General features: G+C 70.9%; 52 protein-coding genes, 1 tRNA gene, 4 pseudogenes and 1 riboswitch (1 of these 58 only partly in view). Of the genes and pseudogenes, 27 read left to right on the top strand and 30 right to left on the bottom strand.

The window, feature by feature from the left end; translation table 11 throughout:
• Both ACZ6TU_RS36135 and ACZ6TU_RS36130 read left to right on the top strand, forming a co-directional pair.
• Positions 1 to 56, top strand: partial view of a Uma2 family endonuclease gene (locus tag ACZ6TU_RS36135; protein WP_467672693.1) — the 3' end only. The gene continues 625 nt to the left of window position 1, outside the view; only the last 56 of its 681 coding nucleotides appear in the window; its start codon lies beyond the left edge, outside the window; it ends in the stop codon at positions 54 to 56.
• A gap of 13 nt (positions 57 to 69) precedes the next feature.
• Positions 70 to 639: a hypothetical protein gene (locus ACZ6TU_RS36130; RefSeq protein ID WP_467672691.1), complete on the top strand. Its 570-nt coding sequence runs from the start codon at positions 70 to 72 to the stop codon at positions 637 to 639.
• Position 640: 1 nt separating this feature from the next.
• On the opposite strand, the gene ACZ6TU_RS36125 is transcribed toward ACZ6TU_RS36130, so the two are convergent.
• The 6 genes from ACZ6TU_RS36125 to thrC all read right to left on the bottom strand — a co-directional run bounded on the left by ACZ6TU_RS36125 (position 641) and on the right by thrC (position 7,873).
• Positions 641 to 2,197 (bottom strand): carboxylesterase/lipase family protein, encoded by a 1,557-nt coding sequence (locus ACZ6TU_RS36125; RefSeq protein WP_467672689.1) that lies wholly within the window; start codon positions 2,195 to 2,197, stop codon positions 641 to 643.
• 101 nt (positions 2,198 to 2,298) lie between these two features.
• Entirely contained in the window at positions 2,299 to 3,417 is a 1,119-nt protein-coding gene (locus ACZ6TU_RS36120) for an NADH:flavin oxidoreductase (RefSeq protein ID WP_467672687.1), read from the bottom strand.
• A gap of 180 nt (positions 3,418 to 3,597) precedes the next feature.
• Positions 3,598 to 5,220 carry a chaperonin GroEL gene (gene groL, locus ACZ6TU_RS36115; protein ID WP_086564428.1) on the bottom strand — a complete coding sequence of 541 codons (1,623 nt, stop codon included), beginning with the start codon at positions 5,218 to 5,220 and terminating at the stop codon, positions 3,598 to 3,600.
• Between the two features lie 391 nt (positions 5,221 to 5,611).
• Positions 5,612 to 5,815, bottom strand: a complete 204-nt coding sequence (locus ACZ6TU_RS36110) for a cold-shock protein (RefSeq protein WP_010035953.1) — start codon at positions 5,813 to 5,815, stop codon at positions 5,612 to 5,614.
• Between the two features lie 447 nt (positions 5,816 to 6,262).
• Positions 6,263 to 6,538, bottom strand: coding sequence for a ubiquitin-like small modifier protein 1 (locus ACZ6TU_RS36105; protein WP_010035955.1), 276 nt, complete (start codon positions 6,536 to 6,538; stop codon positions 6,263 to 6,265).
• 48 nt (positions 6,539 to 6,586) lie between these two features.
• Entirely contained in the window at positions 6,587 to 7,873 is a 1,287-nt protein-coding gene (gene thrC / locus ACZ6TU_RS36100; RefSeq protein ID WP_467672685.1) for a threonine synthase, read from the bottom strand.
• Between the two features lie 18 nt (positions 7,874 to 7,891).
• Positions 7,892 to 8,047: riboswitch (SAM riboswitch) on the bottom strand.
• 155 nt (positions 8,048 to 8,202) lie between these two features.
• On the opposite strand from thrC, the gene ACZ6TU_RS36095 reads away from it, so the two are divergent.
• From ACZ6TU_RS36095 to otsB, 3 genes are all read left to right on the top strand, one after another.
• On the top strand, positions 8,203 to 9,147 hold the full coding sequence (locus ACZ6TU_RS36095) for a glucosyl-3-phosphoglycerate synthase (RefSeq protein ID WP_467672683.1): 945 nt from the start codon (positions 8,203 to 8,205) through the stop codon (positions 9,145 to 9,147).
• Between the two features lie 73 nt (positions 9,148 to 9,220).
• Positions 9,221 to 10,609, top strand: a complete 1,389-nt coding sequence (locus tag ACZ6TU_RS36090) for an alpha,alpha-trehalose-phosphate synthase (UDP-forming) (protein WP_469553037.1) — start codon at positions 9,221 to 9,223, stop codon at positions 10,607 to 10,609.
• 6 nt (positions 10,610 to 10,615) lie between these two features.
• Positions 10,616 to 11,464 carry a trehalose-phosphatase gene (otsB, locus tag ACZ6TU_RS36085; protein WP_467672679.1) on the top strand — a complete coding sequence of 283 codons (849 nt, stop codon included), beginning with the start codon at positions 10,616 to 10,618 and terminating at the stop codon, positions 11,462 to 11,464.
• Between the two features lie 172 nt (positions 11,465 to 11,636).
• Here otsB and ACZ6TU_RS36080 read toward each other — a convergent pair whose 3' ends face one another.
• Both ACZ6TU_RS36080 and ACZ6TU_RS36075 read right to left on the bottom strand, forming a co-directional pair.
• On the bottom strand, positions 11,637 to 11,882 hold the full coding sequence (locus ACZ6TU_RS36080; protein WP_467672677.1) for a DUF3263 domain-containing protein: 246 nt from the start codon (positions 11,880 to 11,882) through the stop codon (positions 11,637 to 11,639).
• Positions 11,883 to 11,917: 35 nt separating this feature from the next.
• Complete coding sequence (locus ACZ6TU_RS36075; RefSeq protein ID WP_467672675.1) at positions 11,918 to 13,171, bottom strand: ABC transporter substrate-binding protein; 1,254 nt, start codon at positions 13,169 to 13,171, stop codon at positions 11,918 to 11,920.
• A gap of 133 nt (positions 13,172 to 13,304) precedes the next feature.
• Between ACZ6TU_RS36075 and ACZ6TU_RS36070 the strand changes: the two genes are divergently transcribed.
• From ACZ6TU_RS36070 to ACZ6TU_RS36060, 3 genes are all read left to right on the top strand, one after another.
• On the top strand, positions 13,305 to 14,246 hold the full coding sequence (locus ACZ6TU_RS36070; RefSeq protein ID WP_469553034.1) for an ROK family protein: 942 nt from the start codon (positions 13,305 to 13,307) through the stop codon (positions 14,244 to 14,246).
• Positions 14,246 to 15,457, top strand: a complete 1,212-nt coding sequence (gene nagA / locus ACZ6TU_RS36065; RefSeq protein WP_467672671.1) for an N-acetylglucosamine-6-phosphate deacetylase — start codon at positions 14,246 to 14,248, stop codon at positions 15,455 to 15,457. The genes ACZ6TU_RS36070 and nagA overlap by 1 nt, the downstream gene beginning before the upstream one ends.
• Before the next feature lie 122 nt (positions 15,458 to 15,579).
• A complete protein-coding gene (locus ACZ6TU_RS36060) occupies positions 15,580 to 16,509 on the top strand; it encodes a 1-phosphofructokinase family hexose kinase (protein ID WP_469553031.1) in 930 nt (309 codons plus the stop codon).
• 9 nt (positions 16,510 to 16,518) lie between these two features.
• Here the strand turns inward: ACZ6TU_RS36060 and ACZ6TU_RS36055 are convergent, their stop codons facing one another.
• Positions 16,519 to 17,454 carry a CBM35 domain-containing protein gene (locus ACZ6TU_RS36055; RefSeq protein WP_469553029.1) on the bottom strand — a complete coding sequence of 312 codons (936 nt, stop codon included), beginning with the start codon at positions 17,452 to 17,454 and terminating at the stop codon, positions 16,519 to 16,521.
• A 118-nt stretch (positions 17,455 to 17,572) separates the two neighbouring features.
• The gene (gene cdgB, locus ACZ6TU_RS36050) at positions 17,573 to 19,234 is read right to left on the bottom strand and encodes a diguanylate cyclase CdgB (protein ID WP_467672665.1); all 1,662 of its coding nucleotides are present in this window, start codon (positions 19,232 to 19,234) and stop codon (positions 17,573 to 17,575) included.
• 316 nt (positions 19,235 to 19,550) lie between these two features.
• Here cdgB and ACZ6TU_RS36045 point away from each other — a divergent pair, with 316 nt between their 5' ends.
• Positions 19,551 to 20,135 carry a flavin reductase family protein gene (locus ACZ6TU_RS36045; RefSeq protein ID WP_469553027.1) on the top strand — a complete coding sequence of 195 codons (585 nt, stop codon included), beginning with the start codon at positions 19,551 to 19,553 and terminating at the stop codon, positions 20,133 to 20,135.
• Positions 20,136 to 20,185: 50 nt separating this feature from the next.
• Complete coding sequence (locus ACZ6TU_RS36040) at positions 20,186 to 20,653, top strand: GNAT family N-acetyltransferase (RefSeq protein ID WP_467672660.1); 468 nt, start codon at positions 20,186 to 20,188, stop codon at positions 20,651 to 20,653.
• Here the strand turns inward: ACZ6TU_RS36040 and arfB are convergent.
• A complete protein-coding gene (gene arfB, locus ACZ6TU_RS36035) occupies positions 20,650 to 21,087 on the bottom strand; it encodes an alternative ribosome rescue aminoacyl-tRNA hydrolase ArfB (RefSeq protein ID WP_467672659.1) in 438 nt (145 codons plus the stop codon). The genes ACZ6TU_RS36040 and arfB overlap by 4 nt on opposite strands.
• Positions 21,088 to 21,233: 146 nt before the next feature.
• Here arfB and ACZ6TU_RS36030 point away from each other — a divergent pair, with 146 nt between their 5' ends.
• Positions 21,234 to 21,809 carry a TerD family protein gene (locus tag ACZ6TU_RS36030; protein ID WP_467672657.1) on the top strand — a complete coding sequence of 192 codons (576 nt, stop codon included), beginning with the start codon at positions 21,234 to 21,236 and terminating at the stop codon, positions 21,807 to 21,809.
• 91 nt (positions 21,810 to 21,900) lie between these two features.
• On the opposite strand, the gene ACZ6TU_RS36025 is transcribed toward ACZ6TU_RS36030, so the two are convergent.
• A complete protein-coding gene (locus ACZ6TU_RS36025; RefSeq protein ID WP_469553110.1) occupies positions 21,901 to 23,334 on the bottom strand; it encodes a M1 family metallopeptidase in 1,434 nt (477 codons plus the stop codon).
• A 7-nt stretch (positions 23,335 to 23,341) separates the two neighbouring features.
• On the opposite strand from ACZ6TU_RS36025, the gene ACZ6TU_RS36020 reads away from it, so the two are divergent.
• On the top strand, positions 23,342 to 23,842 hold the full coding sequence (locus ACZ6TU_RS36020) for a hypothetical protein (protein WP_467672655.1): 501 nt from the start codon (positions 23,342 to 23,344) through the stop codon (positions 23,840 to 23,842).
• A 39-nt stretch (positions 23,843 to 23,881) separates the two neighbouring features.
• Here the strand turns inward: ACZ6TU_RS36020 and ACZ6TU_RS36015 are convergent, their stop codons facing one another.
• Complete coding sequence (locus ACZ6TU_RS36015) at positions 23,882 to 24,574, bottom strand: pentapeptide repeat-containing protein (protein ID WP_469553024.1); 693 nt, start codon at positions 24,572 to 24,574, stop codon at positions 23,882 to 23,884.
• Positions 24,575 to 24,703: 129 nt separating this feature from the next.
• Between ACZ6TU_RS36015 and ACZ6TU_RS36010 the strand changes: the two genes are divergently transcribed.
• Together ACZ6TU_RS36010 and ACZ6TU_RS36005 are read left to right on the top strand one after the other, a co-directional pair.
• Positions 24,704 to 25,864, top strand: a complete 1,161-nt coding sequence (locus ACZ6TU_RS36010; RefSeq protein ID WP_467672651.1) for an NAD(P)-binding protein — start codon at positions 24,704 to 24,706, stop codon at positions 25,862 to 25,864.
• A 63-nt stretch (positions 25,865 to 25,927) separates the two neighbouring features.
• A complete protein-coding gene (locus ACZ6TU_RS36005; protein WP_467672649.1) occupies positions 25,928 to 26,908 on the top strand; it encodes a zinc-binding dehydrogenase in 981 nt (326 codons plus the stop codon).
• A gap of 69 nt (positions 26,909 to 26,977) precedes the next feature.
• Here the strand turns inward: ACZ6TU_RS36005 and ACZ6TU_RS36000 are convergent, their stop codons facing one another.
• Positions 26,978 to 30,220, bottom strand: a complete 3,243-nt coding sequence (locus tag ACZ6TU_RS36000; RefSeq protein ID WP_469553022.1) for a Tat pathway signal protein — start codon at positions 30,218 to 30,220, stop codon at positions 26,978 to 26,980.
• 112 nt (positions 30,221 to 30,332) lie between these two features.
• Between ACZ6TU_RS36000 and ACZ6TU_RS35995 the strand changes: the two genes are divergently transcribed.
• Entirely contained in the window at positions 30,333 to 31,256 is a 924-nt protein-coding gene (locus ACZ6TU_RS35995) for an aminoglycoside phosphotransferase family protein (RefSeq protein ID WP_467672645.1), read from the top strand.
• A 3-nt stretch (positions 31,257 to 31,259) separates the two neighbouring features.
• A pseudogene (locus ACZ6TU_RS35990) lies at positions 31,260 to 32,016 on the top strand (DUF4037 domain-containing protein); the annotation flags it as partial.
• Positions 32,017 to 32,277: 261 nt separating this feature from the next.
• Here ACZ6TU_RS35990 and ACZ6TU_RS35985 read toward each other — a convergent pair.
• The gene (locus ACZ6TU_RS35985; protein WP_469553020.1) at positions 32,278 to 32,667 is read right to left on the bottom strand and encodes a hypothetical protein; all 390 of its coding nucleotides are present in this window, start codon (positions 32,665 to 32,667) and stop codon (positions 32,278 to 32,280) included.
• Between the two features lie 28 nt (positions 32,668 to 32,695).
• Positions 32,696 to 33,178, bottom strand: coding sequence for a hypothetical protein (locus ACZ6TU_RS35980; protein ID WP_469553018.1), 483 nt, complete (start codon positions 33,176 to 33,178; stop codon positions 32,696 to 32,698).
• 628 nt (positions 33,179 to 33,806) lie between these two features.
• Here ACZ6TU_RS35980 and ACZ6TU_RS35975 point away from each other — a divergent pair.
• Together ACZ6TU_RS35975 and ACZ6TU_RS35970 are read left to right on the top strand one after the other, a co-directional pair.
• Positions 33,807 to 33,959: pseudogene (locus tag ACZ6TU_RS35975) on the top strand (transcriptional regulator); the annotation flags it as partial.
• Positions 33,956 to 35,297: pseudogene (locus tag ACZ6TU_RS35970) on the top strand (tyrosine-type recombinase/integrase); the annotation flags it as partial. The pseudogenes ACZ6TU_RS35975 and ACZ6TU_RS35970, both read left to right, overlap by 4 nt.
• 53 nt (positions 35,298 to 35,350) lie before the next feature.
• Here the strand turns inward: ACZ6TU_RS35970 and ACZ6TU_RS35965 are convergent.
• Positions 35,351 to 35,424, bottom strand: a tRNA-Thr gene (locus ACZ6TU_RS35965).
• A gap of 88 nt (positions 35,425 to 35,512) precedes the next feature.
• Positions 35,513 to 35,929, bottom strand: a complete 417-nt coding sequence (locus tag ACZ6TU_RS35960) for a DUF3224 domain-containing protein (protein WP_467672640.1) — start codon at positions 35,927 to 35,929, stop codon at positions 35,513 to 35,515.
• Positions 35,930 to 36,044: 115 nt separating this feature from the next.
• On the opposite strand from ACZ6TU_RS35960, the gene ACZ6TU_RS35955 reads away from it, so the two are divergent.
• From ACZ6TU_RS35955 to ACZ6TU_RS35940, 4 genes are all read left to right on the top strand, one after another.
• Entirely contained in the window at positions 36,045 to 37,013 is a 969-nt protein-coding gene (locus tag ACZ6TU_RS35955) for a helix-turn-helix transcriptional regulator (RefSeq protein WP_469553016.1), read from the top strand.
• 182 nt (positions 37,014 to 37,195) lie between these two features.
• Entirely contained in the window at positions 37,196 to 38,284 is a 1,089-nt protein-coding gene (locus ACZ6TU_RS35950; RefSeq protein ID WP_467672636.1) for an ABC transporter ATP-binding protein, read from the top strand.
• Between the two features lie 217 nt (positions 38,285 to 38,501).
• Entirely contained in the window at positions 38,502 to 38,957 is a 456-nt protein-coding gene (locus tag ACZ6TU_RS35945; RefSeq protein ID WP_467672634.1) for a hypothetical protein, read from the top strand.
• Positions 38,958 to 39,064: 107 nt separating this feature from the next.
• Positions 39,065 to 39,796: a nucleotidyltransferase family protein gene (locus ACZ6TU_RS35940; RefSeq protein WP_020271870.1), complete on the top strand. Its 732-nt coding sequence runs from the start codon at positions 39,065 to 39,067 to the stop codon at positions 39,794 to 39,796.
• Positions 39,797 to 39,972: 176 nt separating this feature from the next.
• Here the strand turns inward: ACZ6TU_RS35940 and ACZ6TU_RS35935 are convergent, their stop codons facing one another.
• The 6 genes from ACZ6TU_RS35935 to ACZ6TU_RS35910 form a co-directional block, all read right to left on the bottom strand.
• Positions 39,973 to 41,733: a DoxX family protein gene (locus tag ACZ6TU_RS35935; RefSeq protein ID WP_469553013.1), complete on the bottom strand. Its 1,761-nt coding sequence runs from the start codon at positions 41,731 to 41,733 to the stop codon at positions 39,973 to 39,975.
• A gap of 128 nt (positions 41,734 to 41,861) precedes the next feature.
• Positions 41,862 to 42,803: a 23S rRNA (guanosine(2251)-2'-O)-methyltransferase RlmB gene (rlmB, locus tag ACZ6TU_RS35930; protein WP_467672630.1), complete on the bottom strand. Its 942-nt coding sequence runs from the start codon at positions 42,801 to 42,803 to the stop codon at positions 41,862 to 41,864.
• 94 nt (positions 42,804 to 42,897) lie between these two features.
• Positions 42,898 to 44,295 carry a cysteine--tRNA ligase gene (gene cysS / locus ACZ6TU_RS35925; RefSeq protein ID WP_469553010.1) on the bottom strand — a complete coding sequence of 466 codons (1,398 nt, stop codon included), beginning with the start codon at positions 44,293 to 44,295 and terminating at the stop codon, positions 42,898 to 42,900.
• 44 nt (positions 44,296 to 44,339) lie between these two features.
• Complete coding sequence (gene ispF / locus ACZ6TU_RS35920) at positions 44,340 to 44,843, bottom strand: 2-C-methyl-D-erythritol 2,4-cyclodiphosphate synthase (protein ID WP_467672626.1); 504 nt, start codon at positions 44,841 to 44,843, stop codon at positions 44,340 to 44,342.
• Positions 44,833 to 45,597: a 2-C-methyl-D-erythritol 4-phosphate cytidylyltransferase gene (gene ispD / locus ACZ6TU_RS35915; RefSeq protein WP_469553008.1), complete on the bottom strand. Its 765-nt coding sequence runs from the start codon at positions 45,595 to 45,597 to the stop codon at positions 44,833 to 44,835. The genes ispF and ispD overlap by 11 nt, the downstream gene beginning before the upstream one ends.
• 286 nt (positions 45,598 to 45,883) lie before the next feature.
• Entirely contained in the window at positions 45,884 to 46,366 is a 483-nt protein-coding gene (locus ACZ6TU_RS35910; protein ID WP_003953493.1) for a CarD family transcriptional regulator, read from the bottom strand.
• A gap of 582 nt (positions 46,367 to 46,948) precedes the next feature.
• Between ACZ6TU_RS35910 and ACZ6TU_RS35905 the strand changes: the two genes are divergently transcribed.
• Positions 46,949 to 47,641 (top strand): copper chaperone PCu(A)C domain-containing protein, encoded by a 693-nt coding sequence (locus ACZ6TU_RS35905; protein ID WP_467672622.1) that lies wholly within the window; start codon positions 46,949 to 46,951, stop codon positions 47,639 to 47,641.
• An 85-nt stretch (positions 47,642 to 47,726) separates the two neighbouring features.
• On the opposite strand, the gene phoP is transcribed toward ACZ6TU_RS35905, so the two are convergent.
• Entirely contained in the window at positions 47,727 to 48,407 is a 681-nt protein-coding gene (gene phoP / locus ACZ6TU_RS35900; protein ID WP_030243122.1) for a two-component system response regulator PhoP, read from the bottom strand.
• Positions 48,404 to 49,744, bottom strand: coding sequence for a two-component system sensor histidine kinase PhoR (gene phoR, locus ACZ6TU_RS35895; RefSeq protein ID WP_467672620.1), 1,341 nt, complete (start codon positions 49,742 to 49,744; stop codon positions 48,404 to 48,406). The genes phoP and phoR overlap by 4 nt, the downstream gene beginning before the upstream one ends.
• Before the next feature lie 267 nt (positions 49,745 to 50,011).
• Here phoR and phoU point away from each other — a divergent pair, with 267 nt between their 5' ends.
• The 3 genes from phoU to ACZ6TU_RS35880 all read left to right on the top strand — a co-directional run bounded on the left by phoU (position 50,012) and on the right by ACZ6TU_RS35880 (position 51,419).
• Positions 50,012 to 50,716, top strand: coding sequence for a phosphate signaling complex protein PhoU (phoU, locus tag ACZ6TU_RS35890; RefSeq protein ID WP_467672618.1), 705 nt, complete (start codon positions 50,012 to 50,014; stop codon positions 50,714 to 50,716).
• Positions 50,717 to 50,848: 132 nt separating this feature from the next.
• Positions 50,849 to 51,004, top strand: a complete 156-nt coding sequence (locus ACZ6TU_RS35885) for a hypothetical protein (RefSeq protein ID WP_173937275.1) — start codon at positions 50,849 to 50,851, stop codon at positions 51,002 to 51,004.
• A gap of 163 nt (positions 51,005 to 51,167) precedes the next feature.
• Positions 51,168 to 51,419, top strand: coding sequence for an SCO4226 family nickel-binding protein (locus tag ACZ6TU_RS35880; protein ID WP_467672616.1), 252 nt, complete (start codon positions 51,168 to 51,170; stop codon positions 51,417 to 51,419).
• A 23-nt stretch (positions 51,420 to 51,442) separates the two neighbouring features.
• On the opposite strand, the gene ACZ6TU_RS35875 is transcribed toward ACZ6TU_RS35880, so the two are convergent.
• Positions 51,443 to 51,583, bottom strand: coding sequence for a hypothetical protein (locus ACZ6TU_RS35875; RefSeq protein ID WP_467672614.1), 141 nt, complete (start codon positions 51,581 to 51,583; stop codon positions 51,443 to 51,445).
• 213 nt (positions 51,584 to 51,796) lie between these two features.
• A complete protein-coding gene (locus tag ACZ6TU_RS35870; RefSeq protein ID WP_467673501.1) occupies positions 51,797 to 53,065 on the bottom strand; it encodes an MDR family MFS transporter in 1,269 nt (422 codons plus the stop codon).
• Positions 53,066 to 53,262: 197 nt separating this feature from the next.
• On the opposite strand from ACZ6TU_RS35870, the gene ACZ6TU_RS35865 reads away from it, so the two are divergent.
• A complete protein-coding gene (locus ACZ6TU_RS35865; protein ID WP_467672612.1) occupies positions 53,263 to 54,024 on the top strand; it encodes a phosphoglyceromutase in 762 nt (253 codons plus the stop codon).
• A 103-nt stretch (positions 54,025 to 54,127) separates the two neighbouring features.
• Here ACZ6TU_RS35865 and ACZ6TU_RS35860 read toward each other — a convergent pair whose 3' ends face one another.
• Both ACZ6TU_RS35860 and ACZ6TU_RS35855 read right to left on the bottom strand, forming a co-directional pair.
• Positions 54,128 to 54,403, bottom strand: coding sequence for a ribosomal protein L7/L12 (locus ACZ6TU_RS35860; RefSeq protein WP_467673499.1), 276 nt, complete (start codon positions 54,401 to 54,403; stop codon positions 54,128 to 54,130).
• Positions 54,404 to 54,481: 78 nt separating this feature from the next.
• A pseudogene (locus tag ACZ6TU_RS35855) lies at positions 54,482 to 54,764 on the bottom strand (tyrosine-type recombinase/integrase); the annotation flags it as partial.
• Positions 54,765 to 54,855: the final 91 nt, after the last annotated feature.

Below are 54,855 nucleotides of genomic sequence, written 5' to 3'. Positions count from 1 at the left end.
CCGCCCCCGTGAACATCACCCTGGACACCGAGAAACTCAAGGACTACGCCGACTGACGACAATGGACCCATGAACCACGCCCAGCTCACCGCCCTAGGCCGTGCCCTCCGTCTCCTCGGTGAGCACGGGGAGGCCCTCACCTCCGACACCCCGGACGGCAAACTGCACGAGGTCAAGGCCGACCTGAAGCGCGCCCTGGACCTGCTGGAGGACAGCGTCACCACGGCGGCGCCCAGCACGCGCTGCCCCGAGCACCCCACCGGCCCGGTCGACGAGGCCGCCCCCGACCTGTGCCTGCTGTGCGAAACCCGGCGCCGGGCCGCCCGCCGCGCGGAGTTCAACGGCCCTGCCCCGCACACCCCGCCCGCCGAGCCGGTCCAGTCCCGCTACGGCGTCAGCGGCGACCGCCCCCAGCCCCAGCAGCGCTGGCTGCCGGAGCTGTGGACCGGCCAGACGTGGCAGCTGTGCGGCACCCCGCGCCGGGACCGCCGCGAGGCAGAGCTGTACATCGCCGCCCAGCGCAAGGCTCCCCGGGCGGCCATGGCGTACCGGCTCGTGCACGAGTTCACCGACTACGAGGTCCTGCGCGTGTGGGGTACGCCGGTCAGGGTCGACATCGAGCCGATGGGCAACCTCTAGCTCACAGCAGGGGCAGCGCCTGGAAGTCGTAGCCCTCCCACAGCCTGCGCGAGGCCTCCTCCGGGTACGCCCTCACCTCGGGCTCCGCGTCCAGCACCTGCACCAGCCGCCGCTCGTCGTCGTACGCCGGCCACCCCGGGTCGCCCGACCTCGCGAACGCCGTCCAGGACGACCGGAAGCGGGACGACAGCGCCTCGGCCTCGGCGGACGGCTCCGTGCCCGCGAACAGCAGAAGCCCGAGGTCCGCCCCGTACGTGCCGAAGAGCAGGGGGATGTCCAGGCCGTGGCAGGCGCCCAGCGCACCGCCGTTCCCCGGGGCCGGCCAGGTCAGTTCGTAGACGTGTGCGCGGCCGCCGCCCGCGCGCTGCGCCTCGGCCAGGTGCTGGGAGGGCATGTTGAACAGCCAGTCCGTCTGGACGCGTTCGTAGAGCTCGCCGGGGGAGGCGTCGGGGAAGGCCGTGCGGTAGGCCTGTTCGCCGTCGGGGCCGGGGGCGAAGAGGCGGAGGGCCGCTGTGGCCCTCTCCTCGGTTATCTGGCCCAGTTGCCCCGCCATGGCGATGAAGAGGCGGTACTCGTCGCGGTTGTGGCCGACGAGCAGTTCGACGTCCTTCGCCGCACCGGCCGCCAGCGCCTGCCAGGGCGTGGTCGGCAGGACCTCGCCGTCGACGACCGGCGAGAAGGGCGTGACCGTCGGCGCCGCGTGACCCCAGCGGTCGATGTACTGGAGCATCTTGGCACTCAACGACTCGCCCGCCGAGGTCAGTTCGCGCGGGGGGATCGTCGCCAGGTCGGCAACCGTGGGGCGCAGCCCCAGCTCGGCGGCGAGAGCGGCACCGATGTCACGGGCCAGGGCGTCCGAGAAGAACGTCCCCGGCACGCTCTGCGCGATCGCCCGCCGGAACAGGCCCGCCGCCCTCGGCATGGCCAGCAGTGAGGCCACGGAACCCGCCCCCGCCGACTCGCCGAAGACCGTGACCTGGCCGGGGTCGCCGCCGAACGCCTCGATGTTGTCGCGCACCCACTCCAGCGCGGCAACCTGGTCGAGCAGACCGCGGTTGGCGGGCGCCCCCTCGATATGGGCGAAACCCTCCATGCCGACGCGGTAGTTGAGGGACACGACCACGAGATCGCCGTCGGTCGCGATGCGCAGGGCGTCGTAGCCGGGGCTGCCGGCGTGGCCGAGCTTGTAGGCGCCGCCGTAGATCCACACCATCACCGGGCGGCGGGCGCCCGGGTCGGGGTCGGGGGTCCAGACGTTGACCGTGAGCCACTCGTCGCCCTCGGGCACGTCGAGCAGGCCCGGGCCGCCCAGGTTGCCGAGGTCCTGCGGGGGCGGCGGGCCGAAGGCGTACGCGTCCCGTATGCCGTCCCAGGCGTGGGCCGGGCCCGGTGCCATGAAGCGGGCCCCGCCCACGGGGGGTGCGGCGAAGGGGATGCCGCGGAAGACGGCGAGGCCCTCCTCCCTTTGGCCGCGTACCGCACCGGCGGTGGTGCGCACCACCGGTGCGGGCTGCCCGGCTGAGGCGCCGGTCGGGGGGTGGGACTCGGTCGTCGTCATCTGTGGATCTCCTCACGGGGTGCCGGTGAACAGGCGCTCCGCCAGTGTCCTTGACTGACGCAAGTGAATCCAGGGGCGGCCCGGGTGCGGACCGTGTGCGGTCAGCTGAGCGTCTTGAGCGCCGCCGGGTCGTAGGGCGCCAGCTCGTCGAAGCTGCCGGACAGGACCTTCCGCGCCCACTGCGGGTCCTGGAGCAGGGCGCGGCCGACGGCGACCATCTCGAACTCGTCGCGCTCGAAACGGTCCAGGAGGTTGTCGAGGTCGCCGACCTCGGCGCCCTGGCCCTGGAAGGCCTTGATGAAGTCGCCGTTCAGGCCGACCGAGCCGACGGTGATGGCCGGCTTGCCGGTGATCTTCTTGCTCCAGCCGGCCAGGTTGAGGTCGGAGTCGTCGAACTCGGGGACCCAGTAGCGGCGGGTGGAGGCGTGGAAGGCGTCGACACCGGCCGCGGCGAGCGGGGTCAGGATGGCCTCCAGCTCCTCGGGCGTCTCGGCGAGGCGGGCGTCGTAGGCGTCCTGCTTCCACTGTGAGTAGCGGAAGATGACGGGGAAGTCGGCGGAGACGGTCTCGCGGACGGCCGCGACGATCTCCGCCGAGAACTTGGCACGGGCGACCGGGTCGCCGCCGTAGGCGTCGGTACGGCGGTTGGTGCCGTCCCAGAGGAACTGGTCGAGCAGGTAGCCGTGGGCTCCGTGGATCTCCACGCCGTCGAAGCCGATGCGCTCGGCGGCGGCCGCGGCCTCGGCGAACGCGCCGATGACGGCGTCGATGTCGGCCTGGGTCATGGCCTTGCCGGTGGGCTCGGCGGCGCCGATGCGCAGGCCGGAGGGGCCGACGGCCGGGGCGTCCGCGACCGGCGGCTCGCCCTGGTTGCGGACCATGCCGATGTGCCACAGCTGCGGCACGATCGTGCCGCCCGCGGCGTGCACCGCGTCGGCGACCTTCGCCCAGCCCGCGAGCTGCTCATCGCCGTGGAACCGCGGCACGCGGTCGCTCTGCCCGGCCGACTCGTGGCCGACGTAGGTGCCCTCGGTGATGATCAGGCCGACGCCGGCGGCGGCGCGGCGGGAGTAGTAAGAGATGACGTCCTCGCCCGGGACGCCGCCCGGGGAGAACATGCGGGTCATCGGCGCCATCGCGATCCGGTTCGGGACGGTCAGGCCGCCCAGCGATACGGGCCGGGACAGGATTTCGGCGGCACGGGAGGCGGCGACGGTCACGTGGGGGCTCCTCTTCGGATACCGGACAGTATGTGCATACGCATAGGACGTACGTTTCAACCATCCGGCCCCGCCCAGGCCATCCCGCCCGCACTGTGATCCCGGACACGCCCGAGGGCGGCACTCCCTGTCGGAACAGGAAGTGCCGCCCTCGGCAAGGACGTTGATCGACCAGATCGATCAGAAGTCCATGTCACCGCCCGGCATGCCGCCGCCGGCGGGCGCGGCGGCCTTCTCCGGCTTGTCGGCGATGACGGCCTCGGTGGTGAGGAACAGCGCGGCGATGGAGGCGGCGTTCTGCAGAGCGGAACGGGTCACCTTCGCCGGGTCGATGATGCCCTCGGCGATCATGTCGACGTACTCACCGGTCGCGGCGTTCAGGCCGTGGCCGACCTGGAGGTTGCGGACCTTCTCCACGACGACGCCGCCCTCGAGACCACCGTTGACGGCGATCTGCTTCAGCGGGGCCTCCAGGGCGAGCTTCACGGCGTTCGCGCCGGTCGCCTCGTCACCCTCGAGCTCCAGCTTCTCGAAGACCTGGGAGGCCTGGAGCAGGGCCACGCCACCACCGGCGACGATGCCCTCCTCGACGGCCGCCTTGGCGTTGCGGACGGCGTCCTCGATGCGGTGCTTGCGCTCCTTGAGCTCCACCTCGGTGGCGGCACCGGCCTTGATGACGGCCACGCCGCCGGCCAGCTTCGCCAGACGCTCCTGGAGCTTCTCGCGGTCGTAGTCCGAGTCGCTGTTCTCGATCTCGGCGCGGATCTGGTTGACCCGGCCCTGGACCTGGTCGGCGGAGCCGGCACCGTCGACGATGGTGGTCTCGTCCTTGGTGATGACGACCTTGCGGGCCTTGCCCAGCAGGTCGATCGTGGCGTTCTCCAGCTTGAGGCCGACCTCCTCGGAGATCACCTCGCCGCCGGTGAGGATGCCGATGTCCTGCAGCATCGCCTTGCGGCGGTCACCGAAGCCCGGGGCCTTGACGGCGACGGACTTGAAGGTGCCGCGGATCTTGTTGACCACCAGGGTCGACAGGGCCTCGCCCTCGACGTCCTCGGCGATGATCAGCAGCGGCTTACCCGACTGCATGACCTTCTCCAGGAGCGGGAGCAGGTCCTTGACGTTGGAGATCTTCGAGTTCGCGATCAGGATGTACGGGTCGTCGAGGACGGCCTCCATACGCTCCATGTCGGTGGCGAAGTACGCCGAGATGTAGCCCTTGTCGAAGCGCATACCCTCGGTGAGCTCCAGCTCCAGACCGAAGGTCTGGGACTCCTCGACGGTGATGACGCCTTCCTTGCCGACCTTGTCCATGGCCTCGGCGATGAGCTCGCCGATCTGGGTGTCGGCGGCGGAGATGGAGGCCGTGGAGGCGATCTGCTCCTTGGTCTCGACGTCCTTCGCCTGCTCCAGCAGGGCGGCGGAGACGGCCTCGACGGCGCGCTCGATACCGCGCTTGAGGGCCATCGGGTTGGCGCCGGCGGCTACGTTGCGCAGGCCCTCCTTGACCAGGGCCTGGGCGAGAACGGTCGCCGTGGTCGTACCGTCACCGGCGACGTCGTCCGTCTTCTTGGCGACTTCCTTGACCAGCTCGGCGCCGATCTTCTCGTACGGGTCCTCGAGCTCGATCTCCTTGGCGATGGAGACACCGTCGTTGGTGATCGTGGGCGCGCCCCACTTCTTCTCGAGGACGACGTTGCGGCCCTTGGGGCCGAGCGTCACCTTCACGGCGTCCGCGAGCTGGTTCATGCCGCGCTCGAGGCCGCGCCGCGCCTCCTCGTCGAACGCGATGATCTTGGCCATGTGAAGTGGTCCCTCCAGGACTGGGGGTGATTACTTCGGACCGCGCCCGCGCCCGCGACGGACGGCTCGCCTGCCTCGTGGTTCCTTCCCACCTGGCCTGCGGGCCTCACCGACCCGGTCCTTACGTTGTCACTCTCACCTTCAGAGTGCTAACGCAATGATTAGCACTCGACCCCCGAGAGTGCAAGGCGCCCTCGCGTAGCGAGTGCTCGTTGAGGGGTGGTGGTCGGGTGACGGGCGGGCGCAAGCGCCTCCCCGGGATCGGGCGGGGCGCTCAGCCGCCCGCGAACGCCGCCCGACAGCCCTTTCGAACAGGCCGAAGGGCCCGCACCCCGGGGGGTGCGGGCCCTTCAGAGAAGACCGGTCGCTTGCGCTTGGTCGTGGTGCGCGTTCAGGCAGAGACGCGAACCATGTCGGCCTGCGGCCCCTTCTGGCCCTGCGAGATCTCGAACTCGACCCGCTGGCCCTCTTCAAGGGTGCGGTAGCCGTCCATCTGGATCGCACTGTAGTGGACGAAAACATCCGCACCACCGTCGACCGCGATGAAGCCGTACCCCTTCTCCGCGTTGAACCACTTGACGGTGCCCTGAGCCATGCCTAACTCCCCTATTACTGGCCCTTGCACAGATCCACACTTCGCGGACCCGGGTCAGACCTCACCCCCCACGGTTGGGGGCGTGCGCCGGAACGCGTCGACCGCGGCTGAATGTATCTGTCCAACTGCCGTCTGCAACAGGTCAATCGGACGAGAATTCTGGACGCGCAGGGTCCGGAATGTAGGGAGAATTCGCCCGACTTCAGGGCAAGTCGGGCCACACAAAAGGAACAAAAGCCGCAGAAGACGCACACACTTTGGCTACATCTTGTCGGGTGCGCGGCAGGAATTCAGGGCTCCCGATCAGAAGATCGGCGCTGCGTTCCCCAACTGTACCGCGCTCAATCACACAGAATTGCCCCCTCCGCTTCTCTCACGGAGGGGGCAATTCGATGAACTCTCAGTAACCGCGGTTACCGAAGGTAATAAACAAGCCGGTCGACCGGTTCAGCCACCCGCGACGGCCGGGATGATCGACACCCCGGCACCGTCCGGCGTCGCCGTCTCCAGCCCCTGCTCGAACCGCACGTCGTCGTCGTTGACGTACACGTTGACGAACCGGCGCAGCTTGCCCTGGTCGTCCAGCACCCGGGCGGCGATCCCGGTGTGGTTCTTCTCCAGATCGGCGATGACCTCGCCGAGGGTCGCCCCCTCGGCGGCGACCTCGGCCTGGCCGCCGGTGTAGGTACGCAGGATGGTGGGGATGCGAACGGTGACGCTCATGACTTCAAAACCTCCGGTTGGACGAGATACCCAGGCAGCCGACGACGATCAGACGAGCCCAGCCTCACGGAACGAATCAAGGTTGGGACGAATGGTCGCGGTAAGCCCGGTCCCAGCCACCGCATCCAGCGTCTTCAGACCATCGCCCGTGTTCAGCACAACGGTCGTCAACGACGGGTCGAGCACCCCGTTCTCGACCAGCTTCTTCGCCACGCCCACGGTCACACCGCCGGCGGTCTCCGCGAAGATGCCCTCGGTCCGGGCGAGGATCTTGATCGCGTCGACGATCTGCTCGTCGTTCACGTCCTCCACCGCACCGCCCGTGCGGCGCGCGATGTCGAGCACGTAGGGGCCGTCCGCCGGGTTGCCGATCGCCAGCGACTTGGCGATGGTGTCCGGCTTCTGGGGGCGTACGACGTCGTGGCCGGCCTTGTACGCCGTCGACACCGGCGAGCAGCCCTCGGCCTGCGCGCCGAAGATCTTGTACGGCTTGTCCTCGACCAGCCCGAGCTTGATCAGCTCCTGGAGGCCCTTGTCGATCTTCGTGAGCTGCGAGCCGGAGGCGATCGGCACCACGAGCTGGTCCGGCAGCTGCCAGCCGAGCTGCTCGCAGATCTCGTACGCCAGGGTCTTGGAGCCCTCCGCGTAGTACGGCCGGAGGTTGACGTTGACGAAGCCCCAGCCCTCGCCGGCCGGGTCGCCGATCAGCTCGGAGCAGAAGCGGTTCACGTCGTCGTAGTTGCCCTGGATGCCGACGAGTTCACCGCCGTAGACCGCGGCCATGACGACCTTGCCCTGCTCCAGGTCGTGCGGGATGAACACGCAGGAGCGGAAGCCGGCGCGGGCCGCCGCGGCACCCACGGCGCCGGCGAGGTTGCCGGTGGAGGAGCAGGACAGCGTGGTGAAGCCGAAGACGCGGGCGGCCTCGATGGCCTGGGCGACGACACGGTCCTTGAAGGAGTGCGTCGGGTTGCCGGAGTCGTCCTTGACGAAGAGCTTGCCGGCGTCGACACCCAGTTCGCGCGCGAGGTTGTCGGCCTTGACGAGCTGGGTCCAGCCCGGGTTGATGTTCGGCTTGTCCGCCACGTCGGCCGGGACCGGCAGCAGCGGGGCGTAGCGCCAGATGTTCGCGGGCCCCGCTTCGATCCGCTTGCGGAGTTCCTCGGTGTCGTAGGCCGAGAAGTCGTAGGCGATCTCCAGCGGGCCGAAACACTCCTCGCACGCGAAGACCGGGCCGAGGGGTACGCGGTGGCCGCACTCGCGGCAGCTCAGCGCGGCGGCGGGGCCGAGGTCTACGGTGGAGTGGGTGGTGCTTGCAACAGTCTGCACAGCCATGTGAGGCGAGGCCCTTTCTCCTCATCTTCCTCACGACGCATCTCGCCGTGAGACGGATTTGGCACCTTCCCGAGCCGGGAGCCTCGCGGAGCGGTCGACAGTGACCTACGAGTATCGGCTGGAGGGTTGCCGGGGCTTCATCGGGCCGTTTCCCTCTGCCCCTCTGGATGAGCTGTATGCGGTTGTAAACGACGGCTGACCCCGGACATGCGATGGTCATCCGCGTTGTTCAAGACTGTAACCGACGACCAGCACAGTTGAGATAGTCGTCCGAACCGCGAGATGGCTCACAGTCCGTCCCGCCGAGAGTACGCAGAGGAGCCGCCACGGTGCTGGAAGAAGTCGAGCGCTGGCTGAGCACCCGTTCCTGGTCAGCGACCGGTCGTCCGCTCCACCAGATTCTGGCCGCCAAGCAGCGCACGGGCCAGACGGTGAGCGTGGTGCTGCCCGCGCTCAACGAAGAGGAGACGGTCGGTGACATCGCCGCCGTCATCCGTCACGACCTGATGCGGCAGGTGCCGCTCGTCGACGAGCTGGTCGTCGTCGACTCGGGGTCGACCGACCGTACGTCGGAGGTGGCCGCCGCCGCGGGCGCGACGGTGGTGCACCGCGACGAGATCCTCCCGTCGATCCCGGCCGTGCCCGGCAAGGGCGAGGTGCTGTGGCGTTCCCTCCTCGTCACCCGCGGGGACATCGTCTGCTTCATCGACGCCGACCTGAGGGACTTCTCGTCCGACTTCGTCTCCGGGATCGTGGGCCCGCTGCTCACCGACCCGGACATCGACCTGGTGAAGGGCATGTACGACCGTCCGCTCGGCGGCGCTGCCGGGCAGGGCGGCCGGGTGACGGAACTGATGGCCCGCCCGCTGCTCAACATGCACTGGCCGCAGCTGGCCGGCTTCGTGCAACCGCTCGGCGGCGAGTACGCGGCCCGCCGCTCGCTGCTGGAGCAGCTGCCGTTCCCCGTCGGGTACGGCGTCGAGCTGGGCATGCTGGTCGACGCCCTGCACCTGGTGGGCCTGGACGCCCTCGCCCAGGTGGACATCGGAGTGCGCAAGCACCGGCACCAGGACGGGCAGGCACTGGGCCGGATGGCCGCCGCGATATACCGCACGGCCCAGCTGCGGCTGGCCCGCGGGCATCTGATCCGGCCGTCCCTGACGCAGTTCGAGCGGGGCGGGGACGGCTTCGAGCCGCGGACCTACTCCGTGGACACCGAGGAGCGTCCGCCGATGGTGGAGATCGCCGAGTACCAGGCGCGGAAGGCGGCGTGACCGGGGTCGTTTTCGGCCGGGTGGGTCAGGTCCGTACGTTTGAGCGTTTCCGGGCCGGGCTAGGTTGAGGCGTATGGCTTCGACGTACGGTGCTGCACAGGTGCTGGTGGCCTCCAACCGCGGCCCGGTCTCTTACGCGGTGGGCGAGGACGGTTCGCTGAACGCCAAGCGCGGCGGCGGCGGGCTGGTCTCGGGGCTGTCCGCGATCGGCTCGGACGCTGACGCGCTGTGGGTCTGCTCGGCGCTGTCCGACGGCGACCGCGAGGCGGTCCGGCGGGGCGTCGGCGAGGACGGCGTACGGATGCTGGACATCCCGGCCGACGTGCACGCGGACGCGTACAACGGCATCGCGAACTCGGTGCTGTGGTTCGTTCACCACATGCTCTACCAGACGCCGCTGGAGCCGGTCTTCGACGCGGAGTTCCGGCGCCAGTGGGCGTCCTACGAGACGTACAACCGGGCGTTCGCCGAGGCGCTGGCCGAGGAAGCCGCGCAGGGCGCGGCGGTGGTGGTGCAGGACTACCACCTGACGCTGGTGCCGGGCATGCTCCGCGAGCTGCGGCCGGACCTCAGGATCGGCCACTTCTCGCACACGCCCTGGGCGCCGCCCGAATACTTCCGGATGCTGCCGGACGACGTGGCCGGGCAGGTGCTGCGCGGCATGCTGGGCGCGGACCGGCTGGGCTTTCTCACGCAGCGCTGGGCGGACGCGTTCACCGCGTGCGCCGAGCAGTTCGCCGGCGGGCTCGGCGGCACGCGGATCGGCGTGCACGGGCTGGGGGCCGACGCGGACTTCCTGCGGCAGCGGTCGCACGAGGCGGACGTCGAGGAACGGATGGCCGCGCTCCGGGAGGAGATCGGCGAGGGCCGCCGCACCATCGTCCGGGTCGACCGCACCGAGCTGTCGAAGAACATCGTGCGCGGCCTGCTGGCCTACCGCCGGCTCCTCGACACGCACGCCGAGTGGCGCGAGCGCGTGGTGCACGTCGCGTTCGCGTACCCGTCGCGGCAGGACCTCGCGGTGTACCGGGAGTACACGGCTGAGGTGCAGCGGGTCTCGGACGAGATCAACGCCGAGTACGGGACGCCGGGGTGGACCCCGGTCGTACTGAACCTCAAGGACGACTTCGCCCGCTCCCTGGCCGCGTACCGGCTGGCCGACGTGGCGCTCGTCAACCCCATCCGGGACGGCATGAACCTCGTCGCCAAGGAGGTCCCGGTCATCTCCGACGCGGGCTGCGCGCTGGTGCTGTCGCGGGAGGCGGGGGCGTTCGAGGAGCTGGGCGAGGACGCGATCGTGGTGAACCCGTACGACGTGACGGGGACGGCGGTGGCCCTGCACGAGGCGCTCTCGATGCGCCCGGAGGAACGCGCCGAGCGCGGCAAGCGGCTGGCAGCGGCGGCGACCGCGCTGCCGCCGGCGCAGTGGTTCCTGGACCAGCTCGACGCGTTGAGGGGCTGATCGCCGATGACCGGTCCCACGGACTCCCCGCTGCCGGCGCCCGCCACGAAAGCCGGCCAGGAAGGTCTGGACGCTCTCCTCACCCACCCCGGCAAGGCGCTGATCGGCCTCGACTTCGACGGGACGCTCGCGCCGATCGTGGCCGACCCCGAGAAGGCCCGGGCCCACCCGGAGGCCGTGCCCGCACTGGCCGCGCTCGCGCCGAAGGTGGCCGCCGTGGCGGTGATCACCGGTCGGCCTGCCGAGGTCGCCGTGCGCAACGGCGGCTTCGCGGAGGTCCCGGGCCTGGAGCACCTCGTGGTCCTCGGCCACTACGGCGCCGAGCGCTGGGACGCCCGGACCGGCGAGGTCAGCGCCCCCGAGCCGCATCCCGGCGTCGCCGCGGTCCGCACCGAGCTGCCCGAGCTCCTCGAACGGTTCGGCGCGTCGCAGGGGACCTGGGTCGAGGACAAGGGCCGGGCGGTGGCGGTGCACACCCGCCGGGCCGCCGACCCGCAGGCCGCGCTGGACTCCCTGCGCGGACCGCTCGCCGGCCTGGCCGGCCGCCACGGCCTGATCGTGGAGCCCGGCCGCATGGTCCTCGAACTCCGCCCGCCCGGCATGGACAAGGGCGCCGCCCTCGCCGGGTTCGCCCGGGAGATCGGCGCCGGGTCCGTCCTCTTCGCCGGCGACGACCTGGGCGACCTGCCCGCCTACTCGGCCGTCGACGAGCTCCGCTCGGACGGCATGCCGGGCCTGCTGGTGTGCAGCGGCAGCGACGAGGTGACCGAGCTGAGGGAGCGGGCTGACGTGGTGGTGGACGGCCCGGAGGGTGTCGTACGCCTGCTGCGCGAGCTGGCGGACCGGCTCGGCTGACGCGTCCTGAGGGGGCCTTTCACTATGCCCGCCCGGGTCGCGCGGCCTGGCACCGCACCTCGCCGCGTTGCCGAAAAGCCCTAGTAGCTCCGCTACGAGGGCTCTCCGGCGCCTTGCGATGCACGGCACCAGACCACGCGACCTCATCCGGGCGCTCATAGTGAAAGGACCCCTAACGCTCCGCCCGGCGCGTCTCCCGTATGCGCCGCAGCCGGTTCACCGTCACCGGGTCGTGGGACAGGGCCCGGGGGTCGTCCAGCAGGGCGTTGAGGAGCTGGTAGTAGCGCACGGGGGCGAGGCCCAGCTCCTCCCGTATGGCCCGTTCCTTCGCACCGGGTCCGGAAAAACCGCGGCGTTCGAGCGCGAGGATGTCCCGCTCCCCGCGCCCGAGCCGCTCGTCACCCGTGTCCTCGTCCATGTCAGGCACCGTAACGCCCGCCACCGACAGCGGGACTACTCCGCGCTCTCCGCCCGGCTCGCCGCCGCCTGGAGGTGGCCCAGGACGCCCGAGGGGCTGCCGGAGGGCGCGACGGCCTTGCCGATCTGCGTCTTGACCTGGGCGCTGACGTCGGCCCAGGAGGTCTTGCCGACCGGGTAGAGCTCGGAGACCGGCAGTTCCTCCAGGAACGGCTTGAGGTGCCGGTCCTGGCCGGAGGCGGCCATGGTCTGGGACGCGGAGCCGGTGACCGGCAGCAGGTCGTACTCGCGGGAGAAGGCCAGCACGTTCTTCTCGCTGTAGACGAAGTCGAGGAAGTCGCCGACCTGGTCGCGGTGGCCGTTCTTCCGGAAGGCCGTCATCCAGTCGGCGACACCGAGCGTGGACTTGCTCGGCCCCTCCTTGCCGGGCGTCGGCACCATGCCGTACTCGACCCCGCGCTTGGCGGCGATCTTCATCAGGGAGGGGTGGCCGTTGAGCATGCCGACCTCGCCCTTGGCGAAGGCGGAGAACGCGGCGGCCCGGTTGAGCTCGCCGGGCGCGACCGGCCCGGTCAGGTCCTTGCCGACCAGTTCGTTCTTCAGCCAGGAGAAGGTGTCGATGTTCTCCGGGGAGTCGATGCCGTAGCTGCCGACGGTGTCGGCGTAGCCGCCCCCGCCGCTGAGCATCCACTGCATGGTCTCGGCCTGGGCCTCCTCCGGGCCGAGGGGCAGCGCGTAGGGGTACTTCACGCCCTCGTCCTTGAGTGCCTCGGCGTCGTCGGCCAGGTCGTCCCAGGTCCGGGGCGGGGTGATGCCGGCCTTGGCGAAGAGGGTCTTGTTGTAGAAGAGCACGCGGGTGGAGGAGGCGAACGGCATGCCGTACTGCACACCCTTGACCTGTCCCGCGGAGGCCAGCTGCCCGACGAAGTCTGCCTGCACGGGTATGGAGAGCAGGTCGTCGGCCTTGTAGAGCTGGTTCTGCGCCGCGTAGTCGGCGTACGCGCCGATCTGCGCCATGTCCGGCGGGTCACCGGCGGCGACCATCTCCCGGACCTTGCGGTCGACGTCGTTCCAGGAGTAGACGCTGACGTCGATCTTCACACCGGGGTTGTCGGCCTCGTACTCCTCGACGAGCTTGTCCCAGTACTTCTTGGAGCTGTTGGCCGCACTGTCGCCGTAGTCGGCGGCGACCAGCTTCAGGGTCACGTCGGCGGAGCCGCCCGTCACGCCACAGCCGCCGAGGACCGCCGTCATGCCCAGTGCGGACACCACCGCGATCGTTTCTGCCATTCGCCGCCGCTGCACCGCTGTTCTTCCCCAACCCTGGCGTCACCGCCAACGAAAGTTTTCGATATTCGGAACAAGGTCTACACCACCTAAGTGGACTAGACCTCTCGCGGGTCCTCGGGTCACACTGTTCTCCGTGAGACATGTCATCGCCCTCGACGTGGGCGGCACCGGAATGAAGGGCGCCCTGGCCGGGCCGGAGGGCGAGCTGCTGCACCGCGCCCGCCGCCCCACCGGACGCGAGCACGGACCGGACTCCGTGGTCGCGGGCATCCTCGACTTCGCCGCCGAGCTGCGCGCGTACGGCGCCGAGCACTTCGGCACGCCCGCGTCGGCCGCCGGCGTGGCCGTCCCCGGCATCGTCGACGAGGCGCGGGGCATCGCCGCGTACTCGGCGAACCTCGGCTGGCGCGACGTGGCCCTGCGCGACCTGCTGGCGGAGCGACTGGGCGTCCCGGTCGCCCTCGGCCACGACGTACGGACCGGCGGCCTCGCCGAGGGCCGGGTCGGCGCGGGCCGGGGCGCCGACCGGTTCCTGTTCGTGGCCCTGGGCACCGGCATCGCGGGCGCCATCGGAGTCGACGGCCGGGTCGAGGCGGGCGCGCACGGCTTCGCGGGCGAGATCGGCCACATCGTCGTACGCCCCGGCGGAGCCGAGTGCCCCTGCGGCCAGCGCGGCTGCCTGGAGCGCTTCGCCTCGGCGGCGGCGGTGAGCGAGGCCTGGGCCGCGGCCTCCGGGGACCCGGGGGCGGACGCGGCGGACTGCGCGAAGGCGGTGGACTCCGGCGACCCGAGGGCGCGGGCGGTCTGGCAGGGGGCGGTGGACGCCCTGGCCGACGGCCTGGTCACGGCCCTGACCCTGCTGGATCCTCGCACCCTGATCATCGGCGGGGGGCTGGCGGAGGCGGGGGAAACTCTGTTCACCCCACTACGGGAAGCCCTCCGCCACCGCATCACCTTCCAGAAACAACCGTCAATCGTCCCCGCGGCTCTGGGGGACAGCGCCGGTTGCCTGGGGGCGGGCCTGCTGGCCTGGGATCTTCTGTCGTCGACCGACCGTATGGAGGTAACGCCCTGATGACCGATGCCCCAGGGGCGCGGGGAACTGCGCGACCAGCCACCACGCACTCGCACCCGGCGACGGCCGGACACCCCACGGTCCTCACCGGCGCAACCGTCGTCCTCCCCACAGGAACCGTCGAAAACGGCCAGCTGACCATCGACGGCCCCCGCATCACCCACACAGCCCCCGAAAACGCCCAGGTCATCGACGTAACCGGCCACTACGTACTCCCCGGCTTCGTCGACCTCCACAACCACGGCGGAGGCGGAGCCTCCTTCACCTCCGGGTCGGCCGAGGACATCCTCAAGGGCATCCACACCCACCGCCTGCACGGCACGACCACCCTGGTCGCCTCGACCGTCACCGGCGACATGGACTTCCTCACCCGGCGCGCGGGCCTGCTGAGCGAGCTGGCCGAGCAGGGCGAGATCGCCGGCATCCACTTCGAGGGACCGTTCATCTCCCCCTGCCGCAAGGGCGCGCACTCCGAGGAACTGCTGCGCGACCCGGACCCGGCGGAGGTCCGCAAGCTGATCGACGCGGCCCGGGGGAAGGCGAAGATGGTCACGCTGGCCACCGAACTTCCGGGCGGCCTGGACTCCGTACGCCTCCTGGCGGAACACGGCGTGATCGCGGCAATCGGGCATACGGACGCGACGTACGAGCAGACGGCCGAGGCCATCGACGCGGGCGCGACGGTCGCCACCCACCTCTTCAACGCGATGCCGCCACTGGGCCACCGATCCCCCGGCCCGATCGCCGCGCTCCTGGAGGACGACCGGATCACGGTCGAGCTGATCAACGACGGCACGCATCTGCACCCCGCCGCACTCCAGCTGGCGTTCCACCGCGCGGGAGCGCACAGGGTGGCGTTCATCACGGACGCGATGGACGCGGCCGGTTTCGGCGACGGCCGCTACTGGCTGGGCCCGCTGGAGGTGGAGGTCGCGGACGGCGTGGCCCGCCTGGTGGCGGACGGCACGATCGCCGGGTCCACCCTCACCCTGGACCGTGCCTTCAAGCGGGCGGTCACCGTCGACGGCCTGTCCGTCGAGGACGCGGTGGCGGCACTCTCGGCCACCCCGGCCCGGCTCCTCGGCATGGACGACCGGATCGGCTCCCTGGAGCCCGGCAAGGACGCGGATCTGGTGCTCCTGGACGCGGACTACGAGCTCAAGGGCGTGATGCGCCGGGGCGAATGGGTAGTCGGTCCCCAACTGCACTGATCCGTCCCCGCAGTCGAGAGACGGTGGCCGCCCCAGGACTGGGCCGACCGCCGTCTCTTTGGCATGATCGAGCTGCGGAACGTTCACGGCAGCAAGCGCATTCTCGGGGGAGGTCGGCCCAGGTGATCCTCACGGTCACACTGAACACCGCTCTCGACATCACCTACCGCGTACGGTCCCTCCGGCCACACGCCTCCCACCGCGTCTCCGAGGTGACGGAACGCCCCGGCGGCAAGGGCGTCAACGTGGCCCGGGTGCTCGCGGCGCTCGGGCACGAGGTGACGGTGACCGGTTTCACGGGCGGTGCGACGGGACAGGTCGTGCAGGAGCTGCTCGCTGCGGTGCCGGGCGTGGTGGACGCGCTGGTCCCGGTTCCGGGCGCCACCCGCCGCACGATCGCCGTCGTCGACGAGCAGACCGGCGACACGACGCAGCTCAACGAACCGGGCCCGATGGTGACGCCCGCCGAATGGTCGGCCTTCCAGGATGCCTACGAGGACCTGCTGCCGTCCGCCTCGGCAGTGGCACTGTGCGGCAGCCTCCCACCGGGCGTGCCGGTCGGTGCGTACGCCGGCCTGGTCCGTACGGCCCGTGCCGCCGGTGTCCCGGTCCTCCTGGACACGAGCGGCGAAGCCCTGCGCCGGGGCGTCGCGGCCCGCCCGGACATCATCAAGCCGAACGCCGACGAACTGGCGGAACTCACCGGCTCCCACGAGCCCCTGCGGGCCACGCAGGACGCCCGCCGCCGGGGCGCGGGCGCGGTGGTCGCGTCCCTCGGCCCCGAGGGCCTCCTCGCCGCCACCCGAGAGGGCCGCTGGCGAGCCACCCCACCGACCTCTGTGCGAGGCAACCCGACGGGCGCGGGCGACTCGGTGGTCGCGGGCCTGCTGTCGGGCCTGGTCGAACACCTCCCCTGGCCGCACCGCCTGGCCCGGGCAACGGCCTTGTCGGTGGCGACGGTGCAGGCGCCGGTGGCCGGGGAGTTCGAGCGAGGGGTGTATGAGGATCTGCTGGGGCGGGTGGCGGTGACGGGCGAGGTCAGTGCCGCGTGAGCGGGGCCGTCACCGCTGGAGCCAGAGTTGGTCGAGGACTGCGTCACACTGATTGCCCTCGTTGCAGGCCAGCTCGATCGTGTTGGTGCCCTTGGTCAGGGTGACCGGAGCCCAGGAGGTCTGCCAGCCCTTTTCCCAGTCGCCCTTCGGTGAGCCGATGAAGTTCTTCAGGCCCATGGGCTGGGTGTTCGCCTTGCCGTTCACCAGCAGCGTCGCATTGGCGTCGACACCAGGAATGCTGTAGCGGGCATACAGCCGATAGTCGCCGGCCTTCTCGATCCCGTTGACCGTCCAGGTCACCTTGGCGCCGACATGGTTGAAGCCCGTCACATAGACGCCACCGTCGGCCTTCGAGCCCTTGATGTCCGACGCCGTCGAAACGCCCGGCCCGAGCCGCAACGCCTTCACGTCGGTCTTGGGCAGCTCCACCTCGCTCTGCTCGCCCTTGCTCGGCGACGGGCTCGGCTTCGCGTTCTGGGACTGCGTCGGCACCGTGCCCGCCTGGTCGTCGGTGTTGTCCTGGTCCTTCTCGCCGCCCAGCATGGCCACGCCGATGCCGATGACGACCGCGGCGACCACCGCGATCGCGCCGATCAGCAGACCCTTGGTGTTCGGCCCACGACCGCCACGGCCACCACCGCCGCCCGGCAACTGCTGCTGGGCGGTGGGGGCACCGCCGGGCAGCGTCTCCGGTGCCGCGTAGTGCGCGTTCGGCTGGCCGTAGCCGCCCTGCTGCTGCGGGGCCTGCCCATAGGGCGCCGTCTGCGCGCTCTGCGCCTGCTGGCCGTACTGGCGCGTGCCGACCGCCCGCACCCGGTTGACCGAGTTCGGGTAGCCGTAGCCCCCGGACGGCGGCTGGGCGCCGTTGGCCTGCCCGTCGGCGTAGAGATAACCGAACGGGTCGTCGTCCTCGGGCGTGCTCGCGCCGTTGTTGCCGGGCGTCATCCCTTGGTCTCCTCAGTCAGGTGCGGTGCAATGCGGTACATGAAGCAGAGGGCGAGCCTACCCGCTCCCAGTGACCCAAACGGGTGACTCAGACCGCATCAACTCGCTGACCTGGGACTCACCCGGCGCGTCTGTGTTGTTTGGGACGAGATCGTTTCTCGACGTACATCCGCTCGTCAGCGGATTTCAACACTTCGTCCGCCGTCATTCCACAGTGTGCCCATCCGATGCCGAAGCTGGCGCCGACCCGGACGGCCCGCCCCTCGGCACGGATGGGCTGGATGATCTCGTTGCGCAGGCGGACCGCGAGGTCCTGCGCGTCGGCGCGGCCGAGCCCGTCGGCGAGGATGACGAATTCGTCACCGCCGAGCCGGGCGACGGTGTCACCGTCGCGGACGCCGTTGCTCAGCCGACGGGCGACCTCGATGAGAACCGCGTCACCCGCGTTGTGCCCGAACCGGTCGTTGATCGACTTGAAGCCGTCGAGGTCGCAGAAGAGGACGGCGAGGCCCTTGGTGCCGTCGTCGTGGTCACCGTCCGGGGCGACGGTGTGCACATGGTGGTCGTAGGCGTCGAACGGCTCGGCGCTCGGCCCGAAGTCGAAGGCGTGGCCGATCGCGTCGAAGGCGGGGTGGCCGGAGGCCGCGTCGTGGGACTCGACGATGCCGGGGTGCGGGGACGCGGCGCGCTGGCACAGCCGGGCGGACAGGCGTGAGCGCAGCTCGGCGGAGTTCGGCAGGCCCGTGAGCGAGTCGTGGGAGGCGCGGTGGGCGAGCTGGAGCTCGCGGCGCTTGCGCTCCTCGATGTCCTCGACGTGGGTGAGGAGGAAGCGCGGTCCGTCGGCGGCGTCCGCGACCACGCTGTTGCGCAGGCTGACCCAGACGTAGGTGCCGTCCCGGCGGCCGAGGCGGAGCTCGGCGCGGCCGCCCTCGGCGGAGGTCCGCAGGAGCGTGCCTATGTCCTCGGGGTGGACCAGGTCGGAGAACGAGTAGCGGCGCATCGCGGAGGCGGGGCGGCCCAGCAGCCGGCACAGGGCGTCGTTCGTGCGCAGGATCCGCCCGTGCTGGTCGCCGCCCATCTCGGCGATGGCCATGCCGGACGGCGCGTACTCGAAGGCCTGCCTGAAGCTTTCCTCACTGGCCCGCAGCGCCTGCTGCTCGCGCTCCAGCCGGACGAGCGCCCGCTGCATGTTGGCGCGCAGCCGGGCGTTGCTGATCGCGATGGCGGCCTGGAAGGCGTACATCTGGAGCGCCTCGCGGCCCCAGGCACCGGGGCGGCGGCCGTTGCGCGGCCGGTCCACGGACAGCACGCCGATCAGCTCGCCGCAGGCGGCACTGCCCTGCGGGCCGGGCGCGTACATGGGCGCGAAGAGCCGGTCGGCCGGGTGCCACTCGTCCTCGAAGCGGGGGGCGGGGCCGTCGGTGTACCACTGCGGGACGTCGTCGTCGTCGAGGACCCAGCCCTCGGTGTGCGGTATGAACACCAGGTCGCCCCAGTGCTCGCCCATGCCGAGGCGGCGGTCCCAGGACTCGCGGGAGCCGACGCGGCCGGTGATGAGGGCCTCGGCGGCGGGGTTCCCGGCGAAGGCGGCGACGACGAGGTCGCCGTCGGGCCGTACGAGGTTCACGCACGCCAGCTCGTACCCGAGGGCGGCGACGACGCCCTCCGCGACGGTCTGCAGTGTGTCCGCCAGGCTGCGGGCCGTGTTCATGTCGGCCATGACCTGGTGCAGTTGCCGCAGGGACGCAAGGCGGACGTAGGGCTCCGACTCGGTCTCCATGCTCGCCCTCCCCCCGAGACCTCGCAGCGAATCAAGGGTTCTCATCGGCGTATCGTCCTGGCAGCTTCCCAGCCACTGAATCACAGCGCGCTGCTCACTCGGTACACAGGGTCAACAATTCTCGCCCCTTGTGACTCAAGTCACAGGCAAACCTGAACAACTGAGTGGAGTTTCTGCGTTCCTCACATGCGTCTACCGAAGGCAGACTTTGTCGCGTTGCGCACACCTTTTCCCGGGAGTCCGTCGCGAGTCCTAAGACCGTGATCGGGCGGGAGCCCGATGCGGGGCGCCGGGGACGGAGATTAGCGTTTCAGACGTGCCGAACACTCCCACTGCCACGTCCCCGATCATTCCGCCGCCCGCCTCCGGGCATGCTGAGGGGGTGAGCAACGACAAGTTCCGCGCCGCCATGTCCCGGCTGGCCTCGGGCGTGGTCCTGGTGACCGCGCAGGAGCCGCCGCTGGACCCTGACGACCCCTCGGCGCCGGACAGCGAGGACGTGGGCATGACGGCCACGGCCTTCATGTCGGTGTCCCTGGACCCGCCCCTGGTGCTGGTGAGCCTGCGCGAGGGCTCCCGCATGGACGAGCTGCTCGAGGAGCAGCCGCTGTGGGCGGTCTCGGTCCTCTCCGAGAGCCAGCGCCACATCGCGGGCCGCTTCGCCATGAAGGGCCGCGTCAGCGACCGTCTGCTCTTCGCGGACATCCCGTACACGCGCGGCGAGTACACCGACGCGCCCCTGGTCGGCGGCGCCCTGGCCGTCCTGGAGTGCCGCACCGAGCAGCGGGTACCGGCCGGAGACCACACCCTGGTCATCGGCCGCGTCCTGACGGCCCGCGTCCCGAGCGCGGACGGCGGGCCGCTGACGTACTTCCGGGGGCGGTACCGGCACCTGGGGTGAGGCGGAAGAACCCGGTGGCCCGGGGCGATCGGCGCGCCTAGGGTGCGCGCATGACAACGACGGGTCCGCGCCTCGAAGAGATCACCGCCGGTAACCTCGACGCCGCGCTCGGCATCCGCGTCCGGCCCGACCAGGAGCACGCGGTCGCCCCGGTCGTGAAGTCCCTGGCCGAGGCGTATGTGCATCCCGGCATCGCCTGGCCCCGCCTGATCGTCGACGGCGACCGCCCGGTCGGCTTCCTCATGGCCTTCCTCGACAACGACTGGTACGAGGACGGCAGCGTGCTGCGCTCGGGCCTGTGGCGGCTGAACATCGCGGCCGGGGAGCAGGGCAAGGGGTACGGCCGCTTCGCCGTCGAGTCCGTCGCCGACGAGCTGCGCCGGCGCGGCACCAAGCAGTTCTACGTCACCTGGCATCCCGGCGCCGACGGCCCGGAGGGCTTCTACCTGGGGCTCGGCTTCCGTCCCAACGGAGAGACCAGCGAAGGCGAGACGGTCGGGGTTCTGGACCTGGCCTAGCCCCAGTTGCGCGGGGAGCGGCCCCGCTTGGTCTCCGAGCGCTGCTTCTTCTCGCGCAGCCGCCGCTCGTTGATGCCCCGGGGGATCCGGGTCGGCCTGCGGGGCTTGGGCGGGGGTGCGGTGGCCTCGGCCAGGAGCGCGGCGAGGCGTACGGCGGCGGCCTCGCGGTTGCGCCACTGGGACCGGTGCTCGGAGGACCGTACGGTGACGACTCCGTCGACCAGGCGCCCGGCCAGCCGCTCCAGCGCCCGCTGCTTCCACACCTCGGGCAGCGCCTCGGTCCCCGCCAGGTCGAAACTGAGCTCGACCTTCGAGTCACTGGTGTTGACGTGCTGTCCGCCGGGCCCCGAGGACCGCGAGAAACGCCACATGAGCTCGGCCTCGGGCAGGGAGACGGAGCCGCGGATGACGTGGGGACCAGACATGCCGTCCATGTTCCCGCTCCTGTCCCGTCCACGTCATCCGAATAATCGCGCGTAAAGAAAGTAAAGGACCTGGAACCTCGCGTACCCCTCTCCACGTTCATGGGGGTAGCTGTAGCTTCTTTGCCGTACGTATACGAGGGAAGGGACTCCCAACAATGGCTGTAAGCCTGTCCAAGGGTGGCAACGTCTCGCTCACCAAGGAGGCTCCGGGCCTGACCGCTGTCACCGTGGGCCTCGGCTGGGACGTCCGCACCACCACCGGCACAGACTTCGACCTCGACGCGTCCGCGATCGCGGTCAACACGCAGGGCAAGGTCTACTCGGACGCCCACTTCGTCTTCTTCAACAACAAGCAGACCCCGGACAGCTCCATCGTCCACACCGGTGACAACCGCACGGGTGAGGGCGCCGGCGACGACGAGGCGATCAACGTCAACCTCGCCGCGCTCCCGGCCGACATCGACAAGATCGTCTTCCCGGTGTCCATCTACGACGCCGAGAACCGCTCGCAGAACTTCGGCCAGGTCCGCAACGCCTACATCCGCATCGTCAACCAGGCCGGCGGCGCCGAGATCGCCCGCTACGACCTGTCGGAGGACGCCGCCACGGAGACGGCCATGGTCTTCGGCGAGCTGTACCGCAACGGCGCGGAGTGGAAGTTCCGCGCGGTCGGCCAGGGCTACGCCTCAGGCCTGGTCGGCATCGCCCAGGACTTCGGCGTGAACGTCTGACGGACGCCCCGCTCGTCCTGACTGCGGAGCCCCCCGGCCTTGTGTAAGAGGGCCGGGGGGCTCCGGGCCTTCAGGGGGATGCTCCGGGCCTTCAGGGCCGCTCCGGCTTCCCCTCCCCGTACAGCCAGTCCTCCCAGATCCCGTCGAAGTCCTTCCCGGGCACCTGCTCCTCGACGTACGCCGTGAAGTCGGCCGTGTCCGCGTTCCCATGGCGATGGGCCGCCGCCCAGCCCCGGAGGATGTCGCCGAACACCTCGTCACCGACGGTCTGGCGGACCTTGTGGAGGACCATGGCGCCGCGCTGGTAGACGGGGTCTCCGGAGAGGTGCGCGGCGTCCGCGGGTTCCGCGGGCGGGAAGGACCAGAGGTCCTTGTAGGTCTTCTCCCCGTGGTCGTACAGCGCGTCGAAGGTCTCCTGCGCCGTCTCGCCGCCGTGGTCCTCCCGCCACAGCCACTCCGCGTACGTCGCGAAGCCCTCGTTGAGCCACATGTCCCGCCAGCTCCTCGGCGTCACGGAGTCGCCGTACCACTGGTGGGCGAGCTCGTGGACGAGGAGCGTGATGTCGGGGGCGCCGGGGAAGACGGGGCGCGTCTGGGTCTCCAGCGCGTAGCCGGCCTCGGCCGCGCGGTCGACGATCGCGCCGGTGGAGGAGAAGGGGTACGGGCCGAATCGCCGCTCCGCCCAGCGCAGCACCTCGGGGATCCGCGCGAGGACCGCGCGGCTCCCCTCCTTCTCCGCCGGGTCGACGGCCGTGTACACGGGCAGGCCTTCCCCCGTCCTGGACCGGCTGATGTCGAAGTCGCCGATCGCGAGCGTGGTGAGGTAGCTCGCCATCGGCTCGGCGGTACGCCAGGTGAAGGTCGTCCGGCCTCGCGCGGTCGTCTCGCTGCGCAACTCCCCGTTCGACACGGCTCGCAGCCCCTGCGGCACGGTCACCGTGAGGTCGTACGCCGCCTTGTCGGAGGGGTGGTGGTTGCCGGGGAACCACGCCATGGACCCGGTGGGCTCGCCCAGCGCGAGCGCCCCGTCCGTCGTGCGCAGCCAGCCCTCCTGGGAGCCGTCCGGGTCGGTGACGGTCTCGGGCGCCCCGGAGTAGCGGACCGTCACGCGGAACGTCTCGTCCTGGTCGAGATCCTCGCGCGGCCGAACGGTGAGCTCCTGCCCGGCACGGTTCCAGCGGGCGGTCTCGCCGTCGACGGTGACCTTTCCGGCCTCCAGACCGAGCAGGTCGAGGTTGAAGGCGGAGAGGGCCTTGGTGGCCCGGGCGGTGAGGGTGGCCGTGCCGGTGAGGTGGTGTGCGTCCGGGTCGTAGTCGAGGCGCAGGCCGTAGTGGGTGACGTCGTAGCCGCCGTTGCCGGCCTTCGGGAAGTACGGGTCGCGTACGCCGGAGCCGCCCGGGGTGCCGTGGACTCCGCCGCCGCACGCGGTGAGGGCGAGAGCGCTGACGAGCAGGGCGGGGACAAGACGTACAGATCGACGTACAGATCGGGCCACGATCGCGATCCTATGGGCGCGTGACACCATCACATCCGTGCTCGACATCGGCTACGCCCTCTCCAACCGCTTCCCTGACCCGCCGCAGACCGACTACCGCCGTGCGGACGTCCGCGCCCTGCGGCACGACCTGTTCTGCGGTGACGTCTATCTGGCGGACACCAAGACGGACCATGAAGTGTCCACAGCCTGGGGATGGGTGCCGGTGCTCGACTTCGCGTGGGCACTGTGCGACATCGCGGAGCGGATCGACCGGGACCCGGCGGGTTCCCGGGCGTCCCGGCCGCAGCGGGCGGAGCTGGACTTCACCGAGTCGACCGACCGGATGCTCTTCGAGCGCCGCTTCGGGTGGGTGGACATCGAGGCCGACTGGATGCCGGCGGAGGAGCCCCCGCTCACCGTCTCCCACACCGAACTGCGCCGCGAGGCCAGGGACTTCCTGCACGACCTGATCGCCGACCTCACCGACCTGCACGACGACCTCGCCGAGAACCCGGCGATCTGGACCCTCCAGGCCCGCTTTCCCAGGATCCCGTGAGAGCTGCCGGCGACGGCGGTGCCGCTCGCTCCGGGGCTGTCAGTCCTCCACCCTGATCCCCCACTGCGCCGCCAGCACCGGCGCCAGGTCCAGCAGCTGGGTCGTACTGATCACCGCCCCGGCCAGCCGGTCCAGCCCCCGGCTGATCTCCAGTGACACGGCCCCGCGCAGGTCGACGTCCTTGAGGGTCGCCGCATGGAGGTCGGCGCCCTTCAGCGCGCAGTCCACGAACTCCACGCGCTCCAGGCGGGCACCGCCGAAGTCCGGCTCGACGAGGACGCAGCCCGCGAAGACGACGTCTCTGAGCCGGGCCATGCGCAGGTTCAGATAGTCGATCTTGCCGCCGCGGACCAGCACCCGCTCCAGCACCGCCGCGTGCATCTGGGTCCCGCCGAGGCGGGCGTCGATCAGCTCGACGTCGCGCAGCGTCGCCTCGGCGAGGTCGGTGCCGACGCCCCGCACACTCGTGAGTGTCGAGTCCAGGACGGAGGCGTGCCGCAACCGGACCTCGTCCAGCGCGCAATCCGTCAGGGCGCAGTCCAGGAAGCGGGAGCCCGACCCGTCCTGCCCCGCGAGATCCGCCTCCCGGAACTCCAGCCCGTCGTAGTCCCCGTCCGGCTCCAGCCCGCCGCCCGGGAACGGCTCCAGCGCCGGCAGCCGGACCTCCGGTCGCCGCGCGGCCTTCACCCGCGTACCGCCCGCTCCCGTACCGCCCGCCGTACTCCTCGCCATGCGCCCATGCTGCAACACGCCACTGACAACAGCCCCTGACCTGCGAGGCAACGGGCCATGTCACATTCCGGGGCTCTCGACCGGTCGTACTCCCAGAAGAGAGTCGTCGAGTCCAGGGAGACCCCAGCCATGCACCGCATCACCGTCATCGGCGGCGGCTTCGCCGGACTGACCGCCGCCATCACCGCTGCCGAGGCGGGTGCCAAGGTCACCATCCACGAAGCCCACCACACCCTCGGCGGCCGAGCCCGCACCGCCGAGGGCCCGTACCGCACGAACGAGGGCCCGCACGCCCTCTACAACGGCGGCCCGCACTGGGCCTGGCTCAAGCAGCGCGACCTCATCGGGCCGCTCGCCCCGATACCGCCCCTGGAGGCCGCCCGGCTACGGCTGCGGCACCACGGCGTGCTGCGCCGCACCCCGCCCTTCCCGATGCTGAAGCTGCTGCGCCGGACCGCCGAACAGGCGCCCGTGGACGTCGACTTCCTGACCTGGGCGACCGGAATCGCGGGCGAGGAGGGGGCCCGGGCCGCCGCGCACTACTCGGCCGTCGCCCTCTTCCACCACGACCCCGGCTCCCTGTCGGCCGCGTTCGTGCAGGAGCGGCTGCGCCGCGCCACCAAGCTGCCGCCCGAGGCGCACTACCCGCGCGGCGGCTGGGCCAGCCTCATCGACCGGATGGCCGCCCGCGCCTGGAACCTGGGCGTCCGGATGGAGACCCTTTCCCGGATCGACACGCTCCCCACCGACACCCCGGTCGTCGTGGCCACCTCCCTCGACGCCGCCCGGCGCCTGCTCGGCGACGACTCCCTGACCTGGCCGAGCGGCCGTTCCGTCCTCGTCGACCTCGCCGTACGGACGCGGCGCGGGGACGCGTTCGTGGTCTCCGACCTCGACGCGACCGGCTGGCTCGAACGGTTCACCGCCCAGGACCGCGGGCTCGCCCCGGCCGGCGAGCAGCTCATCCAGGGTCAGATCCCCATCGCCCCGGACGAGTCCAAGGCCGACGGCGCCGCCCGCGCCGAGCAGCTGCTCGACCTGGGCTTCCCGGGCTGGCGCGAGCGCGTCACCTGGCGGCGCGAGGCCGTCGCGAACGGCCGTACGGGCGCGGTCGACCTGCCCGGCGCCAGCTGGCGCGACCGGCCCGCCGTGGACCGCGGCGACGGCGTGTACCTCGCCGGCGACCAGGTCGCGGCCCCGGGCGTGCTGGCGGAGGTCTCCTTCAACAGCGCCCTGACGGCGGTGTCGTTGGCACTCGGCAGGCGGGAGCTTGACCTCAAGCAAGCTTGAGGTTGAAGGCTTGGGGGCGCCGGACGAACTCGTCAGCACCGGACGAACCCACGAGGAGTTCCCATGCACGCCATCCGCCTGCACGCCTACGGCCCGGCCGAGAACCTCACCTACGAGCAGGTCGAGGACCCCCGGCCGGGCCCCGGCCAGGTCCGTGTCGCCGTACGGGCGGCGGGCGTCCACCTCCTGGACACCGCCCTGCGCGAGGGCGCACAGGGACCGGCGCCCGAGCCGACTCCCCTGCCCACCATCCCCGGCCGCGAGGTCGCCGGCGTCGTGGAGTCCCTGGGCGAGGGCGTCGCGGACCTGTGGCTCGGCAAGCGGGTCGTCGCCCATCTCGGCTTCGTCCCCGGCGGTTACGCCGAACTGGCCGTCACCGAAGTCGAACGACTGCACGAGATACCGCAGAACCTGGACTTCGCCGAGGCCGTCGCCATGATCGGCACGGGCCGTACGACGATGGGGATCCTCCAGTTCGCCGAGCTGGGCCCCGACTCGGTGGCCGTCGTCCCGGCCGCGGCCGGCGGCATCGGCACGCTCCTCGTGCAGTACGCCAAGAACGCCGGCGCCACCGTCATCGGCCTCGCGGGCGGACCGGAGAAGGCCGCCCGCGTGCAGGCGGGCGGCGCCGATCTCGCCGTCGACTACAAGGACCCCGCCTGGCCCGAGAAGGTCCGCGCCCACCTCGGCGGCCGGGCCGCGACCGTGGTCTTCGACGGCGTCGGGGGCGACGTGGCCCGCGAGGTCGTCGCCCTCCTCGGCCCCGGCGGCAAGCACGTCGTCTTCGGCTGGTCCGCCGAGGGCATCCACGACGGCGAGCCCTACCTCGTCGACGGCGTCTCCGAGCAGGTCCTCGGCCCCGTCATGCTCCGCAAGGCCGGCGGCCCCGACCCCGTACGCACCCTCGAACAGCGCGCCCTGGCCGAGGCCGCCGCCGGCCGGCTCACCCCGGCCGTGCAGCGCTTCCCACTCCCCGAGGCCGCGGCCGCGCACCGCGCCCTGGAGACCCGGGGGACGATCGGAAAGGTCGTCCTGGAGCCATGACGCGACGCCCCACCGGGGACCCCACGGGCCGTGGGGTCCCTCCTCCTCACAAGGGTCGGCCGGGACGGGTCAGCGGGCGACCGCCTTCGTCGCCGCGCTCACCGCCGACCCGTCCTTGTGCCCGGTGCGGTGCGCGATCACCTTCACGGTGATCTTCTTACCCCGCTGCGCCGCCTTCAGCACCAGCGAGGACTTGGTCGCCCCGCTGATCGCCTTGCCGTTCGCGTACCACTGGTACCCGTACGACGTCGCGGCCGGGCTCCACGTCCCGGTGGACGCCTTCAGCGTCCGGCCGACCTTCGCCGTCCCGCTGATCACCGGCGGCTTGGTCGCCTTGGGCGCGTCCCCCTTGGCCACGGTCACCGCCGCCGAGGACGCCGACCCGCTCTGCCAGCCGCTCCTGACCGCCGTCACGGTCACGGTGAGCTTCTTGCCGACCTGCGCGGCGGGAATCGTGTACGCCGACGCGGTCGCCCCGCTGATCGCCGTCCCGTCCGCCTTCCACTGGTACGTGTACGAGGACGGCGTCGCCGACCAGGTGCCCGGCGCGGCGGTGACCTTGGCGCCCACCTCGGCCGTGCCGGTCACCTTGGGGGCGGCCGTGTTCTCCAGCTCGGGCTGGGCGGTCACGGTGAAGGTGCCGCGCTGGTACTGCCAGCCACGCGTGTACACGCTGACGTCCCAGGTGCCGGTGGCCGCGCCCGTCAGGTCGACGGTCGCGGTCACCGTCCGGTTGTCCGCGGAGACCGAGTCCGCCTCCGCCGTGATCGTCTTTCCGGCCTGGCTGAGCCTGACCGTGACGTCCTTGCCGAGCGCGGTGCCGGTGACCGTTAGCTTCACCTTGGTGCCCGCGGCCCCGGTGTCGGGACTGACTGCGGTGACGTCCGTCTTCTCCGTGCCGCACAGCGTGGAGGAACAGGCCAGCTTGGCGCTGTAGGCCGTGCTGGACGCCTTCTCGGGCAGGCCGAGCAGGAACAGCGACGGCGAGGACCCGCCCGCCGGGCCACCGACCGAGCAGCGGTAGCCGGAGCTCCACAAGCTGCAGCCGTTGGTCCACTCGCTGTCGTAGAGCACGGGCACCGCCGTGGTGGTGGCGCCGGTCGTGTCCTTGATGTCGGCCTCGAACCGGTCGAACCCGGCGGTGGGCAGCGCCGCGCACGTGGCGGTGCGGGACTCGTTCAGCGTGCCGGTGACCGGCCCGTACCCGAACGCCACGGACGGCACCTTGGCGCACTCCGGGGCGGGCCCGCCGGCGGTGGCGATGCGCAACGCGTCGAGGCGGTACTCGGGCGCCGCCTTCTGCGTGGGCGGGGTCTGCACGAGGACCTGGTGGGTGGTGGAACCGGTGACCGCGCAGGGCGCGTTGCGGTCGACGCACTCCACCCGGCCGTCCCCGGCGACGACCGCGCTGTTGGCGGTGGCGAGGGCGTCGCGCACATTGACGTGCACGACGTCGGTGGCCACGCCCGTGGTCACCTGGTGGCAGTTGATGGTGCCCGGGGCTCCGTACGCGCTCTTCAGGGACGCCCCGCCGACCTTCACCGCCGCGGTCTTCGCACAGCCGGCCGAGGACGCGCTCGCGGTGACGTCCCGCCGCGTCAGGGTGTACGTGGCGGCCGCGTCCCGGCCGGTCACCAGCACGGTGTGGGCCTTGCCCGGGGTCAGCGAGCAGACCGTCCAGCCGTTGGTGGTGGCGTAGCGGTCGCAGACCCGCTTGCCGTCGGAGTCCAGCACCGAGAAACCGGCGGGCGCGGTCCCGGAGGTGGCGACCAGTTGGAGAGCCTCGGCCCGCGAGTGCGCGTCCGCCGGAATGCCCAGGCAGTGCGAGAAGACGCCCTCGCCCGTGGTGAGCGTGGCCTTCGCGCCGCCGGCGGCGAAACTGCCGACGGGCAGGACGGGGCAGCCCTCCGCGACGTCGGTGCGGTGGAAGGCCACCGCGTACTTGCCCATCGCGGAGTCGCCGCTGTCCTCGGTGTGCACCAGCGCGCGGTACGGCGCCTCACCGGTGAGCGCGCAGTCACCGCCCCGGAGCGCTTCCCCGTCGCACTGCGGGGTGCCGTCGCGGTCCAGGACCTCCACCTCGGGCGTCAGCCCGGCCGAGGACTGCGAGGTGAGCGCGGCGATCCGGGCGCCCTTCGGCACGGGCAACGTCAGGCAGTCGTACTGCCCGACCGTGCTCAGCTCCCCCTTGTACAAGCCGGTCTCGATCGCGACACAGCCGGCGTCGGAGGCACGGTCGAACACGACCAGCCGGTCACGGGACGGGGCGAAGGCGCTGGTGCCGAGCACCGCCGTGTAGGTGCCCGCCTCGCGGATCCGGCACGGGTCGGTGCCGGACTCGCACACGGTCCGGCCGCCGGCGTCGTACACCCGGACCGCCCCGGCCGACCGGTCCTCGTCCACGTAGTGCACGGTGTACGGCCCGGCCTTCGCGGCGGAGAAGGTGTAGCAGGCGTCCGTGCCGAAGTCCCGCGGCTCGATCGGTCCGTAGGGCAGGACCGACGCGATCGCGCAGCCCTGCGGGTCGTTCAGCCGACGTACCTGAAGCGCGTACTCGGCGGGGAAGCCGCTCTCCGCGCGGGAGACGTTCGACAGCACCCGGTAGGGGCCGTCGCCGGGCAGGACGCAGCTGTCCTCGCCGTCCTCCGGGAAGTGCTCGCAGATGCGGGCGCCGGTCGCGTCGGTGATCCAGGCGATCGACTCGCCGTACACCTTGGTGCCGACCGTCAGCCGGATCCGCTCCCCGGGCCGGCCCTCGAAGGCCTGGCAGTCCACGGCCAGCGGGCTCGCCGCGCTCCGGATCACCGCCGGCCGGTCCCAGCCGGTGCCGACCGGCTCGGCGCAGCCGCGGGTGCCCGAGCCGAGCGGGACGACCGTGAGCTCGGTCTGCTCGTCGTCGACCCAGCCGCTGTTGACGACCTTGACGGTGTACGTACCGGCCGCGGGCACCTGGCACCAGCCCTCGGCGCGGTACTCGTCGTCGAAGCAGTCGACCGCGGCGCCGTCGGCGTCGAGCATCTGCGCGTAGGCGTTGTTCTGGCTGTCGTCCAGGGTCACGAGGTGCAGACCGGCCGAGCCGGCCGTCACCGTGAAGCAGGCGCTGCTCTGGGCCGGGACGGTGGCCTTGCCGACGGCGTCGCCCGGGTCGCCGAACGGCGCGAGGGCGAGCGGCGCGCACTCCGGGTCGGCGGCCTGCGCGGGACCCACCATGGTCAGGGACAGCAGTGAGGCGAGGAGAGAGACGACAGCGGCGAACACGGCGGTCCGCCCGCGTCTCGGTCTCTCAGGCGGACAGGAGTCGTCGTCGGACATGAATCCCCCCTGGATCAGTGGTCGTTGAGGAGATGGTCGCACACAGGTACGACACAGTCTCAGCGAGTTTCCAGGGGCTCCCGCCCCCCACCTCAGGCCCCGGCTAATTCGCATGCCCCGGCCGGCACACGCCACTACCGTGCCAAGGGTGATCGACATTCCAAGGGAACTGGCGGCATCACAGGAGAAGTACAACGGCGAGGCAGGCCGCGCCTTCATCGAGGAACTGCCGGACCTGACGGCCGGCTTCCTCGACCGCTGGGAACTGAAGCCCGACGGACCGCCCATGCACGGCGTGTCCGCCCTGGTCCTCCCGGTCCTCCGCGCCGACGGCAGCCCCGCGGTCCTCAAGCTCCAGATCCTCGACGAGGAGAGCGAAGGCGAACCGGTCGCGCTGCGCGTCTGGGACGGCGACGGAGCCGTCCGTCTCCTCGACCACGACGAGGCCACCGGCACCATGCTGCTGGAGCGTCTCGACGAGACCCGGATGCTGTCCCACGTCCCGGACCCCCACCAGGCCGTCGTCACCATCGCCGAACTCCTCGCCCACCTCACCTCCTTCCCCGCCCCGCCCGGCATGCGCCGCCTCGGCGACATCGCCCGGGACATGCTGGACCGGACCCCGTGGGCGCTCGACCGCATCCCCGACCCCGAGGCCCGCCGCCTCGTCGCCGACTGCGCCGCCGCCGTACGCGAAGTCGCCGACGAGCCGGGCGACCGGCTCCTCCACTGGGACCTCCACGACGAGAACGTCCTCGCCTCCCCCCGCGCCCCCTGGCTCGCCATCGACCCCAAGCCCCTCGCCGGCGACCCCGGCTTCGAACTGTGGCCGGCCATCGACAACCGCTACGACCCCGACGACATCCTCTGGCGCTTCGACGCCATGACCGACATCCTCGCCCTGGACCGCCCCCGCGCCCGCGCCTGGACCCTCGGCCGCCTCCTTCAGAACGCCCTGTGGGACATCGAGGACGGCCGCCCCCTGGACGACGGCCAACTCGAGATCGCCCGCCGCCTGCGCGGCCACACCGGCTGACCCATGCCGTCCTTCCTCCCCGGCCTGGAACTCTCCCGCCGCTTCTGCATCGAGGCCGTACGTCCCCTCCTGGACGAGTCCCTCCCCGGCCTGCCCCACTCGGCCGCGCGCCTCGGCAGCGGCTCCGAGGTCCTCGGCTACGACACCCCGCGCTCGGCCGACCACGAGTGGGGCCCACGCCTCCAGCTCTTCCTGCGCCCGGAGGACACCCAGGCCCACGGCCCCCGCCTCACCGCCCTCCTCCCCCACCGCCTCCCGAAGACCTTCCTCGGACACCCCACCCACTTCGCCCGCACCGGCGACGACCCGGGCACCGACATCCGCGTCATGACCGGCACCGACGGCCCGGTCCACCACCGCGTCGACATCACGGACCCCGCCATCTGGTTCACGAGCCAGCTCGGCTTCGACCCGGCCCAGGGCGTCACCACGGCGGACTGGCCGGCCACCCCCAACCCAACACCTGGCCGAGGTCTCCGCGGGCGCCGGCTTCCACGACGGCCTCGACCGGCTCGCCCCGGCCCGCACCGCCCTGCGCTGGTACCCGCACGAGATCTGGCTGTACGTCCTGGCCTGCCAGTGGAAACGCATCTCCCAGGAGGAGGCCTTCGTAGGCCGCTGCGGCGAGGTGGGTGACGAACTCGGCTCCGCGATCGTGGCCGCCCGCCTGATCCTCGACCTGATGCGCCTGAGTCTCCTCATGAACCGCCGTTACCCGCCCTACAGCAAGTGGCTCGGCACCGCCTTCACCGCGCCCCCCAGGGCGCGGCGCTCAGCGCGGTCAGGGTGAGGGACCGGATGCGGCGCCTGCGTCGGCGTAGATCGAGTCCTGGGCGAGGGTAGTGCGAGGGACGATGCTCGTGGAGTAGGCGAGATGGCCGCGACCTTGGTCGTGACCGCCTGTGCCAGGAAGCATTGCAGACAGCAGAACGGGCCATCGGAGGCAGCGGGTTGTGCCTCCGATGGCCCGCGCTTAGGTGTGCAGCCGCAGCGGTCGTGAGTCCTCAGTGGCCTGCCGGCCTCATCCGGCGGCCGACATCAGGGCGCCGAACACGGCCGGAGCCAGGACCAGGCCGGAGGCTCGGGCGGCGGTTTTGTGCCCGTACTTTTCGGTGATCCGGCGCACGGCGAAGGCGGCGACCAGGGCGAGCGGGAAGACGACCAGCGCGGCCTGCTCGATGCCGATGCTGTGGTCGGTCAGGCGCCCGGCAGCGGTCATGGCCGCGCCGCCGACGAGCAGGGCCAGGAGTACGGATCCTGCTCCGAACCATCGGGCCTCGATGGCTTCGATGACGGCGCCGATGCGGGCGCCGGAGAGCTTCATCCTGACGGAGCTGCCCAGGGCCATGACCAGTACGGCGACGCCTGCGCCGAAGAAGGCCCACTGGAGTACCGTCGCGACTGTCTGCACAGGACGTTTCCTTTCCTCGGGGCCGGTCTTACCAGCAGTTCTTGATGACCTGGTCGACGCCGAGGATCTCGGCCGCGATGGCGCCGATACCCGTGCCGGACTCCTCGAAGACCTCCATGATCGCCTTCTTGAAGCTCTTCTTGCCGCGCTTCTTCTTGTCCTGGATCTTCTTGACGACCTTCTTGATACCGCCGAGCTTGTCGATGGCCTTCTTGACCTTGTAGATCTTCCCGATGGCCAGCAGGTTCGATCCCACGGCCAGCAGGATGCCGCGGGCGCATCCGCCGGCGTTGAACTTCATCGGCTGGACGCGGCCCTCGCCGGCCGTGTCGCCGAGGCGTGCCTGCAGCCACTGCTCGGTGGCCTTCTGCCCCTGAGCGAGCACGTCGTCAGGGATTTCGCTGACGAGTTGGAGGGCCTCCTCCAGACCGCGGAAGGCGTCCTCTTCGTTCAGGTTCTCCAGCACGTCGAGGCCGGTTTCCACCTCGGCGGCGTCAGTGGCACTCGCCACCACTGCCGTGTCTCGTTCAGCGGCCGTAGCAGTCGCAAGCGGTGCCGCGACCCCCAGTGCTACGGCCGCTGCCGTCAGCGCGGCGATGTCGCGGATCCTGTTCCGTCGGCCGTTCCCCTTGGCCAGCCGGTTTCTGTCTGTGGATGATGTCGACACATCGTCCCCCGGTACATGAATTTCCGTTGCCTATCCGCACGTTGGTCAGACGTGCGTACCGCGCCCGTGCCGCTACGTTGCCGACCGGCAGCCGTGCGAGATCGGCGCGACGTGACGATCTTGTGGTGAACGGGGCTACTGGGCAACAGTTTTGAGGAAGAGCTGAGCAAGGCTCTGCATGACCAGTTCGTCGCTGGATGCGAGCTTGGCGCTGAGCCTCATGTGCGAGGCATAGGGCTTCGGGCAGCCCCACCGCGGTCCCGCCGTAGCGAACTTCGCCAGGCGGCCCATCCTGCGTATCACCAGAGCCTGGAGCGGCTGCGCGGGATGGGCGCCCCTGGTCGGTCCGTATGAGCCTCAGCGTCCGATCGGTCGTGATCAGCGCCGCCGTGCTTGGGGCGGCTGCGGGGCCGGGGCGGCTGCGGGCGTGCGGATTGGAGCGTCCGGTCGCTGTGTGGTGCTCTCGGCCTGTGCCGCGCGGGCTATTTCCGCCAAGTACACCCTCCGCCACCTCCGTCGCCGACTCCGCGAGGGCGGCGCCACCCCACCCGACCTGCCACCCTCACTGGGCGACGTCGACCTGCCCGAACCCGAACCCGACACCACCTCGGAGGGACGCCTTTGAAGGGCTCCACCTACCGCCGCTGCTCCTGCCGCAACCCGAAGACCGGCATGGCAGCCGACGGTCCTTCGCCCGTGGCGGGTACGCCAGCCTCAAGGCGGCCCAGGCCGACCTCGACCACGTGCGCGCCCTTCTCGGGCTCGCCGAGTCGGACGACCCAGAAGGCGTCCAGCTGATCGCCGAGCTGCTTTCCGAGGTCAGCCGCGACAAGCTGCCCCTGCCCGACGTGGAGGAAACAAGGCGTCGCCTCAAGGCCGGCCGGGACCTCGTCGGCAGCCTCACCGTGGGCGAATGGCTGGACCGGTGGCTCGCGGGGAAGCGCATCCGGAAGACGGGCATCAGCCGCTACGAAACCGACATCCGCGTGCACCTCAAGCCCCACATCGGCGACCGACGCCTCAACCGGCTGCGTGTGAGCCACCTCAGCGAGATGTTCACCGCCATCACCGACGCCAACGCCGAGATCCTGGAGCAGAACGCCCAGCGGCGAGCGGCGGTCGAGGAGCTGGCGTCCGTGCCGTGGAAGGGCGTGGAGAACCGGGCCCGCCGCAAGGTCATGAAGGCGGCGATCGACGCGATGCCGCCCTTCTGCCGCGTCACGGCCCCGCCACACGCCAGCACATCAAGGCGACGCTCCGCGCTGCCCTGAACGATGCGGTCGGCCAGCAGATCATCACGTTCAACCCGGCGGCCCACGTCGACCTCGCCGCCGTCCGCAAGCCGAAGGCGCTGGTGTGGACGGACGAGCGGGTCGCCAGGTGGCAGCAGACCGGCGAGAAGCCCTCCCCCGTAATGGTCTGGGCGCCGGAACAGACCGGCGCCTTCCTCGACTTCGTGGCCGAGGACCGGCTGTACGCCATGTGGCACCTGATCGCCTTCCGCGGCCTGCGCCGCGGTGAGGCGTGTGGCCAGCCCTGGTCAGAGACCAACCTCGACCAGCACTCCCTCACCGTCACCGGCCAACTCGTGCAGGACGACGGTTGGAAGGTCGAGGCATCGGAGCCGAAGACCGCCAGCGGCTTCCGCGTCGTGGCCCTGGACGACGACACCGTCGGCGTCCTGGAGCGGCACCGCAAGCAACAGGAAGCGGACCGCGAGGAATGGGGCCCGGCCTGGGTCGAGACCGGCCTCGTCTTCACCCAGGAAGACGGCCCCTGGCTGCACCCTGGCAAGGTCACGGATCTCTTCGAGCGGCTCGTCGCAGCGTCCGGCCTCCCGCCGATCCGGCTGCATGATCTCCGGCACGGCGCGGCCACGCTCATGCTCGCCGCCGGCATCGAAGTCAAGATCGTGTCGGACACCCTCGGGCACAGCGACACCCGGATCACGCGGGACATCTACCCCGAGCAACAGAAAACCCCAGGTCAGCGGCTATCTAACCTGAGGTTTCTCAGAGCCCCCTGTCGGATTCGAACCGACGACCTACGCATTACAAGTGCGTTGCTCTGGCCATCTGAGCTAAGGAGGCACCGCGTACTACAACGCCGTACGCGAGGGCGGCACCACTCTACACAGAGCCCGTTTCCCCGAGCCACGAAGTTCCGTCCCGCCCGGGCTCACTCCACCTCGTACTCGAACCGGTACGCCACGGTCGCCTCCCCGTGGTGCGCGGTGAACCCGCCCTTCCCCCGCAGTCCGGCCAGCTCCCCGCTCCCGGACCCCCGCACCACCTCGAACGTGCAGTGCACCGTCCCGTCCTCGCCGAACCACCCCCGCTCCTCCACGGCGAAGCTCCCCTCCCGCCCGTCGAGCCGGCCGGTGATCAGTTCCATGCCGGTGTAGGAGCCGGTCTTCTGGGTGACGTAGACGATGCTGTACTCGCAGATCGTCCCGGCCGCCTCGATGCCGCCGCTGAAGGTGTTCCGGACGGAGGCGTGAGCGAGCCGGGGGGTCGCCTCCTCAGCCGGGCCGATCACGCGCTCCTGCCAGTCGGCGAAGGTGAAGTGTCCGGTGGTGGTCCGTGTGCCGGGCATGGGTGGGTCCTCTCGATCAGCCGATGGCCGTGCGGGCCGTCTGGGAGCACCACTCTCTTCCCCGTACCTGACATCTCCTGTCAGGTACGGGGATGCACTCCGGACAATGGCCCTCATGCGCGCCGACCGGCTCCTCTCCCTGCTCCTGCTGCTCCAGAACCGCGGGCGGATGACCGCGCCCGAGCTCGCCGCCGAGCTGGAGGTGTCGGTGCGGACGGTCTACCGGGACGTCGAGGCGCTGGGCGCGGCGGGTGTGCCGGTGTGCGCGGATCGCGGGCCGGAGGGCGGCTACCGGCTGGTGGACGGATACCGGACGCGGCTGACCGGTCTGACCGACGCCGAGGCCGGGTCGTTGTTCCTCGCCGGGATGCCCGGTCCGGCGCGGGATCTGGGACTGGGAGCGGTGCTGGCCAGTGCCCAGCTGAAGGTGCAGGCCGCGCTTCCGGCGGAGTTGGCCGGGCAGGCACGGCGGGTGCAGGAGCGGTTCCACCTGGACGCGCCGGCGTGGTTCCGGGAAGCCGATCCGGTGCCGTGTCTGGAGCCGGTGGCGGCAGCCGTGTGGGAGCGGCGCGTGCTGCGGGTGCACTACCGGCGGTGGCGGGGGGAGGTGCGCCGGGAGGTGCGGCCGCTGGGGCTCGTCCTGAAGGGCGGCATCTGGTACCTGGTCGCTTTGGCGGAGGAGGCCGTGCGGACGTACCGGGTTTCCCGCCTGCTGACCGTGGAGGAGACCGGGGAGCTCTTCGACCGTCCGGCCGGCTTCGACCTGGCCGCCTACTGGGAGGAGTCGTCCCGGCGGCTGGAGGCCGCCCTGCGGCAGGGTGTCGCCCGGCTGCGTCTCTCACCGCGGGGGCAGCGGCTGCTGCCGATGCAGTTCGGGGCGGCGGGTGCGCGGGCCCTGGAGAGCGCGGGCGCGTCGGACGCGGACGGCTGGGTGGAGGTGGAACTGCCCGTGGAGGCGGAGGCCGTGGCGGTCGGGGATCTGCTCCGGCTGGGTCCGGAGGCGGAGGTCCTCGGGCCGCCCGAGCTGCGGCAGGCCGTGGCACGGGCGGTGGCGGCGCTGGCGGACCGGTACGGGCAGCGGTGAAGCCCTTCGAAAATTTCCGCGAAGTTCACAGGCCCGGAGGTACTGACAGACAGGTGAACGCCAGGTACCGTCCTGAGCCAGTTCACACGCGTGGACTACACCACAACGGAATACCGTCGTGGCACCACCTTCCTACTCGGATCGTCCGGCACGTTCCTGCCGGTAGAAGGGGTTCATTCACCATGGCCACTGTCTCGTTCGACAAGGCGACCCGGATCTACCCGGGTTCCACCAAGCCCGCCGTTGACGCGCTGGAGATCGACATCGAGGACGGCGAGTTCCTCGTCCTCGTCGGCCCGTCCGGCTGCGGCAAGTCCACCTCGCTCCGCATGCTCGCGGGGCTCGAGGACGTCAACGCCGGCGCCATCCGCATCGGCGACCGCGACGTCACCCACCTGCCGCCGAAGGACCGGGACATCGCCATGGTGTTCCAGAACTACGCGCTCTACCCGCACATGACCGTCGCCGACAACATGGGCTTCGCGCTCAAGATCGCCGGCGTCAACAAGGCGGAGATCCGGCAGAAGGTCGAGGAGGCCGCGAAGATCCTCGACCTCACGGAGTACCTGGACCGCAAGCCGAAGGCGCTCTCCGGTGGTCAGCGCCAGCGTGTCGCCATGGGCCGCGCCATCGTGCGTGAGCCGCAGGTGTTCCTCATGGACGAGCCGCTGTCCAACCTGGACGCCAAGCTCCGTGTGTCCACGCGTACGCAGATCGCCTCGCTCCAGCGCCGCCTGGGCATCACCACCGTCTACGTCACCCACGACCAGGTCGAGGCCATGACGATGGGCGACCGCGTGGCGGTCCTCAAGGACGGTCTGCTCCAGCAGATCGACACCCCGCGCAACATGTACGACAAGCCCGCCAACCTCTTCGTGGCCGGCTTCATCGGCTCCCCGGCGATGAACCTCGTCGAGGTCCCGGTGACCGACGGCGGCGTGAAGTTCGGCAAGTCGGTCGTGCCGGTGCAGCGCGACGCGCTCGCCGCCACCACCGACAAGACCGTCACCGTCGGTGTCCGCCCCGAGCACTTCGACGTGGCTGGTCCGGAGGCCGAGCTGGGCCTCGCGGTCACCGTGAACGTGGTCGAGGAGCTGGGCGCCGACGCCTACGTCTACGGCACCGCGAAGGTCGGCGACGACTCCAAGGACCTCGTGGTCCGCGTGAGCGGCCGTGACGTCCCGGAGAAGGGCAGCACGCTGCACATCGTCCCGCGCTCCGGCGAGACCCACGTGTTCTCGACCTCCACGGGCGCGCGCCTGTCCGACTGACCATCGACAAACGCCCAACCCCGGGTGAATCGCCCAGGTTGACGAAGAGGGCCCCGCAGCGCGCTGCGGGGCCCTTCTCGTTGTCGACAAATACCCCGGCAGACCGGACGTTTCGAACGGTGTGCGTCAACGCCTTACCCAAATATGGGCCCTTTCTCATCCCCCGAACCGGTGACTAAATGTCTACAAACCATTACCCCGCGCTACTCTCACACGCGTGAAGCATTCCATGAACCAACCGACGCGACGCGGCCGGGGCCCCGCCCGCCGGATCGGCCGCACCCTCGCTTTCGTCCTGCCCGTCGTCCTGGTGCTCTCCGGGACCCTCGCGGTCACCCGAGTCAACTGGTCGGGTAGCCCCTCCGACCCGGTGCTCACGGCCGCGGACACCAGCACGTCCGCCGGCACTCCGCGGGCCGCCAAGCGCGCCCCGCAGGACGTCCTGCGCGACAAGCTGCTGACCGAGCTCCAGGAGGAGAACCCGGGCGTCGCCCTCACCCACCTCCAGCAGGCCGTCAACGGCCGCCCGTCGCTGGCCCGGCACTGCGCGTCCATCGCCCGCACCCTCGGCCAGGCCGCCGTCCGGGTCTACGGCCCGACGCGCGCCCAGTCCTACGCCCGCCCGGTCTGCGACACCGCCTTCGCCACGGGTGTCGCGGCCGCGCACGGCTGAGCGCACCGCCCTGTCGCCGAAGGAGAGGGGTGGGAAGCCGGCAGCGATTGACGCGGAACCTTCGTCCGCCGCGGTCACGGGCGGGACGCCACGTACAGTTCGGTCTCATGAGCGATCCGAGCGCCGCGTCCCGCCCCGTTCAAGCCGTCGTTCTGGCCGGAGGCCAGGGCTCCCGGCTGCGTCCGTACACCGACGACCGGCCCAAGCCGATGGTCGAGATCCCCGGGACGGGGACACCGATCATCGGCCATCAGCTGTCCTGGCTCGCCGAGGAGGGCGTGACGGACGTGGTGGTCTCCTGCGGCCACCTCGCCGAGGTGCTCCAGAAGTGGCTGGAGACGGCCGATCTGCCCGTCTCCGTCACCACCGTCGTGGAGTCGGAACCCCTCGGCCGCGGCGGCGGCCTCAAGTACGCCGCCGCGCATCTGCCCCACCCGGACCAGCCCTGGTACGCCACGAACGGCGACATCTGGACCCGGTTCTCGCTGCGTGACATGGCGGACTTCCACACCGAGCGGGACGCCGTCGCGACACTGGCCCTGGCCCGGCCGCGCCTGCCGTGGGGCGCGGTGAAGACGGACGGCTTCGGTCGTATCACGGACTTCATCGAGGCCCCGCCGTCGACCTTCGAGATCAACGCGGGTGTGTATGTCTTCTCCCCCGAGTTCGCGGGGCTCCTGCCGGACCGGGGGGACCACGAGCGCACGACGTTTCCCCGGCTGGCCCGCGAGCGGAAGCTGGCCGGGTTCACGATCCCTCAGGGGTCGTATTGGCGTGCGATCGACACGGCCAAGGACTTGACGGAGGCTGCGAAGGAACTGGCGGCTTCGGGGCGCTGAGAGCTCGGGAGGCTGTTGTCGTTTCGCGGCTGCCCGGCTCGTTGTGGCTTGTCGCGCCCACGCGGCGGAGCCGCACATCGACACCGCCCGCGCCCCCGAGAAGGCAGCTCCCGCACCCGCAAGAAGGGGCCCCGCACCTCGAAGGTGTGGGGCCCCTTCTTGCTCGTGGCGGTCGGCTAGCCCAGCAGGCCGCCCACCAGGCCCCGTCGGCCCGTGGACGAGGAACCGCCGTCGCCCGAGCCGCCGTCGCCCGAGCCGCCGGTCGATCCCGTGCCGCCGGTCGCCGTGCCACCGGTCGCCGTGCCGCCGGAGGTGGGGCCGGACGTGGTGCTCGGGGCCTGGCCGGCCGGGGAGGACTGCTGGGGCGGGGCCTGGCCCGCGCTGCCCTGGGTCTGGCTGGGCGAACCGCCGGTGACCGTGCCGGCGTCCCGGGTGGCGCCCGGCCTGGTCGTGGTGCCCGCGCTGGGGCTGGCCGAGCCGGCCGTGGCGCCCTGGGTGGGCGAGGTGGAGGCCGACGGGGTCCGCCTGTCCTGCCGCTTGCCGGGTGCGTCCGGGAGCGGGGAGCCGGGCAGTTCGTTGCGCGGGGCCTCGCCGGGTCCGGGGACGACGACCCGGTCGGCGTCGCGGACGGCGCCGCCGAGCAGTGAGCCGACGAGGAGCGTGAGACCGACGGCGACGGCGGTGACGAGGGCGCCGCGGCGCAGCACGTAGCGGCGCAGGCCCCAGATGTCGGCGCGGGGTCCGAGGCGGCGCCAGGCGCTGTCGGCCAGGCGGCCGTCGACGGAGTAGACGGGGGCGCCGGCGATGATCAGCGGGGACCAGGCGGCGAGGTAGATGATGTCGGGGGTCTCGTAGGCGGGAACGCTCTTCCAGCTGACGGTGACCAGCAGCGCGGCCGAGAGCAGGGCGCCGAAGGAGGCGCTGACGCGCTGCCAGCAGCCGAGGACCGTCAGGACGCCGACGATGACCTGGGCGAAGGCGATGACGAGTCCGGAGCCGACCGGGTGCTCGAGGGCGAACTGGCGCAGCGGCTCGGCGACTTCCCAGGGGTGCAGGGTGTTGAGCCACTTGACCATGGAGCCGCGCTTGCCGCCGTCGAAGTAGACGGGGTCGCACAGCTTGCCCATGCCGGCGTAGATGGAGATGAAGCCGAGGAAGACGCGCAGCGGGAGCAGGACGACGCCGAGGTTCATCCGGCGGCCCGGGTAGTAGGCGTGCCGCGCCGGGTCGTCGCCGTGGCGCTTGGCGGGCCGCTCGGTGTCGTCCGTCTCGGCGGCGAGGTCCTCGAACTCCGCTTCCGTACAGGCGGGTTCGTCGTAGGCGCTGCCGACCGTGCGCATGTGCGGCAGCAGCCGGGTGGCGTCGGCGGGCTCGTACGTGCGCTGCGGGCCTACGACGGGGGTCTCGACGGTCTGGGTGAGGTCGCTCTGGTAGCCGCCGTCCTCGTAGCCGTCACCCTCGTAACCGGTGCCGCCGTAGCCGCCGTCCTGGTATCCGGCGCCGTAACCCGGGGCCTGCGGGTCGGTGCCCACGCGGGAGATGACCTGGGTGGCCCCGGTGTCCGTGGCGGACTCGTCGGGGTGGCGGACGCTCTCGTGCCGGACCGCCTGGAGGAGCCGGTGGGCGCCGGTGTCGTCGGGCGCGGACTTTCCGCTCCAGACGACGGCCCGGCGGCGGGTGGTGGCCCCGTCCGCCGCGCCCCCGGCGGTGACGACGGGGATGCGGGCGGTGTCCTCGCTGGCGGTCAGGTGCCGTGCGACCCGTGGGGACTGGACGCGACGCGTCGAGACGCCCAACTGCACGCGGAAACTCGCGTGATTGACGATGACCTGCGCCGGGTCGCTCGGAACCTTCACCATGCTCAGCGCGGGAGCGTCGTCGAGTCCCGACGAGCGGTCCCCCGTGGGTGTGCGGGGTGTTCTGGTGTCCACACTCATCTAACCGAGTGACGTCGGGATAGGACACTGCCTTGACCAGCCGGATGTGTCCGGCTCCCGTCAAGCTCGTCCTCGTCGCCCCGATGTTCCCGGAATTACGCCGCACAGGTGAGGTGGCGGACGCCTGTTCAGCTGCGCCGGCGGGCCGCCTCGTACAGCACGATGCCCGCCGCCACACCGGCGTTGAGCGACTCGGCGCCGCCCGGCATCGGGATCCGCACCCGGAAGTCGCAGGTCTCCCCGACCAGCCGGGACAGCCCCTTGCCCTCGCTGCCGACGACGATGACGACGGGCCCGCCCAGGGCCTCCAGATCACCGAGTTCGACCTCGCCGTCGGCGGCCAGACCGACGACCACGATGCCGGCCTTCTTGTAGGCCTCCAGCGCGCGCGTCAGGTTGGTGGCGCGGGCGACGGGCGTACGGGCGGCCGCACCGGCGGACGTCTTCCAGGCACCCGCCGTCATCCCGGCGGCCCGCCGCTCGGGTACGACGACGCCGTGCCCGCGGAAGGCGGAGACGGAGCGGACGACCGCGCCCAGGTTGCGCGGGTCGGTGACACCGTCGAGCGCGACGATCAGCGGGTCCTCGCCGTCGTCGAGGGCGGCGTCGGCGAGGTCCTGCGGGTGGGCGTACTCGTACGGCGGGACCTGGAGCACGAGCCCCTGGTGGTTCAGCCCGTTCGTCATCCGGTCGAGCTCGGGGCGGGGGGCCTCCATGAGGTTGATCCCGCCGCGCTCGGCGGCGAGCTGGAGTGCCTCACGGACGCGCTCGTCGTTGTCGATGAACTGCTGGACGTACAGCGTGGAGGCGGGCACGCCGTCGCGCAGCGCCTCGTAGACCGGGTTACGGCCGACGACCAGCTCGGACGTGGACTTGCCGCCGCGGCCCCGGGGCGCGGGACGGCGCGCGGTCTGCCGCGCCTTGGCGCTGGCGACACGGTTCTTCTTGTGTCCCTTGCGCATCTCGGCGGGCGGAGTGGGGCCCTTGCCCTCCAAGCCCTTGCGCCGCTGGCCGCCACTGCCGACCTGCGCGCCCTTCTTGCCGGACATGCGGCGGTTGTTGGCTGCCATGACCTACCTGTCTGTGGGTTCGGTGACGTACGTCTATGCAGTGTGCCGCCCGGAGGCCCGGGCGGCACAATCGATCTTCCGGATCGCGGCCGGGTCAGCGCGGTCCGAGGCTCCAGCGCGGCCCTTGCGGGCTGTCCTCGATGACCAGACCGGACTGGCCGAGCTGGTCGCGGATGGCGTCCGCGGTGGTCCAGTCCTTGCGGGCCCGCGCGGCCTCGCGCTGGTCGAGCACCATGCGGACGAGCGTGTCGACCACGCCGTGCAGATCAGCGCCGCGGTCGCTCTCCCCGGCCCAGTGGGCGTCGAGCGGGTCGAGCCCGAGGACGCCGAGCATGGCACGGACCTCGGCGAGCCGGGCCACCGCGGCTTCCTTGTCGTCGGCGGCCAGCGCGCTGTTGCCCTGCCGGACCGTGGTGTGCACCACGGCGAGCGCCTGCGGCACGCCCAGGTCGTCGTCCATCGCCTCGGCGAAGGCCAGCGGCACCTCGGCGGCGGGCTCGACGACACCGGCCTTCTCCACGACGCGCTGCACGAAGCCCTCGATCCGCGCGAACGCCGACTCGGCCTCGCGCAGTGCCTCCTCGCTGTACTCGATCATCGAGCGGTAGTGCGGGGTGCCGAGGTAGTAGCGCAGCACGATGGGCCGCCAGCGCTTGACCATCTCGCTGACCAGGACCGAGTTGCCGAGCGACTTGGACATCTTCTCGCCGCTCATGGTGACCCAGGCGTTGTGCACCCAGTACCGGGCGAAGTCGTCGCCGTAGGCCTTGGCCTGGGCGATCTCGTTCTCGTGGTGCGGGAAGACCAGGTCGAGGCCGCCGCCGTGGATGTCGAAGGCGGTGCCGAGGTACTTGTGCGCCATCGCCGAGCACTCCAGGTGCCAGCCCGGGCGGCCGCGGCCCCACGGCGTCTCCCAGCTGGGCTCCCCCGGCTTCGCCGCCTTCCACATGGCGAAGTCCCGCGGGTCGCGCTTGCCGGTCTCCCCCGCGCCGGACGGCTGCTGGAGGTTGTCCAGCTCCTGGTTGGACAGCGCCAGATACTCCGGGAAGGAGCGCACGTCGAAGTAGACGTTGCCGTCGGCCTCGTAGGCGTGCCCGCGCTCGATGAGGCCGCGCATCATCTCGACCATCTCGGTCACGTGGCCCGTGGCACGCGGCTCGTAGGTCGGGGGCAGGCAGCCGAGGGCGTGGTAGCCGTCGTTGAACGCGCGCTCGTTCTCGTAGCCGATGGCCCACCAGGGGCGGTTCTGGTCGGCCGACTTGGCGATGATCTTGTCGTCGATGTCCGTCACGTTCCGCACGAACGTGACGTCGTAGCCGCGGTACGCGAACCAGCGGCGCATGATGTCGAAGTTCAGACCCGACCGGATGTGGCCGATGTGCGGGGCGGCCTGCACGGTGGCACCGCACAGGTAGATCGAGACACAACCCGGCTTGAGCGGGGAGAAGTCACGGATCTGCCGGGCGCTGGTGTCGTACAGGCGAATAGTCACGGGACCAGGGTAGTAGGCCCTGAGGGTGTGTGGGGCAGTGCCTTTCACCCGGCTCGTACGACCAGCGCCGTCGCCACCGCCATGAGGCCCTCGTCGCGTCCGGGGAAGCCCAGTCCGTCCGTCGTCGCCCCCGACACCGACACCGGTGCTCCCGCCGCCTCCGACAGGAGCTTCTGCGCCTCGTCCCGCCGTTTGCCGATCTTCGGCCTCGGGCCCACGACCTGTACGGCGATGTTGCCGATGCGGAAGCCCGCCTCGCGGACGATCCGGGCCGCCTCCGTCAGCAGCGTGACGCCGGACGCGCCCGACCACTCGGGGCGGCCCGTGCCGAAGTGCCGGCCGAGGTCGCCGAGGCCGGCCGCCGAGAACAGCGCGTTGCACGCGGCGTGTGCGACGACGTCCGCGTCCGAGTGGCCCGCCAGGCCCGGGCCCTCGCCCTCCCACTTCAGGCCGGCGCACCACAGCTCGCGGCCCTCCTCGAAGGCGTGGATGTCGGTGCCGATGCCGACCTGGGGCAGCGGCATCACGGGCATCTCGTCAGAAGCCATCGTTGAGCCTCCTGCGGGCCAGGACCGCCTCCGCGAGCACCAGGTCCAGGGGCCGGGTGACCTTGAACGCCTCCTCGTGGCCGGGCACCGCCACAACCGTGAGGCCGAGCTGCTCGACCATGCCGGCGTCGTCGGTGACGTCCCCGGTGGCCGTCTCGTGCGCCCGTACCAGCGTCGCCCGGTCGAAGCCCTGCGGCGTCTGCACCGCCCGCAGCCGCGCGCGCTCCGGCGTCGCGACGACCGGCTCCGGATCGCCCGGCGTCCCGGCGGGCTCGACCTGCTTGACGGTGTCGGCGAGCGGAAGCGCCGGGACCACGGCCGGGGCGCCCTCGCGTACGGCCTCGATCACGGCGTCGACCGTGTCCACCGGCACCAGCGGCCGGGCCGCGTCGTGCACCAGCACGATGTCGTGGCCGGGCGGCAGCGCGTCCAGGCCGAGCTTCACGGACTCCTGCCGGCTCTGCCCGCCCGGTACGACGAGGAAGTCGGTCCGCTCGGGCAGCGCGTGCGCGTCGAGCAGCGACTTGACCTCGGCGGCACCGTCGGGCGGGGCCACGACGACGACCAGCGAGACGGCGCGGGAGGCGGCCATCGCGCGGACCGCGTGGATGAGCATGGGGGTGCCGCCCAGCGCGCGGAGCGCCTTGGGGGCACCCGGGCCGAGCCGTACACCACGGCCGGCGGCCGGGATCACGGCCGCCGTACGGGCTGCCGAAGGGGCGGCCGGCGGCGAAGGACGCGAATCGTCAGACATCGGTTCCTGTCAGGTTTGTGTGTTGCCCTGGCGTGGGTATGGCCTGGAGGAGTGCCGGGCGCGACGCGCTCGACCGGACCCTTCCGTGACGCTGGTCGAGCCGGCTGCCCGGGCCCGGCACGCCAAGCACCGGATCGTGAGTGATAACACATCCGGCGGTGAGGGCGCATTCGGTGCCCGGGTACGAACATGCCGCAGCGCCCGGCGACAGAAGAATCGTCATCGGGCACCGCGGCATTTCGATGTGCAGGGTTGCCAAGCAGAGTGCTGAGCGACAGGCTTCGCCTCAGGAGGCGAGAACCTCGTCGAGCAGGGCCTCGGCCTTGTCCTCGTTGGTGTTCTCCGCGAGAGCGAGTTCGCTCACCAGAATCTGGCGGGCCTTGGCGAGCATGCGCTTCTCACCAGCGGAGAGTCCACGCTCACGCTCACGACGCCACAGGTCACGCACCACTTCCGCGACCTTGATGACATCGCCCGAGGCGAGCTTCTCCAGGTTTGCCTTGTAACGACGGGACCAGTTCGTGGGCTCCTCGGCGTACGGTGCGCGCAGCACCTCGAAGACCCGGTCCAGCCCGTCCTGACCGACCACATCACGCACGCCGACGAACTCCGCATTGTCCGCTGGCACACGCACTGTCAGGTCACCCTGGGCGACCTTCAGCACCAAGTAGGTCTTGTCCACGCCTTTGATCTGGCGAGTTTCGATAGCCTCGATCAGCGCGGCCCCGTGATGGGGATAGACCACGGTGTCGCCAACCTTGAACGTCATGTGACAGGTACCCCTTCCGTGGCTATCCAGAGTAACACGGAAACTGCGGGTTCTGAATGGCGTTTTCGCAGGTCAGGGCATATCTCGGGGCTTGACAAGTCCAACAGGAACGTGCTTCGGACAGGGAGTGGAAGAAGGTATTCGCAGGTCGGAGCGGCTCTCCAGGCCGAGCGAAACGCGTACGTTACACACATCCGGAGCCTCCTCCAAGCGGCCGAACATCCCCATATGTCCGGTTCCATGTGATCGACTTCCGCTGCTCCGTTCGGCGGCCCGAGCCGGGTTCCGGTCGAATCCGGAATTGATCACCGGGCGTCCGGGTGAGTCTCCGGTGATCAATTCCGAGGTGGTCCGCACATTCCTTCACGGAAGATTTGCGCTGCCGCCCGGGGTTCTTATGTGAATGCCGGACGAGCATCCCGCCAATGTGACCCAGCCGTCACTTGTGACTCGGGTGCGATCACAGGTGCCGGGGGGTCGGGTGCGGCCGCGCTGGAACGGCTCGGTAACCTGAGGCCTGCTGACAGACACTTAGGGCGGCTTTATCGGCCGCTCCGCTCGAGTCAAGGAGTTGCCGCCGCCGTGAGCAGCAGCCTTCGACGCGGCGTCCTCGCCGCTGCCGCCATCGCGTTCTCTGTTGCCTCGCTCGCCGCGTGCGGTGCCGGCAACGACGCGCAGACCCTCGAGATCCAGCCGGACCACGCGGCGACGAGCGTAGGCAACATCAAGGTCCAGAACGCGATCGTGATCACGCAGCCCGACCTCGAGTCGACCGGCCCGGCCGCGATCTCCGCCACCTTCTTCAACTCCGGCAGCACCGCCGAGACGCTGGAGTCCATCACCCTCCCCGGCACCGGCGACAAGGCCGAGCTCAAGCCCGCCAAGGGCGGCAGCCTGAGCATCCCGGCCGGCGGCAGCCTGGTCCTGGGCGGCAAGGACAACGCCACGGCCGTGCTGCCGAGCGGTCGCGAGGCCGCCCAGGACGGCAACGCCCAGAAGGTCACCTTCACCTTCAGCAAGACCGGTGACGTGAGCCTGCGCGCGTTCGTCGTCCCCGCCGAGCACCACTTCACCGAGTGGGGCCCGACCGAGGTCCCGGCCGCGCCGGGCGGCTCGGCGTCCCCCTCCGGTTCGCCGTCGGGGAGCCCCTCCGGTTCGCCGGCCGGCACCGAGAGCCCCGCCGCGGGCGAGACGCCGGGCGGCCACGAGTCGCCGGGCACGCCGACCGACGCGGCCTCCGCGAGCACCTCGGCCGGTGCGGGCGCCGGGCACTGAGCCCCGTAGGACAGCCGTAGCGAAAGGGCGGGACCTCTCCCTGGAGAGGTCCCGCCCTTTCGTGTCGCTGTCGTGCTCGGCCGGCTTACGGCTCGAACTTGTAGCCCAGGCCACGGACCGTCACCAGGTAGCGCGGGGCGCCCGGGTCCGGCTCGATCTTGGCGCGCAGGCGCTTGACGTGGACGTCGAGGGTCTTGGTGTCACCGACGTAGTCGGCGCCCCAGACGCGGTCGATGAGCTGCATGCGGGTCAGCACGCGGCCGGCGTTGCGCAGCAGCATCTCCAGCAGGTCGAACTCCTTCAGCGGCAGGTCGATCTTGGTGCCACCGACGGTGACCACGTGCCGGTCGACGTCCATGCGGACCGGACCGGCCTCCAGCGCGGCCGGGGTCACCTCCTCCGGCTCACCTCTGCGGCGCAGCACGGCCCGGATACGGGCGACCAGCTCGCGCGAGGAGAAGGGCTTGGTGACGTAGTCGTCGGCCCCTATCTCCAGGCCGACGACCTTGTCGATCTCGCTGTCCTTGGCGGTCACCATGATGACGGGGACGTTGGAGCGGCCGCGCAGCTGGCGGCAGACCTCGGTGCCCGGCAGGCCGGGCAGCATCAGGTCGAGGAGGACGAGGTCGGCGCCGTTGCGCTCGAACTCGTCGAGTCCGTCGGGCCCGGTGGTCGCGACGGCGACCTCGAAGCCCTCCTTGCGGAGCATGTACGACAGGGCGTCGGAGAAGGACTCCTCGTCCTCGACGACGAGCACTCGGGTCACGGAAGGACCTCCGGGGCAGGAAGCGTTTCGTACGCGGTTGATTCGGGGGATGTGGGGGTGGACCGCCCGGCCTCTTCGTCGAGGCCCGCGCCTCCTGCGCGTTCCGATCGGGCGGACTGCTGATGTGCGCGGTCGCGGGCCGCACCGGCCTCCGGCAGCCGCAGGGTGAAGGTGGAGCCCTGGCCTTCGGCGCTCCACACCGTGACTTCCCCGCCGTGCGAGGCGGCCACGTGTTTCACGATGGCCAGCCCCAGTCCCGTACCACCGGTGGCGCGGGAGCGGGCCGGGTCGACACGGTAGAAGCGCTCGAAGATGCGCTCCTTGTCCTTGTCGGAGATGCCGATGCCCTGGTCGGTGACGGCGATCTCGATGTGTTCCCCACCGGGCGCGTTCACCCTGCGGGCCGCTATGCCGACTCGGGTGCGGGCGGGAGAGTAGTTGACCGCGTTCTCGACGAGGTTGCCGAGGGCGGCGGCGAGCTGGCCGCGGTTTCCCCAGACGTGCAGGTCGACGGTGCCGCCCTCCCGTCGCCCGCCACCCTGCTCGGGCCCTTCGGGCGCCCAGACATTAGAGGCCATGGTGATCTGCTTGGTGCCGGCCTGATGCCGGCAGCGGTCGATGGCCTCGGCGACGAGCTCGTCGACGCGGACCGGCTCGGCGTCCTCCAGCGGGTCGTCGTTCTGCACCCGCGACAGGTCGATGAGCTCCTGCACCAGGCTGGTGAGCCGGGTGGCCTCGATCTGCATGCGCCCGGCGAACCGCTCGACGGCCTCGGGGTCGTCGGAGGCGTCCATGACGGCCTCGGACAGCAGCGAGAGGGCGCCGACGGGCGTCTTCAGCTCATGGCTCACGTTGGCGACGAAGTCGCGCCGCACCGCCTCGATCCGGCGGGCCTCGGTGAGGTCCTCCACGAGCAGCAGCACCAGCCGGGAGCCGAGCGGCGCGACCCGCGCGGAGACGGCCAGGGCCTCCCCGCGACCGGTGCCGCGCCGCGGCAGGTCCAGCTCGACCTGGCGTATCTCCCCGTCGCGCCGGGTGTCCCGGGCCATCTGGAGCATCGGCTCGACGGCGAGCTTGCCGCCGCGGACCAGGCCGAGGGCGTACGCCGCCGAGCTGGCCTTGACGACGGCGTCCGCCTCGTCGAGCACGACGGCGGAGGATCTGAGGACCGACAGGACCGTGTCCACGCCCGGCGGGAGCACCGCGTCCGTGTGCAGGGAGCTACGGGTGGGGCGCTTCTGTTCGCGCTCGCTCCAGCGGAACGCCAGCATGGCGATGACGCCGGTGAGCACCCCGGCGATCGCAGCCGCTGCGGCGACCGCCGCGTTCACGTCCATGCACCCAGGTTAGGCATGGGTCGGGCACGGGCCACAGCCGTCGGGCTGCGAGCTGGAACACTCGTCGCCCAGAGTTCACCTTGGAGCCAGTACTGGTTCATTTGGGATGACGGAAACGGACGCGTACGGGCCGGAACGTGGGAGCGTGGGGTTCGGACCGTTGGTAATACGACGGTCGTACCGCTGGTAGTACAACGGTCGTACCACCGGTTGTTCGGTGGGCCCGGCCCTTGAACCCCCGACACAGACGCACGAGAGGGAAGCCTGATGCGGGACGCGTACCACGAGGAACTGGACTCGATCGGCGACGGTCTGGTGGAGATGGCCCGGCTGGTCGGCTCGGCGATCGGGCGCGCCACCACCGCCATGCTCGACTCCGACCTGAAGCTGGCGGAGAACGTCATCGAGGGCGACCAGAAGGTCGACGAGCTCCAGCACGACCTGGAGGCCCGGGCCATTGCCCTGCTGGCGCGGCAGCAGCCGGTGGCGACGGACCTGCGCATCGTCGTCACGTCGCTGCGTATGTCGGCCGACCTGGAGCGCTCGGGCGACCTGGCGCAGCACGTGGCGAAGCTCGCGCGCCTGCGCTACCCAAACCACGCGGTCCCGAGCGACCTGCACGCCACCATCCTGGAGATGGGCCAGCTCGCCCAGCGCCTGATGGCCAAGGCCGCCGAGGTGATCATCACCAAGGACGTCGACCTGGCGCTCCAGCTGGAGCAGGACGACGACGAGATGGACCTGCTGCACCGCACCCTCTTCCAGCACCTGATGGACGACCGCTGGAAGCACGGCATCGAGACGGCCGTGGACGTCACGCTGCTGGGCCGTTACTACGAGCGGTTCGCCGACCACGCGGTCTCGGTCGCCAAGCGGGTGGTGTACCTGGTGACGGGTGAGCACGCGGACGAGCTCCAGACGACGGACGTGCAGCCGGAGATCCAGGCGGTCACGGAGTCGGAAAGCGCCTGACTTCGGGCCTGGCAGGGCGTGAAAGGGCCGGGCGGGGATCGGCTGGGGCGCGTGGGCGCCTCAGTGCGCCGTTGATGCGCCCAGTGGAACGGGCATCCAATGGGCACAGGCACCAGCCTCGAGGAGGGACCCATGGCCGAATCCCCCAGCACCACGCCCGATCCCACGCAGGAGCGCGAGACCGAGCAGCCCGCCCAGATCAGGAACCTGCCCCTGGTCGCCGCGTGCGGCTGCGGCTCGGGCTGCGGCTGCGGGTGCCAGTCGGGCAGCCCCTGCCAGTGCGGCTGAGCCGGCACCTTCGTACGACCAGCAGGGCCCCGGTGGTTCGCTTCCGGGGCCCTGCGGCGTTGTGGTCGCCTCCGCGCCCGTACGGGCGGACCATGGAAGTACGCGGCACCTGTGCACCGCCGTACCGGCGTACCGCCGGGTGCTGGGAAGGAGGCACGACGTCATGGCCAAGTTCATGGATGTCCACCACAGCATGAAGGGCATCACGGCAGACCAACTGCGCGAGGCCCACAACGCGGACCTCGCCATAGAGGGAGACGAGAACGTCCACTTCGAGAGGGCCTGGGCGGACCCGGAGTCCGGCCTCGTCTACTGCCTCTCCGAGGCCCCCTCGGCCGAGGCGGTCCAGCGCATCCACGAACGCGCGGGGCACAAGGCGGACGAGATCCATCCGGTGCCGTTGACGGTCCAGTGAGGGAGCGGTGCGGTCGGCCGGTGTCAGGGGGCACTCCGGCAGGACTCGGATTCGACGGCGGCGTCCTCCAGTCGCTGCTCACCCCAGTCGCCGTTGCGGTTCATGGTCATGAACCGCCGGCCGTCCGCCGAAGCGAGGGTGCGGGTCGCGGAGCCGGGGATCATGCCGCCGTGGCCACAGGCCCAGCAGCCCTCCGCGAGCTTGAAGTGCCGTAGGCCCAGGCCGTGGACGTCCTGCGGGCCGCCATGGCCCTGCCCCCGTCGACGGGGACGGCGTCGAGCAGTTGCCGCTGCTGTGCGGGCGGCAGCAGGTCACCGCCATCGGGAACATCCCGGAAACGGATCAAGGGCCGGACGCGGAACGCTCCGGGACCTGCCCTAGGCCCCCGCAACTGGCTCAGCCGGCTCGGCGGGCTCAGTCGGCTCGGCCGACTCAGCCTCCTCCTCCGGCACCCGCCGCATCAACGCCCCGTACCCCAGCCCGGCCACCGTCCCGACCACCGCGCACAGCCCCCACAGCCACTCCGCCCCGAACCGATCGATGACGAAGCCGGACATCAGCGGGGCGACCAGGGCGGCGACGGACCAGGACATGGTGTACATCCCCTGGTAGCGCCCGCGTCCGTGGAGCGGGGACAGCCGGACGACCAGGCCGGTCTGCGTCGGGGCGTTGACGATCTCGGCCAGCGTCCACACGCACACCGTGAGGGCGATGACGCCGACCGACCCGGCGAAGGCGGTGAGTCCGAAGCCGTACCCCGCGAGGAGCGAGGAGATGACGAGCAGCCGACGGGGGTCGCGGTGCTCGATGAACCGCGTGACCGGGATCTGGAGCACGACGATCAGGACGCCGTTGACGGCGATCGCCATGCCGTACTCGGCCGGGGTGAACCCGGCCTCACCCATCGCCACCGGCAGCCCCACTGACGCCTGCTGGAAGATCAGCGCGACGAGGAAGGACAGCCCGACGACGCCCATGAAGCGTCCGTCGCGCAGCACCGTGCCGAGCCCGACGGAGTCGTCCCGCCCGGCCGTCCGCACCGTCTCGGCGGGCTTGGACTCGGGCAGCTTCAGGAAGACGACGATCGCGCAGACCATCGTCATCCCCGCCTCGATCAGGAACCCGGCGAGGTAGCTGACCTCGGCGATGAATCCGGCGGCCATGGAGGAGACGGCGAAACCGAGGTTGATGGCCCAGTAGTTGAGGGAGAAGGCGCGGATACGGTCCTCGGGCCGCACGATGTCCGCCATCATCGCCTGCACGGCGGGCCGGGACGCGTTGCTCGCCATGCCGACGAGGAACGCGACGCCGGCGATCGCGACCGGGTGGTGTACGAACCCCAGCAGCGCGACGGACACGGCGGTCGAGGCCTGCGCGATCAGCAGCGTCGGCCGCCGGCCCAGCCGGTCGGTCATCACGCCACCGCCCAGCGCGGAGATCACACCGCCGAGGCCGTGCAGGGCGGCGACCAGACCGGCGTACGTGGCGGAGTAGCCGCGGTCGAGCGTCAGGTACAACGCCATGAACGTGGCGACAAAGGCGCCGAGCCGGTTGACGAGGGTGCTGGTCCACAGCCACCAGAACTCGCGGGGCAGTCCGGAGACGGTCTCCCGGACGGCACGTCTGGCACGCACGGCGTACGGCATGGACGACATGGGCTCCCCCCAGGGCGCAAGGCTGTAAGTGACGCCGTGCAAGTGGCGCAGGATGTAAGTGGCGCATGCGGAATGCGCAAATTACAGAACCCCGGTTGACGGAGGCCACTCAATTAGCAGAACCCGTCAAACGTCCGCCTGCCGGGCAGCCACACGAACGGGCGAATGCGTGGATTACGCTCTGGGGCATGGCCGACGCACCGTACAAGCTGATCCTCCTCCGCCACGGCGAGAGCGAGTGGAACGAGAAGAACCTGTTCACCGGCTGGGTGGACGTCAACCTGACCGCGAAGGGCGAGAAGGAGGCGACGCGCGGCGGCGAGCTGCTGAAGGACGCCGGCCTGCTCCCCGACGTCGTGCACACGTCCCTCCAGAAGCGCGCCATCCGCACCGCGCAGCTCGCCCTGGAGTCCGCCGACCGCCTCTGGATCCCGGTCCACCGCAGCTGGCGCCTGAACGAGCGCCACTACGGCGCCCTCCAGGGCAAGGACAAGGCCCAGACGCTCGCCGAGTTCGGCGAGGAGCAGTTCATGCTGTGGCGCCGCTCCTACGACACCCCGCCGCCGGCGCTGGACCGTGACGCCGAGTACTCCCAGTTCTCCGACCCGCGCTACGCGACCCTCCCGCCGGAGCTGCGCCCGCAGACGGAGTGCCTCAAGGACGTCGTCGTCCGCATGCTCCCGTACTGGTTCGACGCCATCGTCCCCGACCTGCTGACCGGCCGCACGGTCCTGGTCGCCGCCCACGGCAACAGCCTGCGCGCCCTGGTCAAGCACCTGGACGGCATCTCCGACGAGGACATCGCGGGCCTGAACATCCCGACGGGCATCCCGCTGTCCTACGAACTCGACGCCGACTTCAAGCCGGTGAACCCGGGCGGGACGTACCTCGACCCGGAGGCGGCCGCGGCGGCTATCGAGGCGGTCAAGAACCAGGGGAAGAAGAAGTAAGCAGAGCTGATCAAGGCCCCTACCTGCGGTTTCTCCGCTGGCAGGGGCCTTGTTGCTGCGGTGGGGCCGCCTCTGGGCCGTCAGCTGCTTGATCGGGCCGTGCTCAGCGCTTGAGGAAGTCCGGCTCCGGCTGCTCCCTCGCTTCTGCTTGTGCTCCCACGTCATGCAGGGCCGTGACGGCTTCCTCAGCGTCTTCCTGAGGCACGCCGACGAGGATCAGGGCTGGGATCTGTGTTGCAAGGACCTTGCTGCGCCAGAGGCTTAGTCCCGTCAGTCGACGAACGACCTGAACGACGTCCAGCACACGGACGCCGAGGTCAGTGAGCACTACGTCATGGGGCACGTCGTCGCACACCAGCGAGACGTACTCGTCTGCCATCGCCACTCCCGCCCCTCTCCGTATCGGAGCGTACGAGTCCTCAACCGCCATGTCGCGTCGGTTTGGTTGCTTCGAAGATGAGGCCACGGCCTTACGAGTGCGCTCCTGGCTCGACGGCATGAGATGCGCGTACACGCGGAGTGTCAGGCCGGGGTCCGAGTGGCCGAGGTACTCGGCGAGGGCCTTGATGTCCTCCCCGGCGTCCAGGAGCACCGAGGCGTAGAAGTGGCGGAGGGCGTGCATGCCGTTCTCGCGGGACTCGGCATAGGACCCGCCCGGCTTCCGCTCGGGGATCACCCGCCGAGGCGAGCGCCCGCTTCCACACTTCTTCGTTGAGGGACGTCCGCCAGACGTGAACGCCTAGGAGCTGTCCGGGCGATCATGTGACCGCCTCGTGCCCGGGTCGTTGTGGTGGGCATGGGGCGGGGCGATCTGACAGATGACGAGTGGGA

It is taken from the genome of Streptomyces sp. NPDC052064 (genome assembly GCF_055585925.1).
Note: the sequence above shows the minus strand (reverse complement) of the source record. Positions and strands in the feature narration are given on the sequence as shown.

Bases quoted from the DNA above. Each gene is read 5' to 3' on its own strand.
- ACZ6TU_RS36130 (WP_467672691.1), top strand. From the start codon at position 70: ATGAACCACGCCCAGCTCACCGCCCTAGGCCGTGCCCTCCGTCTCCTC.
- ACZ6TU_RS36125 (WP_467672689.1), bottom strand. From the start codon at position 2,197: ATGACGACGACCGAGTCCCACCCCCCGACCGGCGCCTCAGCCGGGCAG.
- groL (WP_086564428.1), bottom strand. From the start codon at position 5,220: ATGGCCAAGATCATCGCGTTCGACGAGGAGGCGCGGCGCGGCCTCGAG.
- ACZ6TU_RS36110 (WP_010035953.1), bottom strand. From the start codon at position 5,815: ATGGCTCAGGGCACCGTCAAGTGGTTCAACGCGGAGAAGGGGTACGGC.
- ACZ6TU_RS36105 (WP_010035955.1), bottom strand. From the start codon at position 6,538: ATGAGCGTCACCGTTCGCATCCCCACCATCCTGCGTACCTACACCGGC.
- thrC (WP_467672685.1), bottom strand. From the start codon at position 7,873: ATGGCTGTGCAGACTGTTGCAAGCACCACCCACTCCACCGTAGACCTC.
- ACZ6TU_RS36090 (WP_469553037.1), top strand. From the start codon at position 9,221: ATGGCTTCGACGTACGGTGCTGCACAGGTGCTGGTGGCCTCCAACCGC.
- otsB (WP_467672679.1), top strand. From the start codon at position 10,616: ATGACCGGTCCCACGGACTCCCCGCTGCCGGCGCCCGCCACGAAAGCC.
- ACZ6TU_RS36080 (WP_467672677.1), bottom strand. From the start codon at position 11,882: ATGGACGAGGACACGGGTGACGAGCGGCTCGGGCGCGGGGAGCGGGAC.
- ACZ6TU_RS36075 (WP_467672675.1), bottom strand. From the start codon at position 13,171: ATGGCAGAAACGATCGCGGTGGTGTCCGCACTGGGCATGACGGCGGTC.
- nagA (WP_467672671.1), top strand. From the start codon at position 14,246: ATGACCGATGCCCCAGGGGCGCGGGGAACTGCGCGACCAGCCACCACG.
- ACZ6TU_RS36055 (WP_469553029.1), bottom strand. From the start codon at position 17,454: ATGACGCCCGGCAACAACGGCGCGAGCACGCCCGAGGACGACGACCCG.
- cdgB (WP_467672665.1), bottom strand. From the start codon at position 19,234: ATGGAGACCGAGTCGGAGCCCTACGTCCGCCTTGCGTCCCTGCGGCAA.
- ACZ6TU_RS36040 (WP_467672660.1), top strand. From the start codon at position 20,186: ATGACAACGACGGGTCCGCGCCTCGAAGAGATCACCGCCGGTAACCTC.
- arfB (WP_467672659.1), bottom strand. From the start codon at position 21,087: ATGGACGGCATGTCTGGTCCCCACGTCATCCGCGGCTCCGTCTCCCTG.
- ACZ6TU_RS36030 (WP_467672657.1), top strand. From the start codon at position 21,234: ATGGCTGTAAGCCTGTCCAAGGGTGGCAACGTCTCGCTCACCAAGGAG.
- ACZ6TU_RS36025 (WP_469553110.1), bottom strand. From the start codon at position 23,334: ATGGTGTCACGCGCCCATAGGATCGCGATCGTGGCCCGATCTGTACGT.
- ACZ6TU_RS36015 (WP_469553024.1), bottom strand. From the start codon at position 24,574: ATGGCGAGGAGTACGGCGGGCGGTACGGGAGCGGGCGGTACGCGGGTG.
- ACZ6TU_RS36010 (WP_467672651.1), top strand. From the start codon at position 24,704: ATGCACCGCATCACCGTCATCGGCGGCGGCTTCGCCGGACTGACCGCC.
- ACZ6TU_RS36005 (WP_467672649.1), top strand. From the start codon at position 25,928: ATGCACGCCATCCGCCTGCACGCCTACGGCCCGGCCGAGAACCTCACC.
- ACZ6TU_RS36000 (WP_469553022.1), bottom strand. From the start codon at position 30,220: ATGTCCGACGACGACTCCTGTCCGCCTGAGAGACCGAGACGCGGGCGG.
- ACZ6TU_RS35995 (WP_467672645.1), top strand. From the start codon at position 30,333: ATGCCCCGGCCGGCACACGCCACTACCGTGCCAAGGGTGATCGACATT.
- ACZ6TU_RS35960 (WP_467672640.1), bottom strand. From the start codon at position 35,929: ATGCCCGGCACACGGACCACCACCGGACACTTCACCTTCGCCGACTGG.
- ACZ6TU_RS35955 (WP_469553016.1), top strand. From the start codon at position 36,045: ATGCGCGCCGACCGGCTCCTCTCCCTGCTCCTGCTGCTCCAGAACCGC.
- ACZ6TU_RS35950 (WP_467672636.1), top strand. From the start codon at position 37,196: ATGGCCACTGTCTCGTTCGACAAGGCGACCCGGATCTACCCGGGTTCC.
- ACZ6TU_RS35940 (WP_020271870.1), top strand. From the start codon at position 39,065: ATGAGCGATCCGAGCGCCGCGTCCCGCCCCGTTCAAGCCGTCGTTCTG.
- ACZ6TU_RS35935 (WP_469553013.1), bottom strand. From the start codon at position 41,733: ATGAGTGTGGACACCAGAACACCCCGCACACCCACGGGGGACCGCTCG.
- rlmB (WP_467672630.1), bottom strand. From the start codon at position 42,803: ATGGCAGCCAACAACCGCCGCATGTCCGGCAAGAAGGGCGCGCAGGTC.
- ispF (WP_467672626.1), bottom strand. From the start codon at position 44,843: ATGGCTTCTGACGAGATGCCCGTGATGCCGCTGCCCCAGGTCGGCATC.
- ispD (WP_469553008.1), bottom strand. From the start codon at position 45,597: ATGTCTGACGATTCGCGTCCTTCGCCGCCGGCCGCCCCTTCGGCAGCC.
- ACZ6TU_RS35910 (WP_003953493.1), bottom strand. From the start codon at position 46,366: ATGACGTTCAAGGTTGGCGACACCGTGGTCTATCCCCATCACGGGGCC.
- phoR (WP_467672620.1), bottom strand. From the start codon at position 49,744: ATGGACGTGAACGCGGCGGTCGCCGCAGCGGCTGCGATCGCCGGGGTG.
- phoU (WP_467672618.1), top strand. From the start codon at position 50,012: ATGCGGGACGCGTACCACGAGGAACTGGACTCGATCGGCGACGGTCTG.
- ACZ6TU_RS35885 (WP_173937275.1), top strand. From the start codon at position 50,849: ATGGCCGAATCCCCCAGCACCACGCCCGATCCCACGCAGGAGCGCGAG.
- ACZ6TU_RS35880 (WP_467672616.1), top strand. From the start codon at position 51,168: ATGGCCAAGTTCATGGATGTCCACCACAGCATGAAGGGCATCACGGCA.
- ACZ6TU_RS35875 (WP_467672614.1), bottom strand. From the start codon at position 51,583: ATGATCCCCGGCTCCGCGACCCGCACCCTCGCTTCGGCGGACGGCCGG.
- ACZ6TU_RS35870 (WP_467673501.1), bottom strand. From the start codon at position 53,065: ATGCCGTACGCCGTGCGTGCCAGACGTGCCGTCCGGGAGACCGTCTCC.
- ACZ6TU_RS35865 (WP_467672612.1), top strand. From the start codon at position 53,263: ATGGCCGACGCACCGTACAAGCTGATCCTCCTCCGCCACGGCGAGAGC.
- ACZ6TU_RS35860 (WP_467673499.1), bottom strand. From the start codon at position 54,403: ATGGCAGACGAGTACGTCTCGCTGGTGTGCGACGACGTGCCCCATGAC.